Consider the following 42,784-nt stretch of genomic DNA (forward strand, 5'->3'; position numbering starts at 1 on the left):
GCCGGGACTTGATCGTCTCGGTCAGATGGCCCTGGCGCTGACGGGCACCATTATCGTCCGGCAATTTCTAGGATACCCGGAGAGACTAAGGGCAGGCATTCAATTCGCTTCAAAGCATCTCCTTCGGCTTGCAATTGTATTATGCGGACTGCGGCTGAATATCAGTCTGCTGCTCCACCAAGGTCCGGCCCTCCTGCTGCAAGGCGCCGTTACGATCATCCTTGCCGTAGGGTTAACCCTTGGCATCGCCCGTCTGCTGAAGGCCGATGCTCCGCTGTCCCTGCTCCTTGGCATCGGCACCGGCATATGCGGAGCGGCGGCAATCGCTGCCGTATCCCCCATTGTGAAAGCCCGCGACGAAGACACCGCGGTCAGCGCAGGTCTGATCGCCTTAATCGGCACCGCCGCCGCTATCGGCTATACCGTTCTACAGCCGCTGCTTCCGCTTACTGCCGGGCAATACGGAATATGGAGCGGCCTTACGCTCCATGAGATCGCCCATGTGCCTCTGGCTGCGGCCGCAGCCGGCCAGGACGCCATTAACGCCGGTCTGCTTGCGAAGCTAAGCCGGGTGCTGCTGCTCGTACCGGTCAGCTTTATTCTGATGCTGATCATGAAACGCAGGAACAAGGGCAATAACGCCTCTGGAGCAACCATTGCCTTCCCGTGGTTCCTGCTTGGCTTCGCGGCTATGAGCCTCTTCGGGAGCCTGTCGCCCGGCACACCTCTAGAGCTGCCGGCCCATGTAACCGATCAGCTGCTGAATGCCCCGTCGTTCCTGCTTGCGATGGCTATGGTTGGCCTTGGCCTGAACGTGGATCTGCGAGCCCTTAAAGACAAAGCGCTGCGCCCGCTTGCCGCGATGGCAGCCGCTACCGTGCTGCTCTCGGCTGCGACTTACCTGCTTGTCCACTATGTGTATTAATAAAGAAGCTGGCCGCCCCCTTGCACGGGTAGCGGCCAGCTTTTCTTATCCTTGCAGCGCCTTGCGGACGCTTAATATATATTTGGACTGATCCAGCGGATTCACGCCGCGCCGTGTCCGTTCCGCCGCTACATCCGGCGGGCACTCTTCATACCCCGCGAAGAAGGTCGCCATCGTGCCGCGCCCCTTCGTGAGCGAGTTCAGCTCCATCGAGTATTCGAGCGACGTTGCCGCCGGCACGCGCCCTTCGATAAGAAGCCGGTCGCCTTGCAGCGTTGGCGCCTCGAACGTCCCCCGCATAAGGACAATATCATTCATGACGCGGCCTCCGTTCTCCTCCGGTACAACGATTCGGAATTGGAGCACCGGCTCAAGCAGCTTTGTGCCAACCGAATCCAGTCCGTTCATAATGGCCATTGGCGTCGCCACGACAAAATCAAGCGGATGCGTATGCCACACATGATGCTGGCCTTCGATCAGCGTAACCTTCAGGTCGACGACCTCCCAGCCCTTCAGCCCCTGCTGCAGCGCCTCCGGCACGCGTCTTGCCACCTCGTTCTGGTATTGCGGAAGCAGATCCTCCGAGCGGACAAACGCTTCGTAACGAAGCCCGCTTCCGCGCTCGCCCGGTTCAATGCGGAACCGGAGGATTGCCCAGCAAGGCTTCGGCATCAGATACGCGATATAGCCTTCGCCCGGCTGGCTTGGCGTCTCCTTGTAGATGACCGACGGCTGGCCGAAGCTCACCTGCAGGCCATACCGGTTCTCGAGCACGCTTGTCAGAATCTCGAGCTGAATCGGGCCCATCACCTTCACGTGCAGCTCCCGCTCATCCTGCAGCCACTGCACGTCCAGCAGCGGATCCTCGTCCGACAGCTCTTGAAGCGCCGCCACAACGGCGGGATACTGCTGCTGATCGGCCCAATGCGCCTGTACCGTAAGCAGCGGCACCGCAAGCCGCACTTCCTCCGGCACGGCACCCGGATCGCCGATAATATCGCCGATCCTCACATGCGACATGCCGCATACGGCCGCGATATCGCCTGCTTCCAGCGCGCCAAGATCCTCCGAGCGGCTGCCCTCCACCTTCCGGATTTGCGTGACCTTTTCCTCGATATTCTGCGTATGATTCCGGATCACGTCCCGGTTGCGCATCGTCCCTTCATACAGCCGGACAAAAGCCATGCGCCCCATCGTCTTATCGCGCTCGATCTTGAACACAATACCGGACAGCGGCGCCTCCCGATTCCCGCCTGGCTCAGGCAAATAATCGATGACGGCATCCATCAGCTCATTTACGCCGATTCCTCTTCCGGATGCGCCGTACAATACCGGGAACAGCTCCGCCCGCTTCGTCATTCCGGAAGCATGGCTTTTCCAATCCTCGGCTTCGCCGCTTATATATTGCTGAAGCAGCTCCTCATTCCGTTCCGCAATCGCTTCCACCAATGCGGTTCTTGCTTCCTCATCGGCATCCGTTCCCCACAAATCCGCAGAGCCCGCGAACTGCTGCTCATTTCCGATCGGATGCTGTACCTCTATCAAATCCGGAGTCAGATAGCTGCGGATATCCCGCAATACCGCTTCGCGGTCAGCGCCGATCCGGTCCATTTTATTGATATATATAATCGTTGGAATTCCCAGCTTGCGCAGCGCGCTCCAGATCATCTCCGTCTGCGCCTGCACGCCTTCCACCGCGGATACGATCAGCACGGCGCCGTCCATCACCCGAAGCGAACGCTCCACCTCCGACAGGAAATCGACATGCCCCGGCGTATCCACAAGATTAATCGTTGTATCCCGCCATACGAAGGAGGTCGTTGCCGCCCGTACCGAGATGCCCCGCTCCTTCTCCACATCCAGCCAATCCGTTAATGCCGTCCCCGCGTCTACACTGCCAAGCGCACGCGTCCGTCCGCTGACGAACAGCATATGCTCGGTCGTTGTTGTTTTCCCCGCATCCACATGCGCGAAGATGCCTACGTTGCGCCGTCCGGCGCTGCTTCTGCCCGTCATTGCCCTGGTTCTCCATTTCTGCCGCAGCCTGCGGCATGCTGTACCTGCTTCTTCCTACAGACTAACGCAACCTGAACGGATGGACAATACCAAAAAAACAGCTCATCCCCGGATGAGCTGTTTCTTTATAAAAATTAAAAGGTGCGGTAGAACCGTCTCGCGCTTTCCTTCTCGGCAAGCGGCAGCCGAAGCTCTACGGGCAGCATCTCCGGGAAAGCCTTATGCGGCTCGCGCTGATACCAATACGCAACGGACGAATAGTCATTGGCCTGACAGTTGGCATGCCCGTGTTCGATGCTGAATCGTATGGATTTTCTGAAAATAATCGGATCGGTTATATGATAGCGGTATTGCGTCATTTTGCCGGAATAATCGTTAAACGAAATCGTATGGCTCTCCTTCCACGCATCGCCGTTCTCCCGAATCGGGGCGTATAGCGACAATCCGTGATAAGGCGCGTAATATTGACCGGACGGATAACCCCAAGCGGCGCAGAAATAATCCTCCGTTCCCGTGCCATGCAGGCGCGGCGGCCAAGGCTCGCCGTCAATGAAGAACATGTCATCCCCTTCGCCCGGCCAGCTGAAGCCCGGAACGGGGTTGATGTGATCAATGCTCAGGTTGCAGCCTACGTAATGGCCTTCGCCTTCGGCATCCAGCAGGACGTAGTTCTCGTCGCCCGTCAGATTCTTCATCTCGCTCACCTTATCGTCTTGCGCGTAATTCGGCTTATGCTGCCGATCCTGCTCCGCCTTAAGCTGGTCAAGATCCGCCGTACCCTTGGTCGGATTCTCCCTTCTCCATGAGGCATGGAAATAGAAGCTATCCTCGGACACCGGCTGCTTCACGTAGTCCACGTAGAAGTAAAGCACCATATCGTTCTCGCATTCGTTGACGATCTCGATCCTCGCGCTTTGGCGGAAGGGCATTTCGAAGAAGCAGTTCATGGCCGCTTTATTCTCCACCACGCCTTGGGTTGTAATCATGTTAAGCGGCATGGACACATAGTGGCTGGCCACGCCATGCCCAACCCCAAAGAAATCGCCAACGGGGGAATCCACGCTAGGCTCGGCTTCTCCGTCCCAATACATGCGGATCAGCACTTTGCGGAAGGCGTATTTGTCCCGGGCGCCAATCGTCATCCAAATATGCTTGATAATGCCGGAGCCTTCGATATCGGAGATCACCGCCGTCGTTCCGGCTTTTATCTCCAGAAAATCCCGATTGCCTCCGGTTCTGTCCCAACTGGAATCGCGATGGGAAGTCCCTTCCCTGCGCAAATACAATTCGTGCATCCTAACCGCTCCTTTTAAGCAGATAAATGAAAGATGACTCCCGAACATATTCGGGAGTCATCTTGATTTCACCTCTTATTTGCCTGTCGGTATAAGAAGCTTTTGGCCTACGTAAATCCGGTTCGGATTTTTCAGCTTATTGTATTTCGCAAGCTGCTGCCAGGTTGTGCCGTATTTACGGGCAATCTCCCATAACGTATCGCCCTTCTTCACCGTGTAGACGATATCGGCAGGAGCCTCCGGCTTCGGATCGGGCTTTGGCTCCGGCTTCGCAGGCGGTTCCGGTTTCACTGGCGGCTTCGGATCGGGCTTCGCAGGCGGCTTGGGAACGGTTGTTGCCGGAGCCGCAAAGCTTAACTTAAACTCCGAGTAACCGTCTTCCGTTGAGCCAACGTAAGAAAGCGATTTGACTTCTGCTGCCGCAGCTTTCGCATCCGGCGAAGTCTTAAAGGCAACATTCACCTTGTCATTGATCGGCGCAAGCGACCAGTTGCCGTCCGCTGTCGGGTTAATGGTCTTGAACGAGCGAATATAGTCAATGATGACCTGGCGGTTCTCGTCCGGCGAAGCCAGTATAATCCGCTTGCCGTCCGGATTCGCGAACTTGCTGGACGAAGCGCGGTAGTTGTTAGACGCAACGACGAATTTCTTCGCCGGATCGATAGGTTTTCCCTCGTATTTCAGATTCACAATCCGGCTGGACTTCGCGTTTAATACCGTTCCGTCAGCTTTATATTTCGCGGGCTTCGAGACGTCAATCTGGTAAGTCACCCCGTCGATAACGTCAAAGTTGTAAGTAGGGAAATCATAGTTGATTAACTCCTGCTTCTCCCTCGAAGCCGGGTCAATCGTATTGAACTGGCCAGCCGACCATTCCAGCCATTCCTTCAGCTCTGCTCCGGTTACAAGCACCGCATTCACCGTGTTGGAATACAAGTACAGGTCGGCTACGTTCTTAATCGCGATGCTGCCCGCGGGAATGTTGGTGTAATAAGCGGGACCTTGCCGACCGCCCGCCTTAAACGGCGCCCCTGCCGACAAGACCGGAATCCCTTCGTAATCGGTCCCCTGTAGCTGCTTCTCCACGTACCATTTCTGCGCATTGGTCACGATTTGAATCGACGGGTCATCCTGCACCAGCGCAAAAAAGCTGTTTATCGGAGCCGTCGTTGTCCCTACCGGTCCGCGAACGTAATCCAGCGTATGCTGATGGTCCTCGGCTACCGCATCCAGAACTTCCTGATCCGCGTCAACCAGCGGCTTCTTGTTCACCGTATCGAAGATCGGCTTCACCGCTGTTTTCGAATCCGCAACGGTCCATTTGCCGTCCGCCAGCTGCAGCTTCAGATCAATAATGCCAAGATTGTTGCCCCAGAAGCCCGGTTCAACGGCCGGCACTCCGTTAATCGTCCCTTTCGTCAGATCAACGCCAGTCTTCCCTTCAAACGACTTGTCCGGAAATACCTTGTGCGCATGGCCGAACAGGATCGCGTTAATATCCTTCACTTTGCTTAAGTAGAGCACCGAGTTTTCCATCTGATCCGTCTGCGGAATATCCTCAAAGCCGGAATGCGGAATCGCGATAATAATATCGGCTCCCTTGGCTTTCATCTCCGGCACGAATTTCTCGGCGGTCTTCACGATATCCTTCGTTATAACCTTGCCTTCCAGCTTGGCTTTATCCCACTGCAGAATCTGCGGCGGCACAAAACCGATAACGCCAACCTTCAGCTTATGAACGGCGCCGGTCTGGTCCTTCACTTCCTTGTCGAGGATAAGATAAGGGGTAAAATAGTTCTTGTCATTCGTCTCGTCTTTATCGCCGTCATCGATATACACGTTCGCGTTTACGTAAGGAAAGTCGGCTCCGCCAATCGAATTTTTCAGGAAATCAAGCCCGTAGTTGAATTCATGGTTGCCGATATTTCCCGCATCGTAATCAAGCAGATTAAGCGCTTTGTACACGGGATGCGTCTCCCCCTGCTTCAGAGGGTCCACCGTCGCCACATAGTCGCCAAGCGGGTTGCCTTGAATCAAATCCCCGTTATCGAACAGGAGACTGTTCGCCGCTTCCTCCCGCGCTTGCTTGATCAAGGTCGCCGTCTTGGCAAAGCCGTACTCGTCGGTAGGCTTGTCCGCGAAATAATCGTAGTTCACGATATTTACGTGCAGGTCCGTCGTCTCCATAATCCGCAGCTCAACCGTAGTCCCGCTGTCTGCCGCAGACGCGGCCGCGGGCAACGGCAACACCGTTAAGCCTGCTGCCACAACGGCCGAGAGTGTCCGCTTCCATGTTGATTTACTTGACTTCACCAAAGCAAAATCCTCCCTATCTATCCCTATTTGTCGATGCTCACCTTACACAGAGATGTAATAACTGGATGACTGCGGCATCATTTTCCTCATTTTAGGGGAAGTAATCTGAATTGTCACGCAATTATTTTGTAATTTTATTACTAATTATGTAAGGTTTTCTTTCGTTCAGAAGGGGCTTGAACGGATGTAAAAAAAGGGGATACGGGATGATGGCCTCAGCCATTCAACCCGTATCCCCTTATTCGCGGCTAATCGTTATTGCTCGGTCAGAATAACCGGACCGTTCGCCGTAATCGCAATCGTATGCTCATACTGGGCGGACAGCTTGCCGTCTCTTGTGCGCGCCGTCCAGCCGTCCGCGTCGATCTTCATTTGGTAGGTTCCCACATTCAGCATCGGCTCAATGGTGAAGACCATCCCTTCCTTAATCCGCGGACCTTTGTTAGGCGGCCCGTAATGCGGCACCTGCGGATCCTCGTGCATCTCTTGCCCGATGCCATGTCCGATGAAATCGCGGACAACCGAGAAGCCTTCGGCCTCGGCATAAGCCTGGATCGCATGGGACACGTCCCCGATCCGGTTGCCGGCAACGGCTTTTTCGATCCCTTTATAAAGGGATTCTTTAGTCACGCGCAGCAAGCGGTCCGCTTCTTCGGAGACATTGCCTACCGGATAGGACCAGGCGGAGTCTGCCAGCCACCCGTTCAGGTTAACGACCATATCGATCGTTACGATGTCGCCGTCCTTCAGCTTCTCCTTCTTCGGAAAGCCGTGACAGATGACATCGTTGACCGATGCGCAGGTTGCGTACTGATAGCCTTTGTAGCCCTTCTGTTCCGGTGTCGCGCCATATTGCTTCATCAGCTTCTCGGCGAATTGATCAATCTCGTGGGTCGTAATGCCCGGTGCGATTAACTTCGCGATTTGTCTATGGATTTCGGCCAAAATCTTGCCGGCTTCATGCATGCGGTTGATTTCCGCTTCCGTCTTAATAATAATCATGTGTGCTTCTCCCTTATATGGTGTTCAATAATGAGCATACCAAAGCGACAAGCTTACATGCAAATACTATATCCCTTGCGCAAGCGAAAATAACCCCCTCCGGGTCCGGAGGGGGTTATTGAAAAACCGCTATATTTTATAAAATGACCGTAATCATTGTTCTTCTGCTTCGTCATCGGATGCTTCTTCAGCATCAGTCTCTTCTTCCTCGGAATCAGCAGCCTCTTCTTCGGCTACCGCCGCTTCTTCTTCAGCTGCTTCAACTACCTCTTCTTCGGCAGCCGCAACAACCTCTTCAGCGGATTCTTCAACAGCTTCCTCAGCTGCTGCTTGAACGACTTCTTCTTCATGGCTCATCGTAATCACCTCCTGTTTCTTTATACCTTAATAATAGCGCTTTCATAGAATCCTACAAGAGGTGTAAAATGTCGTAATCTGTGAGATTATGACTAATACGACGAATTTTTTACAGGACTGGACTTTAGTCGGGTTCCGGTTGTAGCCTAAAGAATGAGGACTTCCAAAAACCCGCATGATATGCTGTACCTAAAGGAGATGAGCGCAATGAATAAAAGGACCATTCTTGGCCCTGTATTTATTCTTCTCGGAGCATACTTACTGTTGAATAAGGGAATGCATTTCGGACCGGGTAACCTGTTCGGCTACTTCTGGCCAAGCTTGTTCGTAATCCCGCTTGGTTTGTTCTTCCACTGGCTTTATTTTTCCATGACGGGGAGAAAAGGGATCGGCGTCCTGATCCCGGGCGGTATCCTGCTGGTGTCCGGCGTGACGTCGCAGATCGCCATGCTCTTCAATAACTGGGAGTATATGTGGCCCGGCTTTATCGTCGCGGTTGCAGCCGGCCTCTTCGAGTTCTACTGGTTCGGCAACCGCAACAAGTGGCTGCTGATTCCGATCAACATCCTGCTCGTGCTGGGATTGTTGTTCTTCGCCGTGTTCTCGCTTGGAACATTCCTCAATCAAGTAGAGGTTGTACGTCCGTTCCTCGCTATCGCGCTGATCATTGTAGGGGCAGCCGCCCTGGTTATGCGCCGCAAAGAGCATTAGTGCGTTTTACGCTTCAAAACAGAAAGAGCAGCCTCGGGTTGGAGGATGCTCTTTTTCTATTTAACAATTAATCGATAGTTTCGACACAATCCGCTATGTTCCTGCTCTCCCAACTGCGATATACTAGATTCCATATGTAAAATAATCCTATTGCTGTGCACCTTCAGGAGGAATACCGTTTGTCTATCAAGACCAAGCTGGCCTGGTTCATATCGCTTACCGTCATTGTCATCCTAAGCCTAAACTTATCGATTTACTACTTCTCCACCTCTTCCCAGCTGCAAAGGGACGCCGAGCAGCAAATGGTGGGCATTGCCAAGCAGATTGGCGAAACCCTTGACGCCGCGCAAAGATCCAAGCAGCTGATCGAGGATTCCGTCGGCGAGAAGCTTCGGCTCGCTTCCATCTCCGCGCAAGGCAAGCTAGGTCCCGATATCAACAAGATTACGAACGGGCAGCTCGTCATGCTGAGCCGGGAGCTGGGCGTGGACTATATTACGCTCTGGGCGAAGGACGGAGACGACATCACCGCTCAGAAGTCCTCCAATCCCAAGGCGATTGGTGCAAGCTCCAAAGCGCTGGGTTATTGGTATACCGCATTCAGCCAGCTGTTCGAAATGCGTCAGGTCATCATTCCCCAAGGACAGAAGCTGAATCATTTCTGGTCTCCGCCGATTACGATCATTCCTTCCGATTTGAATGACGTCAATAAATTGGGCTTTTATTATAATGACAAAACCAACTACCTGATCAATCCGATTGTCCATGCCGGTGCATTCTTTAATCTGGAGAACTTGAAGAGCAGCGATGCCATTGCACAGCAGATCATTGCGGATAACCCTTCCATTCTTGAAATTTCCGGGTTCAGTCCGGCCTTTTATAAAGATCCCCAAGTTATTTTAATGAAGGATAATGTACCTCCCTACAAGCTGGATAACAAGAGCATGATATTCGGCCGGTACAATTACGTCGATCTCCATGATTACACCAATCTGATGAAAGCCGATCAGACCGGGGCGATTGTCACGACAAAAGCAAAAATTCATGGCCATAAAGTGTTGAAGAGCTTTATCCCGATGTCGGGCACAAGCAAATCCGTCATTGTCGTGAACATCAATTATGCAGCCATCAAGCAGCCTTTGTATCATCAGCTGTTTATTCAAATTCTGATCTCGCTTTGCCTGATGGGCGCTGCCGTCGCCTGCAGCTCCTTTATTGCCGGATTCATGATCCGGACATTGGAGATGATTATGCAGCGGGTCCACGATATCTCGCGGGGCAACTTCGGCGAACAGATCGTTATCGACAGCAATAACGAGTTTGGCGCGTTAGCTTCGCAGGTTAACGCCATGAGCTCCAATCTGCACAGTTACCAGACGCAGCTTACCGCTGCTGCCAAGGAGCTTCTCCATACGAAGCAGTATCTGGAGTCCTTCATCAACAATACCTCCGACGCCATTCATGTCGTGGATCTTGAGGGCAGAACGATAGATGCGAACAAGGCCTTTGAGACGATGTTCGGCTGGACGCTGGCGGAGGCTGCCGGACAGAAGCTGCCCATGTTTAAACCCGAGATTTTGGCCGAGCTTAGCGAGAAAGGAAAAACCATTCTGAACGGCGGGCAGGTAACAGACTATGAGACCGTTCTGTACCGCAAAGACGGGCAGCCGGTTGAAGTGAGCATTACGTTGTCCGGCATTCGGGACGAACGCGGATATTTTGTCGCTTACGCATCCATTGCGAGGGATATTGCCGAGCGCAAACGGACGGAGGAAATCATGCGCCGGTCGGAGAAGCTGTCGGTTGTCGGGCAGCTTGCGGCGGGCGTCGCCCATGAAGTCCGCAACCCCCTTACCACCCTACGCGGCTTCGTTCAGCTGATGCAGAAGGACAGCAGACTGGACAAATCTTACTTGAACATCATGCTTTCGGAGCTAGATCGGATTAACCTCATCGTAAGCGAGTTTCTCGTATTCGCGAAGCCGCAGGCCGATCGTTACCAGGAAGCGGATTTGTATGCGATCATGAATGATATTATCGTTCTGTTGGACTCCGAGGCCAATATTCATAACGTTCAGATGATCACTTGTCTGGAGCCCGGGGTTCCGCCTCTTCGATGCGAATCCAACCAGCTTAAGCAGGTGCTTGTGAATGTGATGAAAAACGGCATGGAAGCTATGCCGGACGGCGGCGAGCTGACGCTGGAGCTTGCGCGGGAATCGGAAGAGAACATTCTGATCCGGATCAAGGATCAAGGAGTGGGCATCCCCGAGGAGGACCTTGCGCGGCTCGGCGAGCCTTTCTTCACGCGAAAGACCGAGGGCAACGGCCTCGGCCTTATGATCAGTCAGCAAATTATCCAGCATCATAAAGGAACGATCCGGTACGACAGCAAGCCCGGCGAAGGGACCTGCGTCGAAATCCGCATTCCCTTTCGTTAACCCTCTTCTGGCGGAGACAGCATAATTCTGCCGTTCTCCAGCTGGACCCGCGCCTTGCGGTGATCCTTGAATCCGGCCGCCTCCAAATAGCCATGCGGCACTTGGAGGCGGCCTGCTTTGTCCAGCACGGCATACTCGACATGAGATTCCCTCTCCGCCTCATCCTCCGCCAGCTCGGCAAGCTCCTCCATATACGATTTGCGGCGCAGCATCTCCGAAGAGATTTTGCCGTCCCGGATCGCTACCACGCGGTCCACCTTGCGGGCCAGCTCGGGATCGTGGGTTACGATAACGACCGTAAGCCCAAGCTCCCGGTTAAGCGTACGGAACAACTCCAGAATTTGCGCCGCCATCCTCGTATCGACCGAGCCGGTAGGCTCGTCGGCCAGCAGCAGCCGCGGATGATTGGCCAGCGCGATGGCGATCGCCACCCGCTGCTGCTCCCCGCCGGACAGCTGCTGCAGCTTATGATGGGCGCGGTGGGATAACCCCACCGCTTCGAGAAGCTCGCGCGCCCTCTGCTGCTTGCGGCGGCCGTTCAGCAGAATCGGCAGCTCGACATTTTGCTGCGCGGTCAGGTAAGGAATCAGGTTCCTGGCGTTATTTTGCCAGACGAAGCCTACGCTTTCCCGCTTGTATTTCACGAAGTCCCGTTCCTTGAACTTCATCAGATCCTTGCCGTCCACCGTCAGACTGCCTGCCGTCGGGCGGTCAAGCCCGCCCAGCATATTCAGAAGCGTGGATTTGCCGCTGCCGCTGTTGCCGATAATCGCCATCAGCTCCCCGGCCTCCACATGGAGGTCAAGGCCTTGCAGCGCGAACACTTCCAGTTCGTTTGCCTTGTAAATTTTGACCAAACCTTCGCAATGGATCAACGGTTAATCCTCCCCCAGCTTAATAGCCTGATGGATTTTGAGGCGCGAGAGCATGTAGCCCAGAATAATAAGGCCGATCAGAATGGTTGATCCCACAAAGACGTAGATCCGGATAGAATCAATCGGGTCGACCATTACTTTAAACGGCGGTACCAGCTGCTTCGCGTCAAAAGCATTCTGGAACAGAGGAACAAACAAGCGGCTTGCGGTCAACCCCGTGACCAGACCGATGGCAATCGCGGCCCCGGACGTCAGTAGCTGCTCGACCGTCAGCATCCCTATTAATTGGCGCAGGGACAAGCCCATGGCCCGCATAATCCCGTTTTGCAGCATCCGCCCGCGCAGCACCAGCGTCCAATAAAGCAGGAAGCCCGCAAAGCTGATGACAAGCGAGATAATAAAACCAAGCGTTAAGGTGCCGTTAACCGCCATCAGGAACGGATCCGATTTGGCCGTAGTCAGCTTGCTCTTCATGTCGGAGATATCAACAATGCTTAGCTTTTTGTCTTCGATATCCCGATACAAATCGTTTACGCTTGCGCCCGGCTTCATCTTCAGCCATACCTGGTAGGGCTCAAGCGACAAATACGTCTGAATTTGCAGACGGCTGCCCACAATCAGCTTAGGCGCCGGCGTTTCCGCATCCCGCGGATTCGGATTAAAGGTTGGGAAATAGTCCACCACCCCATATACGACAAACGGCTGCATATCGATGCCATCCCAGCCTACCCAGACCGTATCGCCGGCCTTCAGCTTATTCTCGTCAGCCAAGGTTTTCGAGATCAGCACCGCATTAGGCGCCGCAGCCATCAGATTCAAATAATCATAAAAAGGATAATCCAGCAGACCGTCGCGGAACCAAGCCGTCTGACCGAATTCATCCGTATCGATTCCGACCAGCTTGGCGGAGCCGGAGCCTTCCTCGGTGCTGTAGGATGCATTGTCATGGATCAGTACTTTTGCCGTGCTCTCAACGCCGGCAAGCTGGGTATAAGGCTCGAAAGGCGGCTCCGAATAGTGGATGACCGGCTTCGTCAGCGTGATGGCCGCCTGTTGCTGCTGGGGACCTCCTCCCGGATTTTCGGGCGGCTTGTCGTTTGGCCAGTTCGCCTGAAGGACTACATCCGCCCCGCTCGCATACCGGATCCGGTCTTCGCCGTTATGATTGATGGTGCGGGCGGCGCTTGCGCTAAACATGCCGGTGGCGATCGTCATCATGAGGAAGACCATCAGGAACTGATAACCCGCGCTCGAACGTCCTACCTGAATAAGCGTCGCATACATCGAAGGCGGCCACCATTTACGCCCGATCCAATAGATTAATCGCAGGGCATAAGGGTATACCCTTAGCAGCAGCATGCCTCCGCCCAAAATAAACAAGGCGGGCACCGCGAACTGCAACGGATCGATATGCAGCGCTTCATTATCGAGGCCAAGCGTCTGCAGCGTCTTCATCCGCTCGTGGAAAACTTTAAGACCGTACAAAGACACGGCAAGGGCAATCACGTCAAGGAACAGCTTATGCCAAAACGGCGTCTGCCGCATGCGGGCCAGCTGCTGCTTGTGCCCGACAATGGTGGTTTTGGTCGCAAAAATGACCGGCACTAGCATGACGATCAGAGCGGTAACCGCTGCCGCTGCCGCATACAAATAGACCTCGCTGTTGAGATGAACGCGGATGCCGGAGCGCTGAACGAAGGACATAAAGCCGTTCGAGGAGCCCAGCACCTTGGTCAAGAACATGCCAAGCGGCGGCCCCGCGGCGACCGCTACCGCGCCAAGCAGCGTATATTCCGCCAGGTAGGACAGCATAATCTGCCAGCGGGCAGCCCCGCGGCTGCGCAGAACGGCAATTTCGGTCTTCTGCCGGTTCGTGATCAGATTCGATACCATAAAGACGTACAGGCCAAGCATCGCGAGTACGGGCACGTTGAGCGACCACATCAGAATGCGCAAATTATCGGAGCTCTTGAAATAACGATCGATAACGTCGACATACTGCGCTTCAAGCGTGTAATGGTAATTGGCTTTCACCTGGGCCTTCATGGTTTCGGCAGCCTTCAGATAACCGTCAATATTGCGGAGCTCCAGATCCTGATACTTCGGCACGATATGCCAAGCGTTCGAATTGACAAGCAGGCGGTGCGTTTGGATAAACTCCTTATCCAGCACGTCGCTGTTCATGATAAGGGAACTCGTGAATCCTCCCAGATCCGGGGACAGGAAGAAAAGATCATCGTCCTCCTTCTTCGTCATGACGCCAACCGGCTTTACACGGACCTCATTTTTATTGAGATCCTCGAAGACAAACACCGTGCCGAGTACCGTACGCAGCGTGCTCAGGCCTTTTTCCGTCACGAGCACCTCGTATACGCCGTCGACCGGCTTATCCGCCGGCATCCGTCCGTCGATCAGCTTAATATGCTGCTCGAGGTCTTTGACGCTGGTCAAGCTCGTGCGGTATATCTTTTTCTTCTCGCCCGGAGGCGGAGCCTGATCAAGACTAAGATCAAACGCGGATGTGTATAAGTCGGAGGTTTTCTCGATCAGATCCACCGGGATCATCGGAAGCACTTTGCCCGTCATAAACCGTTCATTCGCCTGCATCTGCTTGATGCGCTGCTCCGCGTTGTTCACGCCGATATACGTAAATTTCATATTCATCGTACCCGGGTAGGAGCTCAGCTGCGAAGCCTCCAGCTCCTTCACCAGCATGCGGGACAGGATGGCTTCCGTATACGTCGGAATACTGGAGACCAAGCCGACCGTCAGGACAAGTCCGATCAGAAGGCTGAGCTCCAGCCATTTGTTTTGCGTCATTTTACGCACTATCATGGACAATAAAGCCACAGGTAAGCCTCCACTTCGCGAAAAAAATGAATTAGTTCAGAACGATTGTCTGGCCTTCCTTCAGCCCGCGGACGATTTCCACCTCCGTTGCCGATTGAATGCCTACCTCCACATCCACTTCCCGCAAAGCTTTTCCGTCCAGCACGCGGACAAACGTGCGTCCCAGATAGGAACGAAGCCCGCTCTTCGGAATGAGAACCGCATTCTTATGCTCCATGAGAACGATGGATACGTTGGCGCTTGAGCCGATCTCCGCCCCTTCCGGAAGCTTGCCGACATTCACGTAAAGCGTGCTGCTGTATTTGGATTTAAGGTCGGGATCGGTTGTCAGCGGGGCGGAGGACGGCGTCTGCACGACCTTGCCGGTCGTTTCGAAATTTTTGCCGGCTGTAATCACCGCGTTCATGCCCACCTGGACCTCGCCGATGCTGCCGGCATCCGAAGAACGATAGGAAAACCGCAGCTTGGTTGGATCCGCTACCCGAACAAGCGTCTGGTATGGCTGCACGAAATCTCCCTCTGCCAGCTCCTCGACAAAGATGACCTGGCCGTCCATCGTTGCCCGCAGCTTGCTCTGTTCGGCGGTCTGCTCCAGCTTGTCCCGCTTCAGCTGTTCAATCTCCAGCTGCAGCTGGGCGATATGGATCTCCTGCGCATTGCCGCCCTGCTTCGCTTGCTTCAAGGCGTATTCGGCCCGCTCCGCCGCCAGCTTCTGCTCGAGCGTCTGCACGTCCAGACCGTCTACGACAAGCTCGGCCAGCAAATCGCCTTTCTTGACCGTATCGCCAGAGGAAACGTACAGCTTCTTCAGCCGTCCGCCCTGCGATTTGAATTGGGCGTATTCGCTTGCCGTCGATTCGAACACGCCTGAGCCTTTTACTTCACGGCGGATATCGCCCGTCTTCACCTCATCGGTTGAATAATTCTGCTCCGCCGGCTTTACGAGCGGCGGCTTCAGAGGCTCCTCCTCATTCGGGATAAGCGAGCAGCCCGCAAGCAGGGACAAGCTAACGCTCAAGGCTAAAGCTAAACTATAATTTCGCAGCTTCAACAATGGTTCCATCCTCCAGTTCATAGACTTCATCCACGATTTCCATGATCGCCGGGTCATGCGTAGTCATGACGACCGTCATGCCCTCTTCCCGCACAAGATTGCGCAGTACGCTTAATATGTGCAGCCCGGTCCGGCTGTCGAGCTCCGCCGTAGGCTCGTCGGCTAGGAGCAGCTTAGGCTTGTGGGCAATCGCCCGGGCGATCGCCGTCCGCTGCTGCTCGCCCCCGGACATCTCGAAGGGGCGGTGATGCATCCGCGGCTTCAGGCCGACGTAATCAAGCGCCTGCAGGGCCGCTTCCTTCCTCGCCGATGCCGGAACGCCGGCTATACGCATGGCGAATTCCACATTCTCGTAAGCAGACATAAGAGGAAATAACGCGAAGGATTGGAAGATCAGCCCCATCTGCGTCCTGCGGATATCCCCCCGTGCCTTGTCGGACAGCCCGCTAAGCGCAATGCCGTCGAAATCCACAGTCCCTTCCGTGGGCGAATCCAATGCTCCAAGGAGGTTTAGCAGCGTTGTTTTGCCTGAACCCGATCTCCCCTTCAAAGCAACCAGACGTCCGCGCGCAATTGATAGATTAACGCCCTGCAGAACAACCGCAGCGCCGGAACCGCGTCCAAATGTACGCTTGAGCCCATCCACCCGAAGCAAGGTCTGCTCTTCCGCGTAATCCCTGACTTCGTGAGCAGAATCCGTCATTCTCCCCAACCCCTTTTTCTTCAGGCATCCATATGCCGCTTTTAATGTAACCGCTGTCAAATTTCGTCGTTGACTTGGATTTTACAGGAACTTACAGAAGGTGTAAATGCTATTTTTATAAGGTCGGTAGTAATCCCCATAGAAACAGTGAAAAAGAGCATGCCTACCGGCATGCTCTTCTCTTCCCCCTATTTGCCTAGTCTCGTACAGTAACGGAAGAACGGCTTCAGATTGGCCTGCTGAAGCAGCGGAACGGCCGCTTCGATCTGCTGCACCTCCCAATCCCACCATTTCACCTGAAGCAGTCTCTCGATGACATCGGGCGGAAAACGATATTTGATGACGCGGGCAGGATTCCCGCCAACGATCGCATAAGGAGGTACGTCCTTCGTTACCAGCGCATGCGTGCCTACAATTGCCCCGTGGCCAATCGTAACGCCGGACAATATCGTGGCGTAATGCCCAATCCACACGTCATTGCCGATCGTAACATTGCCATTGGAATAAGCGCCTTCCGTAAAATACTGTGTCATATACGCGGTAAAAGGGAACGAGCTGATCCATTCGTAGTGATGATTGCCTCCCAGGAATATCGTTGCGGTGTTCGATACCGAACAGAACTTGCCAATCGTACCAATCGTATTTTCCGTCCAAGACAGCACGATTGGCGTGCCCATCGTAAACGGCCCGATAAACAGCTTATTGTTAACCTGACGCGGAGGCAGTGCCTCCAAAATCGTCTTCATATTAGTCACTGCTCAATCATCCTCCGACCTATCAACTTGCCTCGCTTAGAAGCAGTATATTCATAGAGCGCTTGCTCCGTACAGGCTACCCGGCAGGCAGCGGCGGATATGTGGCGGTTGCCCGGCAAATCTTGTTTTGGCGGGAAGGGATCAGTATGATGGGAGTATGGGAATTGGCAGGAAAGGAAGATACGAAAGATGAAATGGAGCGCTATCGGGCAGCTTGGGGATCGGGGGCTTGTCCTTCTGGACAGAATGAATGATTTCTCGGAGGAAGATCCGCTGTATGCCTTTGCCTTGGACGAGCTGCTGTGCAGAAACACCGGAAGAGGCGGACCGGCCGTATGCCATATGTGGCGCCATCCCCGCGCCTTCATCATGGGACTGCGCGACAGCCGCCTGCCGGGAGCCGGCGCAGCCCGTGATTTGCTGGAAACGGCCGGATGGGACACCGCGGTTCGCAATTCCGGCGGAGCCGCTGTTCCGCTGGATAACGGCGTTGTGAACCTGTCGTTAATCTTGCCGAAAAGCGACGTGCTAGATTTCCACTTTCACGACAACTTCGAGCAGATGTACGAGCTCATTCGGCTGGCGCTGCAAGCATCGGGCAGGCAGGTCGACAAAGGCGAGATCAGCGGCGCTTATTGCCCCGGCGATTTCGATCTGAGCATCGGCGGCTACAAGTTCTGCGGCATTGCCCAGCGGCGCCAGGTCAATGCCGTCATCATTCAAGCCTTTATCGTGGCGGAGGGTTCCGGCGCGGAGCGTGCCCGGCTGGTCCGCTCGTTCTATGATATTGCGGCGGCAGGCGCGGATGCGGCCGACTTCCCCGTCGTTACGGCGGACAGCACCGCCAGCCTGGAGGAGCTTGCCGGGCTGGGGGCGGATGCCTCGCTTGCGTTCGCAGCCGCTGTAAAGCAGGTCATCAAGGCCGCCCAGGAAGGCCAGCCCTCTGTTGGCAGCCTAATCCTGCCGACGGCCGAACAGGTCCGCGAAATGGCGGAGACCTTGCATAACCGCTACGCGATATAGCGCTGAAACGAAAATAAGACCCTGCGAGGGTCTTATTTTCGTTTCTATCCTTAGGGAAGCTTAACGATGCGCAGCATCGTTAAGCTTCTCGAAACTTGCCATTGTCCATTCCTTTACGATGCGCGACATCGTTAAGACCAGGAAAAATGCACTCTTTTGCAGCTTTTCGCTCTAATGATTCGAGCTTAACGATACGCCGTATTGTTAAGCCCTCTAAATGTTGTCCCAGCCTACTCCTTAACGATGCGCGACATCGTTAAGCTTCAACCTCATAGCCACAATTGCGTATCAGCCCACAATCTCCAGCTCTTCCCCCAGCAGCTCCTTCAGCCTCGGCACGACTGCTGCCTTGAAATGCTGCGGATCTGCAGCGGTTATGTACAGTACCGCACCGGCATTCTCCTCCGTATAGTTAAGGAAATAACGGTACTCCTCCACCGGTTTGTTCTGCTCCGCAATCGCACAGGTAAACCACCAGTCCGTGAGCTCAAATGCGCGTACGATTTCCTCTTGTGCATTGACCCGGTACCACAATATATTTTTCAAATAAACCGGACGTTCGTTAGGCAGCAGCCACACCGTATTCGTACCGACCAATCGGCTGTTTACGAAAGCTTGCGTGGCTTCACCTTCATCTTCCAGCGTATAAGTTCCATAAACCTCGTACACGGCAGACCCGATTTTGCGCAGCAGCTCTTCATTCAGCTCATCCAGGGGAACTTCCTGGAAGTAAGCGAGCAGCTGGTCCATTACAGCCAGACTCGTCTCCGGGTCGCGTTCCGGTGCATAGTGGCGCAGCAATATCTCCTTCACGGCTGTACTAATCGTATGGTCCGGGTCAAGGATAGCACCGGCATGAAACGTCTCCGCCGCGTCCATCATCAAGCTCTCTTTATGCGGATCCTTATCCCGGTCCCAATTCGTATATTGAAACAGGACTTCCGTATCCGGCTCGCGAAAAGCCAATATAACCTTGGCCATCGTCTCATAAGCGGCTGGCCCATAACCTAATTCATCCCCTTGCTCCAGCCGAAAAGGATGCGAGTCGATCATCAGCTTCAAACGTTTTTCCTCCTTATAACAACAAAAGTGCCGATAAGCGCGTATCGACACTCCTCAGCTTATTAATTATCCGGCTTGTCGCCGATCATCTCGAGCAGCGCGATTGGAATGTTGAACTGCTGATTGTCGATTTGCAGCATGCGGAGCTGCTCCTCGGCATCAATCACGTTGTCTCCCTTAATCTCGCCCATCTCCATGTGCAGACGCTCCATCTGACGGTCAAGAGCCGTTACCGAGTCCGCAGCGGCCTTCAGCTCCTGCAGCAGACCTTCGGGTACCGCGGCGTTGTATTTGTAGAATATTTTATGCTCCAGGCTTGCCCAGAAATCCATTGCGATCGTCCGGATCTGCACCTCGATGCACACATGCTCCACGCGGTCGGACAAGAAGACCGGCACCTCGATAAGCATATGCAGGCTTTTGTACCCGTTAGGCTTCGGATTCTTGATATAGTCCTTAACCTCAAGCACCTTCAGGTCTGACTGTCTCTTCAGCATTTCGGAAATAAGATAGATATCTTTAATAAAAGAGCATGTAATGCGCAGACCCGCGATATCCCGGATATTGTTCTTGATGCTTGGCAGCGAAATCTCCAGATTTTTGCGGACCAGCTTATTCATAATGCTCTCCGGGGATTTCAGCCGGGATTTGGTATGCTCGATCGGGTTATAGTCATGGAGCATTTGAAATTCCTCTTTCAGAATTTCGATCTTGGTCTCCATTTCGTCCAGCGCAAACTTATACGTCATCATAAACCGAGTAATCAGTTGTTTCAGTTGTTGGAACTGCGATACACTGCTAAGAAGATTCATGCTTCTTGCCTCCTGGCTCCGGCTGCCTCTTTGTATGAAGACCGGTAGTATTCCTATTCAGTATAACGCCCGCAAGGCCGTAATCGCAATTTTACGACCTTACATCCACTCGCCCTTCGCCACGAGGAACACTTTGCCGCCTATCTTAATCTCGAATTCCCCATTCTTTTTCGAGGCATCAATCAACAGCAAGGAGTCCCGTCCGACGGAGTAGCCTTGCTCTACCCGAAGCTGGATACCGCTTGTGCCAAGCACCTCATGCTCCAGCAGATAACCGGCCAGATTGCCGTTGGCGCTGCCCGTAGCCGGATCCTCGTAATACCCGGTTTCATTCACAAACACCCGGACATGAAGATCGTTTGCCTCATGCACCGTTTCCTGCGTAAAAACAAGAAGATTGGCGTCCGCCGTCTCCTTAAGAAACTGCCCGAACCTCTGATGGTGAATGGCGCAGCGCTTGACGGCGTCCAGCGTTTTCACGGGCACGATAACGGATGGCAGCCCCGTTGAAGCGACCCGGATCGGCAAGTCTGCAGCGATTTCTTCAACGCCAATCTGGAGGATATCCGCGATAACCGATGGATCGACTCCCTCTCCAAAAGCCGGCTGCTTCTGCGTCATCCACAGGACGGAATTCTCCCCTTCCTCAAACGAGACGGGAATCTGCCCCACGCCAAGATTCAGGAGGATAGGCTCCTTCCCTTCCTTCTCATGCAAATGCCGGATGACATAAGCCGTCCCAAGCGAAGGATGCCCCGCAAACGGGATTTCCGCGTCAGGCGTAAAGATGCGGACGTTGTAACCCCCGTCAGCCAACTTGTCCGACATAATAAAGGTAATCTCGGAGTAATCGAACTCCTTCGCAATCAACTGCATTTCGGAAGTCTCAAGCTCTCCGTCAGGCAGCAGCACCGCCAATTGATTCCCCTGATATTTCCGTTCCGCAAACACATCCACCATATAAAACAGCATTCAACTTCCTCCTCCCGAAAAATGAGAAAAGAACGCCTCCGCCTCATGCACGGACACGCCCTCCTATATACAACCCTATAACCGCTCCATACGGCGTATCGTCTGGTTGACCACCTCTGACAAGACGAGACCAATCGCAATCGTGCCCGAAATCATAAAGGCTTTGACGCCAAGCTGAACCGCGACATCATAGTCGTTCTCCACGACCCTGCGCATCGCATCGTAAGCAATGCCGCCCGGCACAAGCGGGATAATGCCCGCAACGCTAAACACGATAATCGGCGTCTTGTACAGCTTCGCGAACAGCTGGCTGATCACCGCTACGATAATGACGGCAATCAGCGTAGACGGAATCGCCTCCAGTCCCATTTCCGTGCAGGACCGGTACAGCAGCCAGCCTACCATTCCAACAACGCCGCATTGGGGAAGCATCTGTCTAGGCGCGTTAAAAATTAGGCCAAACGCCGCCGATGCAATAAAGCTTGTAACCGCTTGTTCGATCCACAACACTCCCGACATGCCCATCCCCTCCTCAACCTTAATAAAATGACAGCACCGCCGCTATGCCCGCGCCGATCGCAAACGCCGTCAGAAACGCTTCTACTCCCTTGGACAGTCCCGACACAAGATGGCCCGCCATCAAGTCCCGGACGGCATTCGTAATATGCAAGCCGGGCACCAGCGGCATAACGGAGCCGATAATGACGGTATCCATATGGAGGGCTAGTCCGCTTTTTACAAGCAGAATCGTTACCCCGCCAAGGATCAGGGAGGCTACAAATTCCGCAAACAGCTTAACCGGCACCAGCCGGTGCAGCAGCACCATGCTCCCGAAGCCTAATCCCCCGGCCAAGACGGCAGACAGAAAGTCATGCCACGGACCGCCGAACATGACGAGGAAGCAGCCGCTCGAGACCGCAGCTACAAGCACCTGCAGCCAGGTCGGATAGGCGAAGGACGACTCGTCGATCTCCGTCAGCAGACGGTGAGCCTCGCCCACCTCCAGCTTCCCTTGGCTGATGCGCCGTGAAATATCGTTTACAAGCGTGACCTTGCGAAGGTTCGTTGAACGCTCAGAAATGCGAATCAGCCTTGTGGTCGGCACGGAAGCGTCCATCGCGAACAAAATGCCGGTTGGCGTGACGTAGCTCTGCGCATCCGAAATACCGTAAGCAGCGGCGATCCGCACCATGGTATCCTCCACACGGTACGTCTCGCCGCCGTTCTGCAATATGATTTTGCCTGCGAGCAAGCAGGTTTGCGCGATCAGATGATAAGAATTGATCGGCTGCTCCATTACAGTAGAAGTCATGGCTTAATGCTCCTTATGCCAATGTTACGTTGCGGTGGTCACCGGTTGATCCACGGGAGTCCGCTTCACCAGCGCATGCTTCTCCCACGCCCGGCTCCGCCAGCGGAAGAACATCGCAAAGGCCCGCATCCATTCATCGGCCGCAATCGCAAGCCAGATACCGGGAAGACCCATATCAAGCTGGAACACGAAGAAGTAACCAAGCGGCAGGCTCATGCCGACCATCGACACCGTACCCGCCCATAACGGGAACTTCGCATCGCCGGAAGCGCGAAGCGAGTTCACGAGAATAATGTTGATTGTGCGGCCCGTCTCCAGAATCACGCTGTAGAGGAGAACGTTCGCTCCCAGCCGGATTATTTCCGGATCGTTCGTGAACATGGTCATCAATTGCTCGCGAAAAATCATCACCACCGCAATCATCACCGCGGTTGATGCGGAAGCCCAGCCCGTGCTGTACCATACCCGGTAATAAGCATCGGTCTGCCGGCCCGCGCCGATCATCCGGCCTACGATAATGGATGTGCCTAATCCAATCGAAAAGGCCATTAAATAAATGAACTGCGAGACATTCGCCGCGTATTGACGGGCGGCAAGCGATTCTTCGCCTAAGAAGGTCGCATAATACAGGAAGACCATCTGGCATCCTTGATACATAACCTGTTCAAGGGCGGACGGAATGCCGATTTTTAATATTTTGCCAATATACGACTTGGATAATGTGAAATAATAACGCATCTTTACGCGAACTTCCATAATGCGATACAGCATCCAGAAGAAAACGACCAGCGCCAGCGCCCGGCTGATGACCGTTGAAACCGCCGCACCGTGAACGCCCATCTGCGGGAATCCGAAATGCCCGAAAATAAGCGCGTAGTTGCCGATCAAATGGACGATATTCATGCCCAGCGATACGAACATTGCTTCCTTCGTGAAGCCATGCACCCGGATAATCGCCGACACGGAGTTAATTAACGCCTGCAGAAAAATAAACCCGCCTACGAAGGACAGATAAGACTTGGCATGCTCCAGCACTTCGCCGTGCAGGTTGAGGCTTTGCAGGATCAGCCCGTTAAAGATAACAAACACGATGCTGAGCAAGAGGCCGACAATCAGGTTCAGCGTAATGCTAAGCGCCGAAATTTTGGCGGCTTCCTTCATCTGCCTCGATCCGATATATTGCGCAACAACGATCGAAGCGCCGTTGCCGATAACCTCGAGCACAAGCAAAGCAATAAACAGATACTGATTGGAGGCGCCCACGCCCGATACCGCATTATCCGAGATTGCGCTCAGCATAAAGGTATCGGCAAGCCCCATCAGCATAAATAACAATAATTCCAGAAATATCGGCCATGTCAGAAATAAGAGATTAAACTCCTTCGATGGCTTCCCCGCCTGTGCGGCCGTCATGATGACACCTCTTCTTAAGTCAAATTCTTCTACGGCAGCTGCTTCAGCACCATTACGGCCGCGCCGGCCGCAACAGCTTCTTCCTTAAGCAAACCTTTCGAGAACAACGGCTTATATTGCGGGTAATAATACGTATGGCTTCTTGCTACCTCCACCGCCGTCTCAAACACGCATTCATGCGCATTAAGAAGCGCTCCCCCCAGAATGACCTTCTCCGGATGCAGCACGTTTATCAAATTCGCTAGTCCGATTCCGAGATAAGCAGCAGCCTGCTTAAATTTCTCCTGCACCATTATATCACCGGCCGATAAGGCATGGAGCAGTTTTTCGAAACTCCAAATTTCGCCGTTCCCGCCATCGCTGCCGCTGCCACGGACTTCCCGGCTATGCGTCAGTGCTCCCGCCATGGCTAGTTCGCGCACTTCGTTCTCGATAGCATGAACCGACACAAAGGACTCCAGCGACCCGTTAATCGCGCTGCCAGGCTGCGAGAGGTCGCCGGCCTGGATAATCATCCGGCCAATCGCCCCTTCCATATCGGTTGCTCCGTATACCAGCTGGCCGTTCGACATAACCGCCGAGCGGAGACCGGCGCCCACATGCACATACAGCATATGCTGATAGTACTCGCTTCTCAGCGCCCAATGCTCTCCCACAAGCGCCGTATTCGCGCCGTTATCGAGCAGAACCGGGAACCCCAGCCGTTCCTCGAGCAGCTCGCAGATCGGCAGGTTATGCCAGCCCTGGGCAGGAAAATAAACGGGATCCAGAATAAGACCCCGTTCACGGTCAAGCGGACCTACCGCTCCAACGCCCATTCCGATAATGCTGGAAGGCTGCAGGCCATGCTCATGCAAGAACCGGTGGACGGCCTCCTGCACCCTGGTCAGAAATACGTCCGGCGTCATGCTCTCATCCATCTTCCAACGTATGGCCGACATCCGGTTCATATGCATGTCGTATAGACCAATGGAGGAGTAGATCCGTGAGATCTCGAGTCCAAACAAATAGCCGTAGGTTGGATTCGTCTCGTAGAGAATGGGTCTTCTCCCGCCGGTAGAGCTGCCGCGCCCATGCTCGCGCAGCTTGTTTCCTTCAATCAACTCATCCAGCAGCCGCGTCATGGAGCTGCTTGGCATCGAGAATTCCTTGATCAGCTCAGCGCGCGATACGACGCCTCGCTGAGCAATGTAGGTATAGACCAGATTGGCCGGTGTCTTGGTAATGGACATAGGACTCCTTCATCTACCCGAATGTGTGTTTTCAATAAGATTACAACGGTTTTTCAATACCGTCCATCCGGTGGCGCTGACGGAACTCCGACGGCGTCTCCCCGTACTTCTTGCGGAACAGCTGCGAGAAGTGGCGCATGTCCTGATAGCCGATCCGCTCGGCCACATCGGCAAGCTTCAGCTTGGGATTCAGCAGCATCTGCTTGGCCTGCTCCAGCCGCAGCCCGATAACATATTCCTTAAAACCCGCACCCGTCTTCTGCTTGAACAGCTGGCTGAAGTATACCGGATTCAAGTAGACGATCGCCGCGACCTTCTCAAGCGATAGATCGGCGTGATAATGGGTTCGAATATATTGCAGGGCAACCTCGATGGATTGGTCGCTTCCGCTTGCGTAATGCTCATACACCTGCGTTGACGATGCCTGCCTCATCCGCTGCACTTCTCCCGGTACGGTATCGATATCTTCAATCCTGTCGGTATGCATGATCTGGAACGGCACGCGCAAATACTTGATCAGATGCGTGCGCAGCTCTTCCAGCAGACTTGTAATTGTTCCGCCCTCCGGAAGCGTTACAAGGCCAAGAAGGCTCTTACTGTCGTAAATCGTGACAAACCCTTGACCATGCTTCTCGATCAGCTCGCCCAGCACGTTCTCGATCATGAAATGCTCGAGCTGAACAACCTTGTCGCTCTCCATCTTGACCATAATCAGATTGAAATGCGGATGGCTGTCCATAAACGGCGTCATATCGAAGCGTCCGATATCCAGCCCTTGGGCCCAGCGTTGAAAAACAGCCTCCCGCAAATAGTTGCGGTTCAGCTTCAGCAGCTCGGCTTCCTCCGTCTGCTCCCGCTCTTGCTCGATCTCCCCGCTGATTTTCTCGATCATCTCGGCCAGCATTTCCTTGCCGATCGGCTTGAGCAGATAGTCCTTCGCTCCAAGGCGTACGGCCTCCTGGGCATAGCTGAATTCCGAATAGGCCGAGATGACAACCCATCTCACCCGCGGATACATGCTGCGAGTCAAATTCATCAGCTCCAGACCGGTCATGCCCGGCATTAAAATATCCGTTAGCACGATATCAATATGATGCTTGCGAAGCTGGGTAACCGCTTCTTCCGCGTTGACGGCCAGATAGGTGCTGTATGCCGGAAACCGGTTGTTTAATGTCCGCTGGATGCCTTCCCTTATAACGTTCTCGTCATCCACGATTAATATGTTCATCGCCCGTTTTACCTCCTATAGCAGGCAGTGGTATTGCGATAATTACCGTTGTCCCTTTTCCTACTTCACTTGTAATCCGCATGCCATAAGGCTCACCGTACATCAGAACAATACGGCGGTGAACATTTGGCAAGCCAATCCCTCTTCTTCCTTTACCTTCCGGCAAAGGATAGTTTCGGTTAAGGCCCGAATGCTGCAGCATCGTCTGCAGCTCTTTCAAGGCACCCTCTTCTATTCCTACTCCATTATCTTCAATGACAATCCGCAGCTCGTTAGCTTCTTCATCCGCCACAGCGGACACCCGCAGAAGCCCGGGCCGGTCAAGCGGCTCAAGACCGCTCTTCACCGCATTTTCAATAACAGGCTGAATCGTCATCTTTGGAACGATCGCACCGAGCCATCTATTGTCCACCTGAATCTCCGTGCTAACACGGCCTATAAGGCGGTTCTCAATAATTGTCATGTAATGGCGCATTTGCTCAAGCTCCTGGCCAAGCGTTGTCTTCGAAGCTTCTTCCCAGTCGCTGCTGTATCGAAACATATGGGACAATGATAAAATAACGCGGCCAAGCCGATCATTCTCGCGTTCGTCCAGCATCCAATAAATCATATCCAGCGTATTGTACAGGAAATGCGGATTAACCTGGGATTGGAGTGCCTGCAGCTCCGCGTTTTTTTCGCTTATGGAGGAAAGCGTTATGCGTTCAATAAGTTCATCCATTCGCTGCACCATCCGGTTGAAGGAAGAGACCAGACTGTTGATCTCCTCGAATGATTTGACGTCCACCGAGCCTCTGAAATTACCTAGCTCCACCTGCTTCATCTCTCTGATCAAGAGCTTCAGCGGAGAGGATATATTCCGCGAGATCAAGGTTGCCAGCATAATCGACAACAAGATAACCGCGATAATGACGGCAAGCAGATATAATCTAGTCTGCACCAATTCTTCGCTAATGTCTGCCTTCGGTGTCAGCCCAAATACCGTCCAATCCGCTACAGCTGTTTTGGCAGCAACCATTAATTGATTGGTCTTATTATCAACCACGATCTCATTACCCTTAGGTCTAGGCAACCCGTTAAAAGAAGGTACCGCCTGCGGCTCGCCAGCTGGCTCCATCGACAGATCATCCTGATTTTTATCCGTCGATGCGATTACGCCATTGTTCTTATCAACGATAAATACCCGGCTGTTTGGGCTGATCGACGCGTTAGACAAGGCCGATAGAATCGGATTTGGATCGGACTCGATCAAGACAATGCCAACCGGCTTATAATTATTAAGATCAAACAGCTGGCGTCCGAATACAAATACAGGCTCTGGCAGCATGCTGTTAATAACCGAGCCTTTCATTAAGCCAAGCCATACCATTTCGCCTTTTGAATTTTTAAGTTTGCTGTACCAATCTGCAGACGTATAATCCTGATTAACTAGACCGGCAAAACGCCGTTCATAGTTGTACAGCTTTCCGCCATTGGTCATAACATGGATGCCTACAATATCATCTCGCGAAAAGTATGCGGCTCCAATAATATTCGTAATCGCCCGTTCATTCATGACACTGACGCTTATATTCTTCTCTTTGTCTGCTTCCTTAAGCAGTCTGGTCAATTCATAGTTACTGTTAAGCGATTTGGTCACGCTGTCATATCCTTCAAGAAGCAAATCAAATAACCCCACCGTTTGGGAAACGTTCTTCTCCGCGAGATCACTGATTTTTGAATGAATAATCTGGGCTGTCTTTTGATAATAGAGGAAGCTGACCAAGATGAGCAGCGTCATCATCGATGAAAACAGCAATAAAAACAACCGATTCTGTATAGAGTGCATTCCATGATAACGAGCCAACTTTGGATCCTCCTAAAAGAATAATGCTCATTCCCTCATTGTAACACATGGCGAAACGGTTACGCTGACCTTTGGCAGCGCAACCGTTTCGTATAGTAAAAATTTACGATTTCCTAAAATTCAAAAAAGCGGGGAAGGGGATTAACCCTTCACCGCGCCTGCTACCATGCCTTTTGTAATCTTATCTGCGAGCAAGAAGTAAATAATAATGACCGGCAGCGCCCCGAGAACGAGGAATGCGCCAATCGCTCCGTAGTTAACCGAATACTGGCTGACGAAGCTGTATACCCCGAACGGCAATGTTTTGAGACGTTCAGTCGAAATAAAGGTTGCGGCCAGGATGTACTCGTTCCAGATATTGATAAAGGTCAGAATACATACCGTCATCATCGGCGGAACCGACACCGGCAAGATAATGCTCCAGAATATCCGGAAGACGCCTGCTCCATCCACGATTGCCGATTCTTCAATTTCATTAGGAATCGACTTCATGAATCCGCTTAGAATAAATACGGCAATTGGCGTTTGGAATGCGATGTAAGGCAGAATAAGCGACCAATGCGTATTCAGGATATGAATGTTTTTGAAGATGATCATCAGCGGCAAGAGTGTTGCCTGCATCGGAATCATCATCCCGATCAGGAAGAGCACCATAACGGCTTGACCGTATTTCCACTTGAAGCGGCTGATGGCAAACGATACTAGCGAGCTGAGGAACAATACGCCAACCATTGTAATCAAGGTAACCTTCAAGCTGTTAAGCAAATATTTAACGTAATTGCCCGACTCCATCGCAGCAGTATAGTTGCCCCACTGTAGAGCATGCGGCAGAGCAAAGAATTGGCCGGACAAAATTTCTTCGTTAGTCTTTAACGAATAGATAGCCAGCCACAAGAGCGGATACAATTGGGTGACTATCAGAGCTGACAGAAGAATCCACATCAATATTTTCCCGATCGAAAATTTTCTTTGCGGCTTTATTCTTGGCAGCGCTGCTGTAGTTGTACTTTGGCTCATAGTCGTATCCCTCCTTCGTTACGTGTATTTCCGTTCCAGACGGTTGAATCCATAGTTGATGACCACTGTTGCTACAAGACAGACTACAACCAGAATGGCTGCAATGGCACTTCCGTATCCGTATTTCATCGATAGGATTGACATTCTGTACATATGCGTCGCGATAACGTCCGTTGCATTACCCGGACCGCCGCCTGTCATAACCATAATCATGTCGAACGATTGCAGCGAGCCGATAAAGGCAAGAACAATCGAAATCTTGAAGATCGGAACGTTCATTGGCAAAGTAATATACCAGTCAGCCTTCAAGCCTTCAGCGCCGTCAATCTTGGCGGCTTCATAAATATCCGACGGAATGTTCTGGATACCCGTGAACTGAATGAGAGTGTGATAACCAAGGTATTGCCATAAAGCAACGAAGTACAAGCTGTACATCGCGATATCTGGATCCGTCAACCACTGCTGGGACCAGCTGTGCAGGCCTACCCAGTCAAGCACCTGGTTAAGCATGCCGCCCATGGACGCAGGGTTGTAGATAGTTTTCCAAAGTTGTCCGATAATAACAACCGACAAAATTACCGGCATAAAATAACTGGATACAAGGAAATTCGGCTTCTTTACGAAGCGGCTAAGTAAGATTGCGACAAACAGAGCAATAGGAATTTCTAGCATGGAAAATACAGCAAACATCAGGGTATGGCGTACAGCCGGCCAAAATACGGCGTCATGGAATAACAATTTGTTGAAGTTGTCCAGACCGATAAATTTTGATGCTCCGATCCCGTTCCATTCAAGCGTACTCGTATACAGGGAAACGATGATTGGAACAAAAACCAGACAGACATAGAGTAACAAACACGGCAGCACGAACAGCGCTATCGTCAACTTCGAAACCTTCAGTACGTTCATCTCGTGTGCCCTCCTATCTTTTAGCTATTTTTTTAACATCCGTACAAAAGGGGTTCCTGGGAGAGAACCCCTTTTTGCACGGTGTGCAGCTTTTTTTGTATTTTATCTTTTGTTTAAAGCTTATTTATTGCTTTCGAAGGCCGTTTGATGTTCTTTTGCAACTTCAGCCGAATCTTTCTTCTGAACGAAGATGTTTTGGATAGAAGTCAAGTGGCCTTGGGAAGTACCAGGGTTCATTGTGTTATCGAACGACAGGTCGCCGCCTTTAACATCTTTGAACAGGTCCAGTACGCTGATCGCCATGTCGGAGTAGCCAGCAGCTTTGAAGTCGCCGTCAACTTTTTGAGCAAGACCTACAGCGCCTTTAACCGCAAACGCTTCTTTAGGGAAGTTCAGCATGAAGTAGTTCAGGAAATCTTTTGTTTCTTGCAGGTGTTTGCTGTCTGCAGAGATCGCGAATGCGGAACCTGGAGCAAGCATGAATTGGTTAGGGTCGCCTTTGCCGTTAACCGTAGGGAATTTGAATACGCCTACTTTATCCTTCAGAGCTTCGGAAGTTTCGATACCACCAGTTGCCCACGAACCCATGTAGTACATTGCAGCTTTACCCGTTTTGAAAATGTTCTCGCCAGCGTTATAGTCGAACGATGTAACGCCTTCTTGGAACGCTCCTGCTTGAATCAGGTTTTGCATAGCGTCTACAGCTTCAACGAATGCCGGATCTTCGAATGTTTTCTTGCCAGCTACAACATCAGACAGGAAGCCAGGGCCGCCGTTTGTGCGAAGCAGGATGTTCATGAACAGGAACGAACCCGTCCAAGTATCTTTTTCACCGATTGCCATTGGCTGGATGCCTTTAGCTTTCAGCGTTTTAACGTCCGCGATCATTTCTTCGAATGTTGTTGGCGGGTTAGCGATGCCAGCTTGTTGGAACAGATCTTTGTTGTAGTAAACTACGCCGATGTTGTTGCCGTCCGGCAAGGCGTACAAGTTATTGTCGAATGTATAGAAGTCAAGAACGCCGTCTTGGAATGTATCCTTCAGGCCGTTTTGCTCAACCATGTCGTTCAGCGGTGCAAACAGTTTTGCATCAACGTACGGCTGCATTTGAGCTGCCGGGTTAACGATTGTGATGTCCGGCACTTCATGCGAAGCTGCTTGCGTTTTCAGCTTTTGTTTTTGTTGGTCTGTATTCAAGGAGTCCAGCTCGATCTTCACGTTTGGATGATCAGTTTCGTATTGTTTTACGATCTTTTTCATCATGCCGTTTTTAGGATCCGTTGGATCTGGGTAAATGTTCTGGAAAGTAATCGTAACTTTCTCGTTGCTTGCCGGCTTCTCTGTAGCCGCGTTAGTTGCTCCCGCATTGTTGGAAGCGCCGGAGTTGGCATTTTTATCGCCGTTATTGTTATTCGAGCCGCATGCTGTCAAGCTGATTGCCAAGGAACCTGCAAGTACAAGACCAAGAACGCTCTTCATATTCATTTTAGCCATTTGTTTATCCCCCTTGTTTGTGATGCTTTTATTATCTTGAAATCTGCAAGCCCTTACAATGCGTGAACTTAGGATATCAGGTAGGTTTTCTTTAGGTCTTGAGATTCCCCACCTTGAAAAAGCCCACTCGAATAATGTCGAACCTTACTGAACCATGCGGTTATTATTTGTTCTTTCATGCCCCGAAATCCCTTCCGGAACGGATTGCCAGGTTATGAGCTGACAGAAAAAAAGCTGCATCCTGGGTCCGATTGACCGAAGGATGCAGCTCTTTTTATTGGGAAATTCGATTGTTTTATGCCGCCGTCGCCGTAATTTTGTATTGCTTCTTATGCTTGCTCCAGCTGAACTTCATGCCTTTCATCTTGCAATACTCCTTTAGCGGAATCATCACGCCATTGGGTCCTTTGTAGGGCTGCTCCTTAAAAGCGGCATTCTGGCCGTCCATATGGACCATAACCGGGGCATTGTCCAGATCCAGCGCCTTCAGCTTCTCCATAAGCTGTTTGGCTGACTCCCCTTCCCTCGCGCCGTTCACGCGGAAGCCGTTTGTCTGTCCGCGTCCGTTGATCCCTTCTTTGACCGTAAAGGACAACGAAATGCCTACTTCCTTCAAAATATCCAGTACTTCCGCATTATAAGCCCCGTAAGGAAAAGCGATAATGCCCTTTGTATTGCCAAGCTCCGCTTTCAAGTGCTGCTCCGCTTTCTCGAGATCCGTCTTCACGCGGGTATGATATTCCTCGTCCGTCTCGACGCGCTGCTCTTTCTTCAAATATTGATGGCGGGTCAGAACCGGCTTCGTCAAGCCGTCGGCGCGCATAACGCCGTATTTGTGGCTGTCATACGTATGGTTATAGAAGGACATGCCGGACTTTTGCATCTCGCGCATCTGGGTCCAGGTCATTTTCGGACGGCCGACCTGCTTCGGTTTGTCCGCATTGTCCGCACCGGAGACAATCACGAAGTTAACCGCCGGGTAGTTGTGCTGTTTCAGCACCGGGAAAGCCTTCGTATAGAAGCTCTCATACCCGTCGTCAAAGGTCAGCAGTACCGCATTATCCGGCACATTGCCTTTATTCGCGATAAAATCCGCATATTGATCGATGGAAATGACATGGAATCCGTCTGCCTTCAGCAGTTCCATCTGCTCCTTGAACAAATCAAGCGAAATAGCCGACTCGGCCTCCGCGTTATTGGTTTTCTTCACCGTCTTATCCGATAGGTCATGATACATGAGTACGGCAACCTTGTCCGAATAGTAAATGCCGTTCGTTCCCGGATTCTCCAGGGTCCATTCCAGCTTGGATTTAAAGGTCGACTCCAGGAATGCGGCCGGCACCATCGGCTCGCCGTCAACCAGATCCACGGCAGGCGGCTGCTTGAGCTTCTCGCCGTTGACATAAAAGCTGACCGATTGATTGCTTTCCGGCACGGAACAAGCAACGGCTATGAGCCCTAAACATATGAGCAGCAGAGTAACATTGGTCCAAAGAGCTACACGAGCACGAATCATTCACTTACTTCCCCCTAAATAATCAATCCATTTCATAGTTTTACAAATACTGGACATCATTAGACAAAAAAAATATCCGCGATCTAATACAACTATTAAACGCAGTATACGGCTGGAATGTTGCTCCATTATGATAATTTTTTAATGTACAATTCATTATATAGGGAGGGGAATGAAATGAAAATCGCTATTTTCGGGGCAACAGGCCGTGTCGGGCGTATGGTTACGACTCTTGCGCTTCGCGACGGTCATACGGTGAAAGCTCTCGTGCGTACGCCGGATAAATTAAAGGAGCTGGCGGACAGCTCGCCCGGACTGAAACTCGTGGAAGGGAATGCGGCTTCCGCCGAGGACGTCGGCGAAGCCGTATCCGGGACGGATGCCGTCATCAGCGCATTAAGCACCGACGGCGGTTCTCTCTTATCGGACAGCTTCCCGCTTATTCTCGAAGCCATGAACCGGCTTGAGATTAGACGGATTGTCGCCATTGGCACGGCTGGAGTACTGGATAGCCGGACTGAACCGGGCTTGCTGCGGTATCAATCGAGCGAATCAAGAAGAACGCTCACCCGTGCCGCTGAGGAGCATCATGCGGTGCTGCGGCTATTGGAGGAATCCCGGCTCGATTGGACGCTGGTCTGCCCGACTTATTTGCCCGACGGTCCGGCCGAGGGAGGTTATCGCGTAGAGCGCGGCTGCCTTCCGGAGAATGGAACCCGGATTACGACAGGCGATACCGCCGAATTCGCCTATGCACAGCTGTTCAGCGAGCAATACATAAGGACGAAGGCGGGTATTGCCTATTAGAAAAAAAGCCGGGCTTTTGCGTTTTAATGCGCAAAGCCCGGCTTTTTCTCAAGTTGGCGAATTACTTACTAAGCAGCGCCTGGATCTCGGAGTCGATTCGCTCCGGCGTCACGTTTGGTCCAAACCGCTTTACAACCTTGCCTTCCTTGTTCACCAGGAACTTCGTAAAGTTCCATTTGATGCGCTTCGAACCAAGAATGCCGCGCGCGTCTTTTTTCAGCTTTTGGAACAGGGGATGCGCAGTGTCGCCGTTAACGTCAATTCTTGCGTACAGCGGGAAGTTCACGCCAAAGTTCAGCTCGCAGGACTGCGCAATCTCCGCGTTATTCTCAAGCTCCTGATTCATAAACTGGCTGCTCGGGAAGCCTAATACGGCAAAGCCCTTCTCTTTGTACGTGTCATGGAGCTTCTGCAATCCTTTGAATTGCGGAGCGAATCCGCATTTGGTCGCCGTATTTACGATCAACAGTACTTGGCCTTTGTACGGGGCCAGCGTTTGCTTCTCGCCTTTGATCGTGTTTACTTCAATATTGTATAAAGACATTTGTGATACAGCTCCTTTTAAAATGAATTGTTATTGATTAAATTGTATGCAATTTATATAGCAATGTCAAATACCGATTTTTTCTTTTTTGACACGTTTCAGAGGCGGTGCTACAATACAGTCACCCAATTAATTTGCATACAATTTATATAGAGAAGATTAAATCAACAAAGGGGCTGCTGCCATTATGGACACCAACGAACTGCTGAAGCTGGAAAATCAGCTGTGCTTTGCTTTTTATTCATGCTCGAGAGAAATTACGAAGCTGTACCGTCCTTTACTCGCCGAGCTTGGTCTTACTTATACCCAGTACATTACGATGCTTGCCTTGTGGGAGCAGGACAATGTATCCGTGAAGGAGCTTGGTTCCAAGCTCCTTCTCGATTCCGGAACGCTCACGCCGCTGCTTAAGAAGCTGGAATCCATGGGGCTTCTGACAAGGGCGCGGGATAAATCCGATGAACGGCATTTGGTCGTCCGCCTAACCGAGCAAGGTCAGGCGCTTAAGGATAAAGCCTCTTGCGTGCCCCTGCGGCTATTTGAAGGTACGACGGTTATGCCGGAAGAGATCTTCGCGCTGCGAAATCAGGTGCAGACGCTGATGAGCAAGATTAACGACGCAACCTAATAGGAGAAGGCTTTCTGTTACAAACAGGAAGCCTTCTCCTTTTTTGTTATGCCTATTGACTCCGTATAACGCATCTTGTATAGTTGGTTACATGAGTAACCAACCACTCAGGTAACTAAGAGGTGAGGAAAACACAATGACCTTAATCATCGACGATAGTCGCCCTATCTTTGTACAGATCGCAGAACGAATCGAAGACGACATCATTCAAGGAAGGCTTCCGGAGGAATCGCAAGTCCCTTCAAAGAACGAATTCGCCTCCTTTTATCAGATTAACCCCGCTACGGCGGCGAAAGGCGTCAACCTGCTGGTGGACGAAGGAATCTTGTATAAGAAAAGAGGGATTGGGATGTTTGTAGCTACAGGCGCGCGTGCCGTGCTGGTCGAGAAGCGCAAGGAGCAATTTTTCGAGCAATACGTCGTAACCATGATGCGGGAAGCCGAGAAGCTGGGCATTTCGGCGGATCAATTAACGGAAATGATTCGGAGAGGGGAGGCCAAATAATGAGCAACGTTGTCGAGGTAAGCCGTTTAACCAAATCGTACGGAAATGTTACGGCCGTTAGCGAGGTATCATTCAAGCTTGAGGCGGACAAAATTTACGGCCTGCTGGGAAGAAACGGCGCCGGCAAAACCACGATCATGCATATGATTACCGCCCAGCTGTTCGCCACAAGCGGCGTGCTGAAGGTATTCGGCGAAGAGCCGTACGAGAATTCCCGCGTGCTCAGCCAAATCTGCTTCATTAAGGAAAGCCAGAAGTACCCGGACAACTATACGGTAAACGACGTGCTGGAGCTGTCCTCCTCCCTGTTCCCGAACTGGGATAGAGAGTTTGCGAATGATCTGGTCAAAGACTTTCAGCTGCCGCTGAAGCGCAAGATGAAGAAATTGTCCCGCGGCATGCACTCTTCCGTCGGGATTATCGTCGGGCTGGCCAGCCGCGCTCCGCTTACGATCTTTGACGAACCGTACCTGGGTCTCGACGCCGTTGCCAGAGCTTTGTTCTACGACCGGCTGATCGAGGACTATTCCGAGAATCCGCGGACGATCGTCCTATCGACGCATTTGATCGATGAGGTAAGCCGTCTGCTCGAGCATATCATCGTCATCGACGGAGGCAAGGTGCTTATTAATGAGGATGCCGAAGAGCTGCGAGGCTCCGCCTATTCCGTGGCAGGCACCGCAACCGCGGTTGAAAGCTTTATCGCCGGCAAAACCGTCATTTCGCGGGAACCGTTCGGCGTACTTCTGACAGCGGGAATTACCGGCAGGTTATCCGAACAGGATCGGAAGAAGGCCGATGCTCTTAACCTTGCCATCTCTCCGATTTCCTTGCAGCAGCTTATCGTACAGTTAACGGGCAAAAAAACAGATGTAAAGGGAGGCGCCCCTAAATGAACCGAATTGGCAATGTACTGAAAATGCATCAACGCGACAAGTTCGCGTGGCTGATCATCCCGTTCATGATTCTCGGCTCCAGCTTTGTGATCAATCTGATCGTCGGGTTTCTGAGCGGCGTCGGGATTTACACCGGCGGTCTGATGTCCATCTTTATCTACATGTTTGTGCTTGGCATCATTGTTCTCCCGCAAACCTTTCCTTTTGCGATCAGCTTCAGCGTCCGGCGAACCGACTATTACGCGGGTACAGTCTTACACGCATTGATCTCCGGCGGTTTCACGGCTATTATTCTGCTGCTGCTCAGCGCGATCGAGAAAGCGACCAACTTCTGGGGTACGGGACTACACTTTTTCCATCTTCCTTTTTTGACGGACGGCAATATCGTTCAGCAGTTTATCTTTAACTTCCTGACCCTTGTCCTGCTCTTCTTCTGGGGCTTTGCGATCGGCAGCGTATTCCGGAAATTCCGGGCGATTGGCCTATTCGTTCTGACGCTGGCCTGCCTGCTGGCCACCACCATTATGATGGTTCTCATTATCTCCAAAGACTGGTGGGATGAGATCGCGAACTGGTTCATGGATCTTACGGCCTTTGGGCTGTCGCTGTGGTTCCTGCCGATCATCCTTATCTTCGCTATCGTCTCGTTTGCGCTGATCCGCAGATCGACCGTCTGATTTTTGCTCCCCCTTATCCGGGCATCCAGTGTCATCGGCTGTTGCTGTTGAATACAACGGTAATACCAATGCTGCTGGACTGCCAGACAAGGGGGATTTTTCATATGGATTTGCGGAGCTTGTTAAACCTTGATGACTATGAACTGTTGGAGGTAATCCATGATGCGCGCAGCGGACTTACCGCAGTTATCGCAATCCATAGCACAAAGCTTGGCCCCGGGCTTGGGGGCTGCAGAATGTGGAACTACCCCTCCGTGGAGGATGCAATCATAGATGCCGTCAGGCTGGCCCGGGGCATGACCTATAAATCGGCGATGGCGGAGCTGCCCTTCGGCGGAGGCAAAGCGGTTATTATCGGAGACCCGGGCAAGGACAAAAATGAACGGCTGTTCCGGGCTTTCGGGCGTTTCATTAACCGGCTGCAGGGCGAGTATATTACCGGCATGGACGTCGGAACAACCTCAGCCGATATGGACTGGGTGTTCCAAGAGACGAGTTACGTTACCGACATCACCGGATCGCTTGGCGCGGCGGGTACTTTTACGGCGGATATGACCGCTTACGGCGTCTTTCTGGCGATGAAGGCCTCCCTGAAAAAGCTGGACGGCTCGGAAAGCCTGTCCGGCAAAGTCGTTGCGGTTCAGGGACTCGGAAAAGTCGGCATGTTCCTCTGCCGATATCTGGCGCATGCCGGAGCCAAGCTGGTCGTGTCCGACCTGAACGATGAGCTCGTCCGGAAGGCCGTGCAGGACTATGGTGCCCGGGCCGCAGGCGTGGATCAAATCGCGCGCGAGCTGTGCGATATCTTCTCCCCTTGCGCGCTTGGCGGCATCATTAACGATGCGAGCATCCCCCAGCTGCAGTGCCGGATTGTTGCCGGAGCCGCCAATAATCAGCTGGCGGAGGAACGGCACGGCGATGTGCTGCATCGGCGGGGCATCCTGTATGCGCCGGACTATGTAATCAACGCCGGCGGCATCATCGTGACCGCCGCCGAGCTGAACGACAATTCTCCGTCCTACGCCAGAAGCCGCGTCGAACAGATCTACCGCACGCTGACGAACGTGTTCGACTGGTCCGACAAGCATGGCGTATCCACCGCCAAAGCCGCAAATCAGCTGACCGAGCAGCTGCTCGGCGAGTAAGGCGGTTCACACGCAGTAAGGGCTGCTCCCTGGTCGCCATGACCATGAGGAGCAGCCCTTGCTGCCGTCTTTCGGTTATTCGATTTCTGCCCTCTACTCCTTTATAATGGGAACATAAGCAAGATACCCGAAAGGAGCCGGAACAAATGAAAGAAGAAATTATTAAACGACTGACCTCGTATGTCATTGTCGATACCCAATCCAATGACGAGAGCGAGACCTGCCCATCAACGCCGGGCCAGCTTACGCTTGCGAACCAGCTTGTCGAAGAGCTCAAATCGATCGGGATGCAAGAAGTTACGATCGACGCCAACGGTTACGTAATGGCGACTCTGCCGGCTAACACCGACAAACAGGTGCCAACTATCGGCTTCCTGGCACACGTTGATACGGCAACCGACTTTACCGGCAAAAACGTAAAGCCGCAGCTGGTCGAATACGAAGGCGGCGACATTACGCTGAACGAGGCGCTGGGCGTCGTGCTGTCGACGAAGGATTTCCCGGAGCTGGGCAATTACAAAGGCCATACGCTGATGACGACGGACGGCACAACGCTGCTTGGCGCCGATAATAAGGCCGGCATTGCCGAGATTATGACGGCCATGGCCTATCTGATCGCGAATCCGGACATCAAGCACGGCAAAATCCGCGTTGCTTTCACGCCGGACGAAGAGATCGGCCGCGGCCCTCATCTCTTTGACGTAGCCGCTTTTGGCGCCAAATATGCCTACACCGTCGATGGCGGTCCGCTTGGCGAACTGGAATACGAAAGCTTTAACGCGGCGGCTGCCAAAATTACCGTCAACGGCACCAACGTCCATCCGGGCACGGCCAAAGGCAAAATGGTCAACTCGATGAAAATCGCCATGGACCTTCACAGCCGTCTGCCGGCAGCCGAAGCGCCCGAGCTTACCGAAGGCTATGAGGGCTTCTATCATCTGAACACGCTGCAGGGCGATGTGGAGCAAACCAAAATGTCCTACATCATCCGCGACCATAACCGCGAGAAATTCGAAGAGAAGAAAGCGAATATTACCCGCATCGTCGAGGAATTGAAGGCGAAACATGGTCCTAACAGCATCGTTCTCGAGCTGAAAGACCAGTACTATAACATGCGCGACAAAATCGAGCCGGTATTCCATATCGTCGAAATTGCCCGCGATGCGATGGAGAGCCTCGATATCAAGCCGCTTATCAAGCCGATCCGCGGCGGTACCGACGGCTCGCAGCTGTCGTATATGGGCCTGCCGACTCCGAATATTTTCACCGGCGGCGAGAATTACCACGGCAAATTCGAATATGTCTCCATCGACAACATGGTTAAATCCGTGCAGGTAATTGTCGAGATTATCAAACGATTCGAAGCGCGCGGCGAAGAGTAATTAAGAAGGCCGTTCTACTTCGAACAGCTCGCCAAGCTTAGCATAGGAAGCGCCTGCCAGACGGCTGACCGGCTGAAGAGCCGCCGCATCGATATGATTCCGTTCATCCGCGATGGATTCATGCAGATGATAGCGGACAACACGGCCGATCAGCAGGTCCGCAGCGGGAGCTTCAGCCGTTCCGCCAAGCGGAATCGCTTGCTCCAGCACGCATTCCAGCCGGACCCTGGCCTCCGCTATGCCTGGAACGGAGATGCGTTCGCCAGGTACCGCCGTCAGTCCGGCAAGAGCAACCTCGCTCTCCTCCGGCGGCAGGCTGGCTGCCGTAGCATTCAGCTTTTCCACATACGATTCATCCGCAATGTGAACGACAAACTCGCCTCTTGCGATGGCATGACGTGAGGTATCCTTCCGGATACCTCTTTTGCGCTGCACGGATACGGAGATCAGCGGCGGATCTGCCGTTACGATATTGAAATAACTGAATGGCGCCGCGTTCAGCACGCCATCCTCCGATAAGGTCGTTACCAGGGCAATCGGCCTTGGAATAACCGTACCCGTAAGCAGCTTGTAATTCTCCCGCTCGCTTAAGTTTTCTGCATCAATCCGAATCATGAATCCGCCGCCTCCTTTTCTTAGAAATGATCTTTATACCAAGCAGCAGCCGCCGCCACTTCCGAACGGGTAAGCTGATGGCCGAACCGTTCCCAATGCACGTCTACCGTAGCGCCCGCACCGCCAAGCAAGCCTTCCAGCTCGTTTGTCTCCTCGGGCGAGCAGATCGGATCGTTCTCGCCTGCCCCGATAAATACCGGCACTCCGGACAAATCCGGCAATTCTAGACCGCGGATCGGCACCATCGGATGATGCAGAATCGCACCGCGCAGCGAGTCCTTGTAGTGGAACAACAGGCTGCCTGCGATATTAGCTCCGTTGGAGTAGCCCACAGCTACCAGATTACCGCGATCGAACCCGTACTCCTCTGCCGCCTGGTCAAGGAAATCATTCAGTTCCTTTGTCCGGAACACCAGATCCTCGAGATCAAATACGCCTTCCGCAATCCGGCGGAAATATCGCGCCATTCCGTTCTCGGATACATTGCCCCGGATGCTGAGTACGGACGACTCCGGCGAAAAGGCTGCAGCAAGCGGCAGCAGGTCATGCTCCGTGCCGCCTGTGCCATGGAAGAGGACGAGGACCGGCGCTGCCGGATTCGTCCCCTGTTTGAATATATGCTTCATGGTATATACCTCCTAAATGATTTTCTGTTATTAACGATCCAGTTCCATTACCCGTACATCAAACGGTGTGAGCAGCTGCTCCAGCGTTGCGCGGTGCTGCTCGTACCATGCTGGCAGCATCAGTTGTTCGCCAAGATGTTCAGGATCTTCGTCACGCGCGAACCCTGGAGGATCCGTAGCGATCTCGAACAGTATGCCGCCTTGCTCACGGAAGTAGAGCGCGTTAAAGTACTGACGGTCGACGATTGGCGTTGGCTGGAAGCCGTTTGCCGCTACATGCTGCTGCCAGGTGAGGTGCTCGGCATCGTCTTTTGCTCTCCAAGCGATATGGTGAACGGTACCATGACCGCCATGACCGGCCGCCATAGGCTCCGTATTCACGTCAATGATGTTGCCGAGTTCGCCAAACGATTGGTAACGTGCCAGGCCGTTCTCTTCATCCACTTTCGACAGGCCCATTACATGCTCCAGCAATTGTGCGGTTGCCGCAGGATTCGTGCTGTACAGAATAGCGCCGCCAAAGCCTTTGATCGCATTTTCCGCCGATACCCCGCCAAACGACCATGCGCTTCTAGGACCTTCTTCGCGTGCCACCAGCTCTACGAGCAAGCCGTCCGGATCCGCGAATTGCAAGTACTGCTCGCCAAAGCGGGAAGTCTCTTTGAATTCGATCTGGAATTTTGCAAGGCGTTCTTTCCAGAAGCCCAGTGTGCCTTCAGGTACAACGTAAGTGGTGTAACCTACTTGACCGCCGCCTACAACGCCTTTACGGGAGTTTTCCCAAGGGAAGAACGTGATGATGGTGCCAGGGCTGCCGGCTTGATCGCCGAAGTACAGATGGTACACTTCCGGTGCGTCGAAGTTGATTGTTTTTTTCACGAGCCGGAGACCAAGCACCCCTGCGTAAAAGTCTGTAGTCACCTGAGGATGTTTTACGAAAGCCGTAATATGATGGATACCTGCGGTACGTTGATTTGTCATTATTTCCACTCTCCTAATAGGTTTTTTTTGAATTTTTAAGAATCTTTAATTTAAGATATAGGGCCTGACTTGATGTATATGGCTACGACCAACTCTATTTGAAGGTCGTCTGCGCGAACTTGCCTAATTTCTTGAGTAGTGAGCTTGCAGCCTGCTTTTCTTCCGCTGTCAGTCCCCCGACCGCTCCCTCAATTACGAGGGTATGCTGCGGGAACACCTCTTCTATGAACCGTGTCCCTGCTTCGGTAATTTCGGCGTAGATCAGCCTCCGGTCTTCCGTTGAAGCTCTGCGGCTGACAAAGCCTTTCTTCTCCAGCTTATCGATGACGTAAGTGATATTGCCGCTGCTCATCAGCACCTTCTCGCCAATTTGCTGCAAGGGCTGCGGACCTTTGTGATACAGAAGCTCCAGCACTCCGAACTCGGTCCGGTTGAGGCCATGCTTGCGGATATCCCGGTCGGCATGAGCGTTCACCCATTGGCTTGCTCTGGCAAGCGCGATGTAAAGATCAAGCGAATCGTCTTTTTCCTTTTCCATTTGCTCGCCTCGCTTTCGTTTATCTTGATTTTAAGATACTTTATTTCGAGGCAAATGTAAAGAGGTTTTTTAAAAAAAGTTTTTAGGGGCTGTCCAACGCTGGACAACCCCTTTGCTATCTTTGCCTCTATGCGGGGTTTAACGCAAATTAGGCGCGGAATTTTCGCTTGGCGCTTTGTTAGGCGCCGGATTTGGAGCTGCGTTTGGCGCTTGATTGTTAGGCGCGATGTTATTGCCGCCGCCATTGCTGCCGCCGGTACCGCCACCACCGAATCCTTTGCCGCCGCCAGTACCGCCTGTACCA

Annotated in this window: 39 protein-coding genes (1 of these 39 running past the window's edge); 11 read left to right on the forward strand and 28 right to left on the reverse strand. The window is 52.7% G+C overall.

From position 1 onward, the window contains the following. Positions 1–925 carry the 3' portion of a YeiH family protein gene (locus tag PGL01S_RS19015; protein WP_127496167.1) on the forward strand. The gene continues 125 nt to the left of window position 1, outside the view, so the window shows 925 of its 1,050 coding nt (coding positions 126–1,050); the start codon falls outside the window, past its left edge; it ends in the stop codon at positions 923–925. Positions 926–970: 45 nt separating this feature from the next. Here the strand turns inward: PGL01S_RS19015 and PGL01S_RS19020 are convergent, their stop codons facing one another. The 5 genes from PGL01S_RS19020 to PGL01S_RS30905 form a co-directional block, all read right to left on the reverse strand. Continuing rightward, positions 971–2,941 (reverse strand): GTP-binding protein, encoded by a 1,971-nt coding sequence (locus PGL01S_RS19020; RefSeq protein WP_127496168.1) that lies wholly within the window; start codon positions 2,939–2,941, stop codon positions 971–973. 134 nt (positions 2,942–3,075) lie between these two features. Further along, positions 3,076–4,236 carry a glycoside hydrolase family 172 protein gene (locus PGL01S_RS19025; protein ID WP_127496169.1) on the reverse strand — a complete coding sequence of 387 codons (1,161 nt, stop codon included), beginning with the start codon at positions 4,234–4,236 and terminating at the stop codon, positions 3,076–3,078. A 75-nt stretch (positions 4,237–4,311) separates the two neighbouring features. Continuing rightward, a complete protein-coding gene (locus PGL01S_RS19030; RefSeq protein WP_127496204.1) occupies positions 4,312–6,549 on the reverse strand; it encodes a bifunctional 2',3'-cyclic-nucleotide 2'-phosphodiesterase/3'-nucleotidase in 2,238 nt (745 codons plus the stop codon). Between the two features lie 258 nt (positions 6,550–6,807). Further along, positions 6,808–7,554 carry a type I methionyl aminopeptidase gene (gene map / locus PGL01S_RS19035; RefSeq protein ID WP_127496170.1) on the reverse strand — a complete coding sequence of 249 codons (747 nt, stop codon included), beginning with the start codon at positions 7,552–7,554 and terminating at the stop codon, positions 6,808–6,810. A 153-nt stretch (positions 7,555–7,707) separates the two neighbouring features. Next, positions 7,708–7,911, reverse strand: a complete 204-nt coding sequence (locus PGL01S_RS30905; protein WP_164775516.1) for a hypothetical protein — start codon at positions 7,909–7,911, stop codon at positions 7,708–7,710. A 207-nt stretch (positions 7,912–8,118) separates the two neighbouring features. Between PGL01S_RS30905 and PGL01S_RS19045 the strand changes: the two genes are divergently transcribed. Next, positions 8,119–8,622: a hypothetical protein gene (locus PGL01S_RS19045; protein WP_015847483.1), complete on the forward strand. Its 504-nt coding sequence runs from the start codon at positions 8,119–8,121 to the stop codon at positions 8,620–8,622. A gap of 179 nt (positions 8,623–8,801) precedes the next feature. Continuing rightward, a complete protein-coding gene (locus PGL01S_RS19050) occupies positions 8,802–11,063 on the forward strand; it encodes an ATP-binding protein (protein ID WP_127496171.1) in 2,262 nt (753 codons plus the stop codon). On the opposite strand, the gene PGL01S_RS19055 is transcribed toward PGL01S_RS19050, so the two are convergent. From PGL01S_RS19055 to PGL01S_RS31480, 5 genes are all read right to left on the reverse strand, one after another. After that, positions 11,060–11,938 (reverse strand): ABC transporter ATP-binding protein, encoded by an 879-nt coding sequence (locus tag PGL01S_RS19055; protein ID WP_127496172.1) that lies wholly within the window; start codon positions 11,936–11,938, stop codon positions 11,060–11,062. The two genes, PGL01S_RS19050 and PGL01S_RS19055, sit on opposite strands and share 4 nt — an antisense overlap. 3 nt (positions 11,939–11,941) lie before the next feature. Further along, the gene (locus PGL01S_RS19060) at positions 11,942–14,788 is read right to left on the reverse strand and encodes an ABC transporter permease (protein ID WP_244935651.1); all 2,847 of its coding nucleotides are present in this window, start codon (positions 14,786–14,788) and stop codon (positions 11,942–11,944) included. 31 nt (positions 14,789–14,819) lie between these two features. Continuing rightward, the gene (locus tag PGL01S_RS19065) at positions 14,820–15,842 is read right to left on the reverse strand and encodes an efflux RND transporter periplasmic adaptor subunit (protein WP_164775517.1); all 1,023 of its coding nucleotides are present in this window, start codon (positions 15,840–15,842) and stop codon (positions 14,820–14,822) included. Further along, positions 15,820–16,545 carry an ABC transporter ATP-binding protein gene (locus PGL01S_RS19070; RefSeq protein WP_127496174.1) on the reverse strand — a complete coding sequence of 242 codons (726 nt, stop codon included), beginning with the start codon at positions 16,543–16,545 and terminating at the stop codon, positions 15,820–15,822. The genes PGL01S_RS19065 and PGL01S_RS19070 overlap by 23 nt, the downstream gene beginning before the upstream one ends. A 188-nt stretch (positions 16,546–16,733) precedes the next feature. Then, positions 16,734–17,291, reverse strand: a complete 558-nt coding sequence (locus PGL01S_RS31480; RefSeq protein WP_164775518.1) for a CatB-related O-acetyltransferase — start codon at positions 17,289–17,291, stop codon at positions 16,734–16,736. A 198-nt stretch (positions 17,292–17,489) separates the two neighbouring features. Here PGL01S_RS31480 and PGL01S_RS19080 point away from each other — a divergent pair, with 198 nt between their 5' ends. After that, the gene (locus PGL01S_RS19080; protein WP_127496176.1) at positions 17,490–18,323 is read left to right on the forward strand and encodes a lipoate--protein ligase family protein; all 834 of its coding nucleotides are present in this window, start codon (positions 17,490–17,492) and stop codon (positions 18,321–18,323) included. A gap of 288 nt (positions 18,324–18,611) precedes the next feature. Here PGL01S_RS19080 and PGL01S_RS19085 read toward each other — a convergent pair whose 3' ends face one another. From PGL01S_RS19085 to PGL01S_RS19145, 13 genes are all read right to left on the reverse strand, one after another. After that, complete coding sequence (locus PGL01S_RS19085; protein ID WP_127496177.1) at positions 18,612–19,385, reverse strand: hypothetical protein; 774 nt, start codon at positions 19,383–19,385, stop codon at positions 18,612–18,614. A 62-nt stretch (positions 19,386–19,447) separates the two neighbouring features. After that, positions 19,448–20,197, reverse strand: coding sequence for a GTP pyrophosphokinase (locus tag PGL01S_RS19090; protein ID WP_127496178.1), 750 nt, complete (start codon positions 20,195–20,197; stop codon positions 19,448–19,450). 99 nt (positions 20,198–20,296) lie between these two features. Continuing rightward, entirely contained in the window at positions 20,297–21,169 is an 873-nt protein-coding gene (locus PGL01S_RS19095) for a PhzF family phenazine biosynthesis protein (protein WP_127496179.1), read from the reverse strand. Between the two features lie 75 nt (positions 21,170–21,244). Next, the gene (locus tag PGL01S_RS19100; protein WP_127496180.1) at positions 21,245–21,688 is read right to left on the reverse strand and encodes a threonine/serine exporter family protein; all 444 of its coding nucleotides are present in this window, start codon (positions 21,686–21,688) and stop codon (positions 21,245–21,247) included. Between the two features lie 19 nt (positions 21,689–21,707). Further along, positions 21,708–22,481, reverse strand: coding sequence for a threonine/serine exporter family protein (locus PGL01S_RS19105; protein ID WP_174806579.1), 774 nt, complete (start codon positions 22,479–22,481; stop codon positions 21,708–21,710). 24 nt (positions 22,482–22,505) lie between these two features. Then, positions 22,506–23,894 (reverse strand): MATE family efflux transporter, encoded by a 1,389-nt coding sequence (locus PGL01S_RS19110; RefSeq protein ID WP_127496181.1) that lies wholly within the window; start codon positions 23,892–23,894, stop codon positions 22,506–22,508. A 29-nt stretch (positions 23,895–23,923) separates the two neighbouring features. Then, complete coding sequence (locus PGL01S_RS19115; RefSeq protein WP_127496182.1) at positions 23,924–25,126, reverse strand: ROK family protein; 1,203 nt, start codon at positions 25,124–25,126, stop codon at positions 23,924–23,926. A gap of 40 nt (positions 25,127–25,166) precedes the next feature. Further along, a complete protein-coding gene (locus PGL01S_RS19120) occupies positions 25,167–26,354 on the reverse strand; it encodes a response regulator (RefSeq protein ID WP_127496183.1) in 1,188 nt (395 codons plus the stop codon). Continuing rightward, entirely contained in the window at positions 26,332–28,182 is a 1,851-nt protein-coding gene (locus PGL01S_RS19125; RefSeq protein WP_164775519.1) for a cache domain-containing sensor histidine kinase, read from the reverse strand. The genes PGL01S_RS19120 and PGL01S_RS19125 overlap by 23 nt, the downstream gene beginning before the upstream one ends. Before the next feature lie 159 nt (positions 28,183–28,341). Then, positions 28,342–29,142, reverse strand: a complete 801-nt coding sequence (locus PGL01S_RS19130; RefSeq protein WP_373312721.1) for a carbohydrate ABC transporter permease — start codon at positions 29,140–29,142, stop codon at positions 28,342–28,344. Between the two features lie 93 nt (positions 29,143–29,235). Beyond that, positions 29,236–30,126: a carbohydrate ABC transporter permease gene (locus PGL01S_RS19135; RefSeq protein WP_127496186.1), complete on the reverse strand. Its 891-nt coding sequence runs from the start codon at positions 30,124–30,126 to the stop codon at positions 29,236–29,238. 120 nt (positions 30,127–30,246) lie between these two features. Continuing rightward, complete coding sequence (locus tag PGL01S_RS19140) at positions 30,247–31,620, reverse strand: extracellular solute-binding protein (RefSeq protein WP_127496187.1); 1,374 nt, start codon at positions 31,618–31,620, stop codon at positions 30,247–30,249. A 295-nt stretch (positions 31,621–31,915) separates the two neighbouring features. Then, positions 31,916–33,136 (reverse strand): polysaccharide deacetylase family protein, encoded by a 1,221-nt coding sequence (locus tag PGL01S_RS19145; protein ID WP_127496188.1) that lies wholly within the window; start codon positions 33,134–33,136, stop codon positions 31,916–31,918. A gap of 177 nt (positions 33,137–33,313) precedes the next feature. Between PGL01S_RS19145 and PGL01S_RS19150 the strand changes: the two genes are divergently transcribed. Further along, positions 33,314–33,943: an NAD(P)-dependent oxidoreductase gene (locus tag PGL01S_RS19150; RefSeq protein ID WP_127496189.1), complete on the forward strand. Its 630-nt coding sequence runs from the start codon at positions 33,314–33,316 to the stop codon at positions 33,941–33,943. Between the two features lie 61 nt (positions 33,944–34,004). Here PGL01S_RS19150 and PGL01S_RS19155 read toward each other — a convergent pair whose 3' ends face one another. Beyond that, entirely contained in the window at positions 34,005–34,487 is a 483-nt protein-coding gene (locus PGL01S_RS19155) for a glutathione peroxidase (protein ID WP_127496190.1), read from the reverse strand. A 187-nt stretch (positions 34,488–34,674) separates the two neighbouring features. Between PGL01S_RS19155 and PGL01S_RS19160 the strand changes: the two genes are divergently transcribed. The 6 genes from PGL01S_RS19160 to pepT all read left to right on the forward strand — a co-directional run bounded on the left by PGL01S_RS19160 (position 34,675) and on the right by pepT (position 39,720). Continuing rightward, on the forward strand, positions 34,675–35,115 hold the full coding sequence (locus PGL01S_RS19160; protein WP_127496191.1) for a MarR family winged helix-turn-helix transcriptional regulator: 441 nt from the start codon (positions 34,675–34,677) through the stop codon (positions 35,113–35,115). 136 nt (positions 35,116–35,251) lie between these two features. Then, positions 35,252–35,620, forward strand: a complete 369-nt coding sequence (locus PGL01S_RS19165) for a GntR family transcriptional regulator (RefSeq protein ID WP_127496192.1) — start codon at positions 35,252–35,254, stop codon at positions 35,618–35,620. Then, the gene (locus PGL01S_RS19170) at positions 35,620–36,516 is read left to right on the forward strand and encodes an ABC transporter ATP-binding protein (RefSeq protein ID WP_174806580.1); all 897 of its coding nucleotides are present in this window, start codon (positions 35,620–35,622) and stop codon (positions 36,514–36,516) included. The genes PGL01S_RS19165 and PGL01S_RS19170 overlap by 1 nt, the downstream gene beginning before the upstream one ends. Beyond that, positions 36,513–37,193, forward strand: coding sequence for a hypothetical protein (locus PGL01S_RS19175; protein ID WP_127496194.1), 681 nt, complete (start codon positions 36,513–36,515; stop codon positions 37,191–37,193). Before PGL01S_RS19170 ends, PGL01S_RS19175 begins: the two co-directional genes overlap by 4 nt. A 104-nt stretch (positions 37,194–37,297) precedes the next feature. Then, positions 37,298–38,338, forward strand: a complete 1,041-nt coding sequence (locus tag PGL01S_RS19180; RefSeq protein ID WP_127496195.1) for a Glu/Leu/Phe/Val family dehydrogenase — start codon at positions 37,298–37,300, stop codon at positions 38,336–38,338. 146 nt (positions 38,339–38,484) lie between these two features. After that, entirely contained in the window at positions 38,485–39,720 is a 1,236-nt protein-coding gene (gene pepT / locus PGL01S_RS19185) for a peptidase T (protein WP_127496196.1), read from the forward strand. Here pepT and PGL01S_RS19190 read toward each other — a convergent pair whose 3' ends face one another. The 4 genes from PGL01S_RS19190 to PGL01S_RS19205 form a co-directional block, all read right to left on the reverse strand. After that, positions 39,721–40,335: a flavin reductase family protein gene (locus tag PGL01S_RS19190; RefSeq protein WP_127496197.1), complete on the reverse strand. Its 615-nt coding sequence runs from the start codon at positions 40,333–40,335 to the stop codon at positions 39,721–39,723. Positions 40,336–40,355: 20 nt separating this feature from the next. Further along, the gene (locus PGL01S_RS19195) at positions 40,356–40,961 is read right to left on the reverse strand and encodes an alpha/beta hydrolase (protein WP_127496198.1); all 606 of its coding nucleotides are present in this window, start codon (positions 40,959–40,961) and stop codon (positions 40,356–40,358) included. A 30-nt stretch (positions 40,962–40,991) separates the two neighbouring features. Next, positions 40,992–41,942, reverse strand: coding sequence for a VOC family protein (locus tag PGL01S_RS19200; RefSeq protein WP_127496199.1), 951 nt, complete (start codon positions 41,940–41,942; stop codon positions 40,992–40,994). 94 nt (positions 41,943–42,036) lie between these two features. Further along, the gene (locus PGL01S_RS19205) at positions 42,037–42,480 is read right to left on the reverse strand and encodes a MarR family winged helix-turn-helix transcriptional regulator (RefSeq protein WP_127496200.1); all 444 of its coding nucleotides are present in this window, start codon (positions 42,478–42,480) and stop codon (positions 42,037–42,039) included. Positions 42,481–42,784: the final 304 nt, after the last annotated feature.

Source organism: Paenibacillus glycanilyticus NBRC 16618, from assembly GCF_004000805.1.
GTDB classification, from domain to species: Bacteria; Bacillota; Bacilli; order Paenibacillales; family Paenibacillaceae; genus Pristimantibacillus; species Pristimantibacillus glycanilyticus.

Excerpts from the sequence above, each read along its gene's own strand:
- PGL01S_RS19025 (WP_127496169.1), bottom strand. The coding sequence starts at position 4,236 with ATGCACGAATTGTATTTGCGCAGGGAAGGGACTTCCCATCGCGATTCC.
- PGL01S_RS31480 (WP_164775518.1), bottom strand. The coding sequence starts at position 17,291 with ATGAAGACGATTTTGGAGGCACTGCCTCCGCGTCAGGTTAACAATAAG.
- PGL01S_RS19125 (WP_164775519.1), bottom strand. The coding sequence starts at position 28,182 with ATGCACTCTATACAGAATCGGTTGTTTTTATTGCTGTTTTCATCGATG.
- PGL01S_RS19205 (WP_127496200.1), bottom strand. The coding sequence starts at position 42,480 with ATGGAAAAGGAAAAAGACGATTCGCTTGATCTTTACATCGCGCTTGCC.
- PGL01S_RS19195 (WP_127496198.1), bottom strand. The coding sequence starts at position 40,961 with ATGAAGCATATATTCAAACAGGGGACGAATCCGGCAGCGCCGGTCCTC.
- PGL01S_RS19155 (WP_127496190.1), bottom strand. The coding sequence starts at position 34,487 with ATGTCTTTATACAATATTGAAGTAAACACGATCAAAGGCGAGAAGCAA.
- PGL01S_RS19115 (WP_127496182.1), bottom strand. The coding sequence starts at position 25,126 with ATGTCCATTACCAAGACACCGGCCAATCTGGTCTATACCTACATTGCT.
- PGL01S_RS19140 (WP_127496187.1), bottom strand. The coding sequence starts at position 31,620 with ATGGCTAAAATGAATATGAAGAGCGTTCTTGGTCTTGTACTTGCAGGT.
- PGL01S_RS19130 (WP_373312721.1), bottom strand. The coding sequence starts at position 29,142 with ATGTGGATTCTTCTGTCAGCTCTGATAGTCACCCAATTGTATCCGCTC.
- PGL01S_RS19110 (WP_127496181.1), bottom strand. The coding sequence starts at position 23,894 with ATGACGGCCGCACAGGCGGGGAAGCCATCGAAGGAGTTTAATCTCTTA.
- PGL01S_RS19180 (WP_127496195.1), top strand. The coding sequence starts at position 37,298 with ATGGATTTGCGGAGCTTGTTAAACCTTGATGACTATGAACTGTTGGAG.
- PGL01S_RS19165 (WP_127496192.1), top strand. The coding sequence starts at position 35,252 with ATGACCTTAATCATCGACGATAGTCGCCCTATCTTTGTACAGATCGCA.
- PGL01S_RS19045 (WP_015847483.1), top strand. The coding sequence starts at position 8,119 with ATGAATAAAAGGACCATTCTTGGCCCTGTATTTATTCTTCTCGGAGCA.
- pepT (WP_127496196.1), top strand. The coding sequence starts at position 38,485 with ATGAAAGAAGAAATTATTAAACGACTGACCTCGTATGTCATTGTCGAT.
- PGL01S_RS19145 (WP_127496188.1), bottom strand. The coding sequence starts at position 33,136 with ATGATTCGTGCTCGTGTAGCTCTTTGGACCAATGTTACTCTGCTGCTC.
- PGL01S_RS19200 (WP_127496199.1), bottom strand. The coding sequence starts at position 41,942 with ATGACAAATCAACGTACCGCAGGTATCCATCATATTACGGCTTTCGTA.
- PGL01S_RS19135 (WP_127496186.1), bottom strand. The coding sequence starts at position 30,126 with ATGAACGTACTGAAGGTTTCGAAGTTGACGATAGCGCTGTTCGTGCTG.
- PGL01S_RS19160 (WP_127496191.1), top strand. The coding sequence starts at position 34,675 with ATGGACACCAACGAACTGCTGAAGCTGGAAAATCAGCTGTGCTTTGCT.
- PGL01S_RS19170 (WP_174806580.1), top strand. The coding sequence starts at position 35,620 with ATGAGCAACGTTGTCGAGGTAAGCCGTTTAACCAAATCGTACGGAAAT.
- map (WP_127496170.1), bottom strand. The coding sequence starts at position 7,554 with ATGATTATTATTAAGACGGAAGCGGAAATCAACCGCATGCATGAAGCC.
- PGL01S_RS19175 (WP_127496194.1), top strand. The coding sequence starts at position 36,513 with ATGAACCGAATTGGCAATGTACTGAAAATGCATCAACGCGACAAGTTC.
- PGL01S_RS19150 (WP_127496189.1), top strand. The coding sequence starts at position 33,314 with ATGAAAATCGCTATTTTCGGGGCAACAGGCCGTGTCGGGCGTATGGTT.
- PGL01S_RS19095 (WP_127496179.1), bottom strand. The coding sequence starts at position 21,169 with ATGCTGTTTTATATGGTGGATGTGTTTGCGGAACGGAAATATCAGGGG.
- PGL01S_RS19080 (WP_127496176.1), top strand. The coding sequence starts at position 17,490 with ATGAAATGGAGCGCTATCGGGCAGCTTGGGGATCGGGGGCTTGTCCTT.
- PGL01S_RS19105 (WP_174806579.1), bottom strand. The coding sequence starts at position 22,481 with ATGACTTCTACTGTAATGGAGCAGCCGATCAATTCTTATCATCTGATC.
- PGL01S_RS30905 (WP_164775516.1), bottom strand. The coding sequence starts at position 7,911 with ATGAGCCATGAAGAAGAAGTCGTTCAAGCAGCAGCTGAGGAAGCTGTT.
- PGL01S_RS19020 (WP_127496168.1), bottom strand. The coding sequence starts at position 2,941 with ATGACGGGCAGAAGCAGCGCCGGACGGCGCAACGTAGGCATCTTCGCG.
- PGL01S_RS19120 (WP_127496183.1), bottom strand. The coding sequence starts at position 26,354 with ATGAACATATTAATCGTGGATGACGAGAACGTTATAAGGGAAGGCATC.
- PGL01S_RS19070 (WP_127496174.1), bottom strand. The coding sequence starts at position 16,545 with ATGACGGATTCTGCTCACGAAGTCAGGGATTACGCGGAAGAGCAGACC.
- PGL01S_RS19190 (WP_127496197.1), bottom strand. The coding sequence starts at position 40,335 with ATGATTCGGATTGATGCAGAAAACTTAAGCGAGCGGGAGAATTACAAG.
- PGL01S_RS19090 (WP_127496178.1), bottom strand. The coding sequence starts at position 20,197 with ATGAATCTTCTTAGCAGTGTATCGCAGTTCCAACAACTGAAACAACTG.
- PGL01S_RS19100 (WP_127496180.1), bottom strand. The coding sequence starts at position 21,688 with ATGTCGGGAGTGTTGTGGATCGAACAAGCGGTTACAAGCTTTATTGCA.